Source organism: Curtobacterium pusillum, from assembly GCF_007680845.1.
GTDB lineage: Bacteria > Actinomycetota > Actinomycetes > Actinomycetales > Microbacteriaceae > Curtobacterium > Curtobacterium pusillum_B.
The window spans coordinates 415,372-471,286 of the sequence record NZ_VEIY01000002.1 but is presented as its reverse complement, the minus strand read 5'-3'; the positions used below and the strand labels follow the sequence as shown (position 1 = coordinate 471,286).

Sequence of the window (55,915 nt, the reverse complement as noted above, 5' to 3'; positions counted from 1 at the left end):
GACGGGTCCGGCGAGCTCGCAACAAGCACGTGTCGAACTACCGCCGGAAGGCCGCACAAGACGTCGGCGAGGCAGGCGCTCGAGGTGCTGCGTACCCGAAGGGTGCGAAGAGCAGGCTCCGGGCGGAGATCTTCGAGGACGCTCTAGCTGTCGTGTCCGAGCGTTTGGCGGTGCTCGCTCATCGACACGCTGAGGAGCTCAAAGCTGCGCGGCTCGAGCAGGCTCGGGTCGGCAAGAACGCCGGCCCGCACGTCGGCGAGCTGGCCGGGAACGGCGGCGTCGGTCCGGGGATTGCCCGGACCCACGCGAAGACCACGGGAGGGGTCAAGCGGGACGCCTCGGAACGTGCACGCGGCTCGCAACAGCAGGCGAAGAAGGACAGTCGGAACGCTGGGAGCTGACCCGTTCGCGCCTGCGCACTACCGTCGCCGGTTCGGTGTCTCGATGACCACTGTCTCGTATCGAGGTGGCATCCACGTCAGTACGCCTTCGAACAGCTGCGCTGCGGAGAACAGCACCAGGAACACCGCGCTGGACGCGGTGGCGGCGCGGACACCGATCGCCGGGTAGAGCAGCAGCGCGAGCGCGATGCACGCGCAGAGGACCGCCGCGATCAACGTCAACGACCGCGCGGCGAGGAAGGCGGATCCGGTGAGGATGACGCCGGCTTCGAGTACCCAGGCGATGGCGATGACGATCACCCAGCCACTGAGTTCCCCGGGCGCATGGACGACAGCTCCGACCCCGGCAACTAGCATCAGCGCGCCGAGGACCCCGTGGATGATGCGCCTCGGCAGGTTCATGCCGTCGCCGACTTGCGCTCGTCCGAGGCGCAGGAGGCCGGAGATGACCATGTAGGACCCGAGGAGATGCACTTCCGCGTCCAGCGCGGCCGGCGGTCGGGCGAGGATGAGGATCGCGACGATGAAGCCCACGATCCCAGTGATGCCCGACACCATCGCTTGACGGGCCCGACGCGCAGCGGGACGTGGTCGGTGCGCTGACCAGTTCGGTGTCGCTGCCTGCTTCGCCATGTGCGCCAGCCCCTTAGCCTCCACGAGACGTCTTCGTCCGTATCGTTTCGGTGTACTCGGCGTCACGTGGGTAACGTGGCCCGTTACGGCGTGAGTGATTCGAATCCGCTTGCACCGTGGCCCCTGCCGACGTAGAGCCACTTCGCGCGGACGCGGCAAGCTCCGGCGGCTCGGCGCTTGACGGCATCAACGTAGAGCGCGAGTTGCTTCCGATCCTTCAAGCGAGGAAGCGCACACGAGGGTACTAGACGCAGTCGAGACTGAAGCTAGACGCGAGAGAGACTTCTATGGGCCTTTCGCACAGCCCCAGTGAGGCTGACTGAGCTCCGGCCGACCATAGCCGAAGCAAGGGGTAGAGGCGACACCTTTCGTGAGCAGAGCAGGCGACACTTTCGTGCGCAGTGGCTCATCTACCGCAGTAGTAGGCGACATCTTGCGTGAACAGTCACAGCTCCCAGGGCGGGAGTAGTATCTGCATGTGCACGTAGATAAGCAGCCGTGCGGGCTCGGCCCGGAGTCCGAATACGTCGAGCTCGCGGTCGAGGTGTTCGCGATGTTGGCGGACGCCACCCGGGTGAAGATCATCCTCGCGCTGCGAGGCAGCAAGGAGCTGTCAGTGAGCCGGCTCGCAGAGATCGTCGACAAGAGCGCTGCTGGGGTGTCGCAACATCTGGCGAAGCTCCGTCTGGCGCGCATGGTGTCGACCCGTCGTGAGGGAACGACGGTGTACTACCGGCTCACTGACGAACACGCTTCCGAACTGGTCATCGACGCCGTCAAGCAGGCGGAGCACGTCGTCGGGGCTGCCCCGCACCACCGCGGGGAGCGGGAGAGCGCATGACCGGCCACCACCACGCGCCGGTCGATGCTGCACGCGATCATTCCCACGATCACGGTCACGGTCACGGTCACGGTCACGGTCACGGTCACGAGCACGTCGCGCACGGGCACTCGCATCCGCACGGCGGCGCGAAGGGGTTCCTGTACGACCTCCTCGTGCCGCACACGCACGACTCCGCGGACTCGATCGACGACGCAATGGAAGCCAGCGCGGCCGGCGTCCGCGCGTTGAAGATCAGCCTGTTCATCCTGCTCGCCACGACGGTCCTGCAGGCGGTGATCGTCGCATTCACCGAATCGATCGCGTTGCTCGCGGACACCATCCACAACTTCGCAGACGCGCTGACCGCGGTGCCGCTGTGGATCGCGTTCGTCCTCGGCCGCCGAGTCGCGAACCGACGCTACACGTACGGGTACGGCCGCGCCGAAGACCTCGCGGGAATGTTCATCGTGTTCGTCGTTGCCTTGTCCGCCGTCGTCGCCGGCTGGCAGGCCATCGACCGGTTCATCAACCCGAGGCCGATCGAGAACCCGTGGCTGCTCGTCGCGGCCGGCTTGATCGGCTTCGCCGGCAACGAGGTGGTCGCGATCTACCGCATCCGCGTCGGACAGAAGATCGGCTCCGCCGCACTCGTCGCGGACGGCGTGCACGCCCGCCTCGACGGGTTCACGTCACTGTCGGTGGTGATCGGAGCAGTCGGCGTCCTGGTCGGCTTCCCGGTCGCGGACCCGATCATCGGCCTGCTCATCTCCGTCTCGATCATGGTCCTGCTCTGGGGGACCGTGAAGTCCATCGGTGCGCGACTCATGGACGCGATCGACCCCGCCCTCATGGGCACGGCCGAGCATGCGCTCGAACACACCACCGGCGTCGAGGCCGTCCGGGACCTCCGGCTCCGATGGGTCGGCCACCGCCTGACCGGCTCCGCCACTGTCGAGGTCACCGCGTCGTCGCTGCACGACGCCGAGCACATCGCCGAGCACGCCACCGAGCACGTGCGCGAGGCGATGGGGAACGTCGACGAGTTCACCGTGACGCCCGCCGCCCATGCGCACCAGCACTGACCACCATCGAAAACGAGCCCGCGACCAAGACATCGCAGCGTCCCGGGCAGGCCGGTGCGCTGACGCTCCTCGATCGTTCCGACGGTGCCGGACCGTGTACCGGGCGGTGCTGGTCAAGCGACGCCGCCCGTTCGCCCGGTAGCAGGCAGTCCTGGGCACGGGGCACGCGCGCGCCGCCCTGGACGACACCCACTCCTCCCGCCTGGTACTGACGTTCCCCCCGACGATCCGTGCCTGGACCGGGCGGAGCGACCGCCACATGCTCGACGGATAACCCTGATCTCCGCGTCCGACCAGACCCTCCCCGTCACCGTCCAGACCCGGACCGCGCTGCCTCCCGACGACGCGTTCCGGATCATCGTGCCCATCGACCTCTCCCTCGTCTTCACCGGTTGGGGCCCGTTCCCCGGCGTGCGCGGTGCCTCGAACCAGACCGGAGCGTGGGACGCCCCCGGGCAGACACGCAACCCGGACCTGACCGACGGGTCGACGGCCGTCGAGCGACTCACTGAGTACACGGCTCCGGGTTCGTTCGCCTACGAGATCACCGGCTTCACCAACGCGCTGCGGCATCTCGTCGTCGGCGTGCGGGGCGAGTGGACGTTCACCCCCGACGCTGCCGGAACGGTCATCCGGTGGACCTACGAGTTCATGCCGCGACGGGGCCGGATGCTCGTCCTGCGGTGGGTGGTCGCTCCGCTCTGGAAGCAGTCCATGCAGCTCGGCGTCGAGGGCGCTGCTGCGGCGTCGGAGCGACTGCATCGCGACGAGGGACGATGACGTGCTCCGGAGTCGCACTCATCGTGTCAGCGCGGGAACGCGTGGCGCTTGGCCGCGGTGGCGACGACGGCGGCGATCGCCACGAGGACGAAGCAGACGTCGACGAGCGATCGGGACCCGAACGCATCGAGCAGCACACCGCCGATCAGTCCGCCCGCCGCGATCGACCCGCTGAAGATCGAGATCATCACCGACTGGGCCACGTCGCCAGCTTCGCCCGCGATGCTGACGACGGCGGTGGTGAACAGCGTCGCGGAGCTCCCGAACGCGAGGCCCCACGCGCCGGCAGCGAGGTACACGACGGGCGCCGGCCCGGTGAACAGCGCGAGCATCAGGGTCGCGGCGGCGAACAGGAAGGTGCTCAGGACGATCAGCGTCCGGAGCCGTCGGTCGATGAAGGCGCCGACGACGAAGATGCTGATCACCGCGAGGGCGCCGAAGGCGAACAGGATCCACCCGGTCTGGGATGCGAGACCGGCGTCGGCCAGGAACTGCGCGACGTACGTGTAGAGGATGTTGTGCGCGACGACGAAGCACGCGACCACGACGAGGACCGTCGGAACGCTGGGGAGCGAGAGCACGTGGCGGATGCTGTGCCGTTCACCGCGGGGGATGCCGCTGAGGTTCGGCACGAACAGCAGCGCCCAGACGATGGTGAGGAGGGTGAGGCCGACCGAGGCCCAGAAGGCGGTCTGCCACGTCGCGACCTCGCCGATGAAGACGCCCGCCGGGATGCCGAGTGCGAGCGAGACCGGGATGCCGCCGAGTGCGATGGCGATGGCGCGCCCCTGCTTGCCGTCCGGAGCCAGTCGCGCGGCGTACGCGCCGAGGAGCGACCAGATCACGCCGGACGACAGGCCGGCCACGAACCGGACGACCAGGGTCAGCGGCAGGTCCGTGGACAGCGCCGTCAGGCCGTTCGTCATGACCTGCCCGAGCAGGGCGACGACGAGGAGGTCGCGGCGGCGCCAGCTCGTCGTCGCGACCGCGAGCGGGATGACCGCGACCGCGGTCCCGATGGCGTAGACGGTGACGGTCTGCCCCGTGACGGCCACCGTCTCGTGCAGCGTCCGGGCCATCTGGGGCAGGAGACCAGCGGGGAGCGCCTCCGTGAGGATCCCGATGAACCCGGAGACGAACAGTCCGATCAGCGCGAGCATCGGGAGGCGGGTGGTCGACGGCGCGGTTGCGGTGGTGGCGGTCATGGAGCAGTAATCTACACGCCGTAGAAACAAAGTCAACGCGGCGTTGAATCTTGTCGACACGGTATGGTCCCGGTATGGCCCCGTACGCGTACGACGAGAACGGACGTCGCGTGATGGCTCCGTCGAAGGGCGAGCTCCGCGAGAAGGCGATCCTCGACCAGGCGGAGCAGCAGCTGATGGAGGTCGGCGCCGACGCGATGACGGTGGAGTCGATCGCGAACGCAGCGGGCATCACCCGTGGGGCGCTGTACTTCTACTTCCGATCGAAGAACGACGTCCTGGCCGCGCTCGTGCAACGGATCACCGTGGAGCTCACCGGCGCCGTCGCCACCCGGGAACGAGCGGTACCGGACGCACCGCGGTCGGCACTCGAGAGCGCGATCGACCTGACGGCGGACCTGTGGTCGCGGCACGGCGCCGTGATGCGGGCCGCGGTCGAGCTCGCACCGACGGTGCCCGTGATCGCGAACCTCTGGAACACGACCCGCGAGGACTCCATCGCCAGCGTCACCCGGATCGCGGTCAACGGGGGTGTGGCGGACGGCGACGGCCCCGAGGACGCCCCTGCGGTCGTGCGCGCACTGGTCGGCATGACCGAGCGGGTGTTCTACGACGCCGCCGTGGCCGGTACCGACACCGGCACCGCGGCAGCGACCGTCCGGGCGATCTGGGCGCGGACCCTCCCGCTCCGACCGTGAACGAGCGTTCCGTCACCGACGTGCCGGACCACCCGTGCTGACCGTCCTGTTCCTCCTCGCCGCCGGCACGATCGCCGGCGTCATCGGGACCGCGGGCGGCATCACCTCCCTCATCGCCTACCCGGCGCTGCTCGCCGTCGGCATCCCACCCCTCGCCGCGAACGTCACGAACTCGGTCGCACTGCTCGGCAGTGGAGCGAGCTCCGCCCTCCGCGCGCGCACCGACCTGGTGGGCCACCGTCCGACGCTCCGTCGGCTGGTGCTCCCGACGGTCGTGCTGTCCGCCGTCGGCGCCGGGGTGCTCCTCGTCACACCGGACCACGTCTTCGACCGGATCGTGCCGTTCCTCGTGGCCGCGGGCTCGGTGCTGCTGCTCGCGCAACCGTGGATCGACCGACGGAGGAACGGCGCACCGATGCGTCGGGGCGCCGAACTCGCCGGCGTCTCGGGGGTCTCGCTCTACAACGGCTACTTCGGGGCGGGTTCCGGGGTGCTCATGATCGCGGTCCTGCTGTTGGCGGGTGAACCCGTGCTGCACCGCGCCAACGCGCTGAAGAACGTGCTGCTCGTGGCGGCGGACGTCGCTCCCGCTGTGTTGTTCGCGCTCTCCGGCACGGTCGTGTGGTCCGCGGTGTGGCCGCTCGGGGCGGGTGCGGTCATCGGTGGGCTCATCGGCCCGACGGTCGCACGTCGGGTCCCCCGCACGGTGCTGCGCATCGCGAGCGCGGCCTGCGGCTTCGCGCTCGCCGCGTCCCTGGTCATCGCCGAGCACTGACACGGAGCGCCGACGCCGCCGACCCGTCCCTCAGGCGTACTGCGGACGCCCCGCCACCCGGTACGTGAGCCCGATCACACCGGTGTCGAAGACCGTCGACTCGAGCAGTTCGAGCCCGAAGTCGAGCCCGTCGGTCGGGAAGAGCCGTTCGCCCTCGCCGACGATCACCGGGAACTGCACGAGGTTGATCTCGTCGACGAGCTCGTGCTCGAGCAGCCAGCGCGCGAGTCGGGCACTGCCGACGAGGAGCAGCTCCCCGCCGGGCTGCTCCTTCAGTGCTCGGATGCCGGCGGCGACGTCGCCCGAGAGCACGGTGGTGTGCTCCCACTCCGGGTCGGTGAGCGTGTTCGAGACGACGTACTTCGGCTTGCTGCTGATCGCTTCGCCGAACCCGCCGTCGTCGCTGCGCGATCCCCAGTACGGCGCGAACGACGCGTACGTCTTCCGACCGAGGAGGAACGCGTCGGGCCGCCGCCAGGTGTCGAGGATGTACTGCACGCCCTCCGCGTCGCCGAGCGGGAGTGCCCAGCCGCCGCGGGTGAACCCGGGGTCCGTGTCCTCGTTGTTGCCGCCGTTCGCCTGGGCGACGCCGTCCAGAGTGACCTGCAGGCTGATGGTGAGCTTCATGGTGCGCCTCCGTCCTCCTTCACCCTGCCACTGACGGACGGGAGGCGCGGTGCCAGCTGGCACCGCGCCTCCCGTCCGCCGTGGGGTGGGTCGACTGCCGGACGTGCGCCCGGCTCCCGTGGTCACCGGCCGAGGCCGACGCGGTCGACCTTCCGGTGGTAGCGCATCCCGGCGAGGCCGCCGAGGATGGCGCCGACCAGGCTGATCACCGCGACGATCGCGACGGTGACGATCCCGGTCGCGGTGAGCGTGCCCTCGTCGATGGGGATGCGCGGGAAGCTGTTGAGCTGGCCGAGGATGTTGAACTGCGAGCCGGCGATCGCGGCGACGATGGCCACGACGATCGCGATGACGACCGCCCAGATCCACACCGCGAGGCCTTGCTTCAGGCCGGCGAACCGGGCCATGCGGCCGGCGACGTAGCCGCCGCAGAAGTAGGCGACGAAGAGGATCACGGCGAGGGCGATCGCGCCGACGATCCCGACGACGTCGCCGTTCTTCGTCACGTTCTCCGCGGCGTCGTTCACGTCGCCGTTGTTCGTGCCGAGTCCGACGCCCGCGCCGATCGCGCTGAGGATCGCGGTGAGGAGCACGGCGGTGCCGGTGGCGGTGAGCCAGCCGAAGAAGGCCGAGCCCCACTTGAAGCCGCTGAACTCCTCCTTCTCGCGGTCAACGACCGCCTGGCGGTCGACGCCGCTCAAGCGACCGGTGGCGGGGCGGTGGTCCCCAGCGTCGTCGTCGCGGTCGGCCACGGTCGTGTTGCGGTCCGTCGTCGCGTCGTGGTCGTCGCGGGCGTCGTCGGGACGCCGGACGGGGACGGCGTGCTCCGCGGGGACCGTGTCGTCGACCCGGTCGCCCTCGCCGCTCGGGTTCGGCCCTCCTGGGCCGGTGGTGTTGCTCATCGGTCGCTCCCTGTGTCTGTCACGCCGGTGCCCAGTGGCGCCGACGACCGCAACCCAACCCCCGCGACGACTGGACGCCGTACAGACTGCGGGTCACGGACGAGCCGGAGCGGGGGACGGCGCCCCGCGCACGTCCGGCAGCAGGCCGATCGGCGGGCGGTGACCGTCCCTGACGGCGGCGCTCGCGTAGCGTGGACACATGGCACGGAACTGGACGGGCACGCCGCACCGGATCGCCCTCGTCGCCGCCGCTGTCGCGGTGCTCGTCGGGATCGGCCTGCTCATCAGCCCGTGGGACGGACCGGTGGTGCCGATCGCGTGGGTGCTCATCGTCGCCGCGGTGGCCACGGCGGCGGTCACGCTCTTCCTGGTGCGGACGCCGCGGAGCTGACGACCGCGGCTGGCGTGGGGTCGGTGCGACCCGTGGTCAGCGTGCGGGGCGCTGCGTGCTCGAGCTCCTGGCCACCAACCGCACCGGGAGCACGTGGTGCCGCGGCGGCCCGGCGTCGCCGCCGATCCGCGCGAGGAGTTCCTCGGCTCCGACCGCACCCATCGCGTCCGGCTCGTGCGCGATGACGGTCACGCCCAGGACGTCGGCGAGCTCGAAGTCGTCGAACCCGACCAGCGCTGGCGGCTCGACCAGGTGGGCGAGCACCCGGAGCGCACCCGTCGTGATGCGGTTGTTCGTCGTGACGATCGCCGTCGGTGGGGACTCGGTCGCGAGCAGCTCCCGTACAGCGCGCGATGCCTCGTCGAGGTCGTGGGACTCGCTCCGCACGAGTTCCCGCCAGGTGCCCACGCCCGCCGCCGTCATGGCCGCGCCGAACGCTTCGACGCGTTCGTGGTGCGTCGACAGGCGACTGAGGTCCCCCACCAACCCGATCCGTCGGTGCCCGCGGCCGAGCAGGTGGTCGACCGCCTGGCGCATCCCGTCGGCGTTGTCGAGCACGACGGTGTCGGTGTCGACGTCCACGGGCGCGCGGTCGAGGAACACGACGGGCGTGCCGAGCCGCCGCTCGTCGGCGATGAACCCGTGGTCGTCGTCGGCGGAGACGATGAGCAGGCCGCTGACCCGCCGTTCGACGAGCTGCGCCACGAGGGTGCGTTCGCGGGCCGGGTCCTCGTCGCTCGAGGCCGAGAGCAGGCTGTAGCCGGGCTCGCGCAGCGCGTGCTCGGCACCGCGGGCGATGCGTGAGTAGAACGGGTTCGCGACGTCGCCGGTGACCAGCCCGATGGTGGCCGAGCGGGCGCCGGCACGGAACTCGCGGGCGAGGGCGTTCGGGCGGAAGCCGAGCTCGGCGGCCGCGGCGAGGACACGGGCTGCGGTGTCCGCCGCGACGTACCGCTCGCCGTTCACGACCCGCGACACGGTCTTCATGCTCACGCCCGAGCGTTCGGCCACTGCTTGCAGGGTCGGACGCTGGGTGCTCACGCCCGTCATCGTACGGTGTCGGCCCAGCTGAGCAGTCCTTGACAGAGTTCACACGGAACCGATAGAAATCTCCGGTGTGACAGCGCTGTCATGGTCGACGCGGCGTCACCTCTCCACAACCCTCGAAAGGTGACGATGTCGTCATACGGTTCCCGGCGCGGCCGGACCATGCAGCAGATCAGGGGCACGTCGAGCGGGTTCGGGATCCGCATCGTGGCCGTGGTCGTCGGAGCGGCGATCGCCTCGTCCGGCGCCCTCATCGGGGTGGCCCCGGCGCACGCCGCCGCCGCACCCTTCACGACCTCGTTCGAGAGCGCCGACGCACAGCCGCTCGCGAACACCCCGCTCACCCCGTCGACGACGGTGACCGGGTCGACCCTGCCCGCCGGCAGCCTGCTCGGACACGTCACCGCCGTGACCGCCGACGCGGAGAACCCGCCGAACGAGGTCGCCACGAACCTGGCCGACGCCAACGCCGGCTCGAAGTGGCTCGCGTTCCAGTCGACGGGCATCATCACGTACCGCCTCGACCAGGCGGAGACGCTCGCGCAGTACTCGCTGACGAGCGCCAACGACTCCCCCGGCCGCGACCCGAAGGCGTGGACGCTCGCCGGGTCGAACGACGGGAGCACCTGGACCACGGTCGACTCGCGGACGGCGCAGTCCTTCACCGGGCGCGGCACGACGAACGACTACACCGCCGCGTCGCCCGGTGCGTACTCGCGGTACCGCCTCAGCATCACGCAGAACAGCGGTGACGGCCTGACGCAGCTCGCCGACTGGAGCATCTCCGACGGCTCCACGACCCCGCCGCCGCCCAGCCCGATGGTGACGCAGGTCGGCAACGGCCCCGTCTCCGGTCTGAACATCCGGTCGACGGTCGGCTTCAGCGGGACGAAGGCGCTCCGATACTCCGGCGCCCACACCGGCACGGGCGAGGCCAGCGCGACGAACGTCCTCTACGACGACCTCTCGCTGCCCGTCACGGCGGACACCGAACTCAGCTACAAGATCTTCCCCGAGCTCGGAGGGGACACGAAGTACCCGTCGACCTACGCGGCCGTCGACCTGCAGCTGTCCGACGGTTCCCTGGTGTCCGCGAGCCCGCAGGTCACCGACGAGAACGGCAACCGCGTCTCGGCGAAGGCGCTGGGCGCGGCGAAGGCGTTCTTCGTCGACCAGTGGAACTCCGTCCGGATCCCGCTCGGCGCGCTCGCCGGCAAGACCGTCACGAAGGTGCTCTTCACCTACGACGACGACGCCGCGGGCACGAGCGCCGCGACCAAGTTCCAGGGCTGGGTGGACGACATCCGCATCGACCCGGCAGCCGAGCGCATCGACGGAGCGAGCCTGACGAACTACGTCGACACCCGTCGGGGCACCAACTCCTCCGGCGGGTTCTCGCGCGGGAACAACATCCCCGCGGCGGCCGTCCCGAACGGGTTCAACTTCTGGACCCCCATGACGAACGCGTCGAGCGAGTCGTGGGAGTACTCCTGGCAGTCGGACAACAACAGCGCGAACCTCCCGGAGCTCCAGGGCATCGGGGTCTCGCACGAACCGAGCCCGTGGATGGGTGACCGGAACCAGCTGGCCGTCATGCCCTCGACCTCCGGCACGACTCCGGACGCCGGGCTCGACGCCCGGTCGCTCGCGTTCGACCACAACGACGAGGTCGCCCGGCCGGACCTGTACTCGGTGAAGACGCAGTCCGGGCTCGTCGCCGAGGTCACGCCGTCCGACCACGGCGCGGTCCTCCGGTTCGCCTTCCCGAAGGACAGCGGCAGCGTCGTCCTCGACAACGTCGGCTCGGACGAGAAGACGTCCATCACACTGAACGCCGACGGCACGGTCACCGGCTGGACGCAGGGCGGCTCCGGGCTCTCCGTCGGTGCCACCCGGATGTTCTTCGCCGGCACCTTCGACCACACGCCGACGGCCACCGGCACCGCCGCCGGCGACCGGTCGAGCGCCCGCTTCGCCTCGTTCGACGGGCTCACCGGCGACCACGTCGTCGAGCTGCGTCTGGCGACGTCGTTCATCTCCCTCGCCCAGGCCCGCCACAACGCCGACCTGGAGCTCACCGGCAAGCCGTTCGAACAGGTCCAGCAGGCGGCCGCCTCCCAGTGGAACGACCGCCTCGGCGTCGTCACCGTGCCGCAGTCGGACGCGAGCGACACCCAGCTCCAGACGCTGTACGGCTCGCTCTACCGGATGAACCTCTACCCGAACTCGCAGTACGAGAACACCGGGTCGGCGAGCTCCCCCGTGTACCAGCACGCGAGCCCGAACATCGCTCCCACGGGGACGGCGACCGACACCACCACCAACGCCGTCGTGAAGTCCGGCAAGGTCTTCGTGAACAACGGCTTCTGGGACACGTACCGCACGGTCTGGCCGCTGTACTCGATGCTCTACCCGAAGGTCGCGCAGGAGCTCGTCGACGGGTTCGTGCAGCAGTACCGCGACGGCGGGTGGACGCCGCGCTGGTCGTCGCCGGGCTACGCCGACCTGATGACCGGGACGAGCTCGGACGTGGCGTTCGCGAACGCCTACGTCGACGGCGCCGTGGACACGGCGACCGCGCTCGAGGCCTTCGACGCCGGCTTCAAGAACGCCACGACGGTGTCGACCGACGTCTCCGGCGCCGGACGCAAGGCGCTCGACCAGTCCGCGTTCCTCGGGTACGTCCCCGACTCCCTCGGTGAGAGCGTCTCGTGGGGACTCGAGGGCACGATCAACGACGCCGGCCTCGCGGCGATGGCCGCGAAGCTCGCGACCGACCCGGCCACCCCGGCCGACCGCGTCGCCGAGCTGCAGACGGACGCCGCGTACCTGGCCGACCGGTCCAAGGACTACGTCAACCTGTTCGACCAGGACGCCGGGTTCTTCCAGGGGCGCGACGCCGACGGCGACTTCCAAGTCGCGGCGGAGGACTTCGACCCCGCCGAGTGGGGTGGGGCGTTCACCGAGACCGACGGCTGGAACTTCGCCTTCCACGCACCGTTCGACGTCCAGGGGCTCGCGGGTCTCTACGGCGGCGACGACCAGCTCATCGCGAAGCTCAAGGAGTTCTACGCGACCCCGGAGACGGCCGAGAACGTCGGCTCCTACGGCGGTCAGATCCACGAGATGCTCGAGGCGCGCTCGGTCCGCATGGGCCAGCTCGGCATGAGCAACCAGGTCTCGCACCACATCCCGTACGTGGCCGCAGCAGCGGGCGACCCGTCGCTCACGCAGCAGGTCGTGCGGGAGAGCATGCGTCGCCTGTTCGTCGGCAGCGACATCGGGCAGGGCTACACCGGTGACGAGGACAACGGCGAGATGTCGTCGTGGTTCGTGTTCTCCGCGCTCGGCCTCTACCCGCTCGCCCAGGGCTCCGGTCAGTACACGATCGGTTCGCCGCTCTTCAGCCACGCGACGGTGCACCTCGACGGCGGCGACCTGCACGTCGACGCGGCGGGCAACAGCGCCAGCAACGTGTACGTGCAGTCCGCGTCGCTGAACGGCAAGCCGCTCGACCGGGCCGTCGTGTCCCAGGCGGACATCGCGAAGGGTGGGGCGCTCGACTTCACCATGGGTGCGAAGGCGTCCACGTGGGGCAACGGCAAGACGCAGGGTGCCGAGGGTCTGGACACCCCGGCCGTGGCACCGAAGCCGCTCGTCGACGCCACCACCTCCGGGTACGGCGCGACGACGAGCGACGACGACACCGCGCTCGGCGCCCTGACCGACGACGAGTCCCTCACCGCGACGACCTTCGGGTCCGCCACCCCGGCGATCACCTGGAAGTCGGCGCAGGGCCCGGTCACGGTCGACCAGTACACGCTCACCACGGCGGCGAGCGGGACCCGGCCGACGTCGTGGAAGCTCGAGGGCTCGAGCGACGGCACCACGTGGGTGCCGCTGTCGACGGTCGCGAAGGCCGGCTTCACCGCCGCCCTGCAGACCCGTCCGTTCACGGTCGCGCACCCGGCGGCGCTGTCCTGGTACCGCCTGTCGGTGACCGGGACGGACACCGGGAAGGCCCCGAGCCTCGGCGAGTTCGAACTGCTCGCGGACAGCACGGCGTCGACCGGCGCGTTCTCGGTCACCCCGACGCCGGGGCTCACCGCCCAGGTGGACGAGCCCTTCACGGGGAACGTCGCCGCGATCACCGGCCCCGGGACGCGTGCGTCCGACTACACGGTCACGGTCGACTGGCAGGACGGCAAGGGTCCCCAGGCGGTGACGCCGACGAAGTCGGCGCTCGGCGCGTGGGAGGTCCCCGGCGAGCACGTGTTCGACACCGCCGGTGCGCACACGGTGCACGTCGTCGTCCGGTCGGGCACGCAGATGGCGAGCACGGACGTCCCGGTGGCGGTCTCGCGGACCGCACCGAGCCTCCAGGGTGCCTACGACAACGTCTGCCTGGGTGACCCGGGCCAGGCGGGGAACTGCGACTTCGAGGGCCGCGGCTTCTCGCGGTCCGCACTCGCCGCCGACGGGTTCGTGCAGGGCGCGACGAACGCGGTGGCCGGTACCGACCTGACCTTCGACCTGCCGGCCGTCGCACCCGGGGACCCGGACAACGCGACCGGCAACGGTCAGACCATCCCGGTCCCGAGCGGCACCGGCGTCACGGAGCTGTCCATCATCGGCACGGCGAACGAACGCGGTCAGCAGACCGTCGGCACGATCACGTACTCGGACGGCACGACCGCCGACTTCCCGATCGCGTTCGGCGACTGGACCGCCTCGATCGCCGCACCGCAGTTCGGTGACACGCTCGTCGCGACGAGCGACCACCGGACCGTGGGCGTCAACGGGTCCGACACCACCAAGGCCGGCATCTTCGCGACGCCCGTCTTCACGGTGCCGGACGGCAAGCGGGCCGTCTCGATCACCCTGCCCGTGCAGACCGGCGCACCGACCTCGACGGGACGCATCCACGTCTTCGCGATCGCGACGAACGGCACCCGTGTGCCCGTGGTCCCGCTCGCGGCGACGGCCGGTCCGACCCTGACGGGGACCGCCGGGACGCCGGTCACCGGCACGCTCGCCACCGCCATCGGTGGTGCGATCGCCTCCGGGACGACGACCGCCACCGTCAACTGGGGCGACGGCACGCCGCTCGAGGCCGCGACCGTCACGGTCGCGGACGGCACGGCGACCGTCACCGGGAAGCACACGTACACCGCTGCGGTGTCGGGCACGGCGACGGTGACGGTGGACGACGGGACCGGGAGCGCCAGCGTGCGCACCCGGGTCGAGATCGCGGCAGCGCCGGTCTGGCACACGACCCTCACCACCTCCGCGGGGTCGGGTGTCCGGCCTGGAGGCGCGGTGCACGTCACCGGGACCGGGTTCGCGCCCGGTGAGTCGGTCGCGGTGCGTCTGGACGGCTCGGCCGTCCGGGTCGCGGTGACGGCGGACCGCGCGGGCGCGCTGTCGTTCGACCTGCAGGCGCCGGGGAAGCCGGGCAACCACGCGGTGTCCGCCCTCGGGGCGACGTCGCGGACCGTGGCGAGCGCGACGTTCCAGGTCGTGACGCCGGGCAACGGGAACGGCAACGGCGGCGGCAACGGCAACGGAGGCGGCGGCGACGGCGGCGGGCACGGGCACTGGTCGCCCGAGTTCCACCTCCTGGCGTCGTCGGGCACCGAGGGCACCGTGGTCGGCTTCACCGGCAGCGGGTTCGCCGCCGGTGAGCGGGTCGCGCTGACCCTGCACAGCACGCCGATCGCACTCGGTACCGTGACCGCGAACGCCGACGGCGTCGTGACCGGGACGTTCACCGTCCCGACCGCGGCGACCGCGGGGACGCACCAGGTCGTCGCCCTCGGCGCGGAGTCCGACGTCGCCGTGACGGCCGCGTTCCGGGTCCTCGCCAGGCCCGCGGCGGACGCCGGCGCAGCGCCTGCCGACCCCGGGAACTGGCACGGCCTCGCCTACACCGGTACCGACGTCGACCCCGTGCGCTGGGGCGTCGTGGCGGGCGTGCTGGTCGCGCTCGGTGCGGCGATCGCGGGTGCGGTGGCGATCGTGCGGCGTCGACGGGTCCGGATCGGGTAGTCCGGACGGGGCCGCAGGGAGCGGACGGGGGTACGGGAATCGGGTCCCGTGCCCCCGTTCGTGCGTCCAGCGGCAGGCGCGGCGCCGCTCGTCACCCCTCGAGGAGCATCCGGCGCGCCAGCCGCGCGAGCTCCCGGGTGGCCGGGGAGAGCGGCACGCCGGTCCGCTGCACGAGGGCGATCGTGTCGTACAGCGGCTCGGCGAACGCCACGGTGTGCAGCCCGCTCGGGAAGTTCCGTCCGGCGGCCACCGCCCCCGAGACGATCGTGTCACCGGCACCACGGGCCACGAGGTCGAGCGCCGAGTCGATGTGCTCGACCTCGATCCGCGGGACGAGGGAGACGCCGGCGAACTGTGCCCGCTCGGCCAGTTGCCGCCGGGTCGGGTCCCGCCACCCGTAGTGGGCGTCGTACAGCACGAGGTCCGTGGCCGCGAGGTCCTGGATCGTGACCGGGTGCTCGGTACGGGTGGGGTCGGCCGAAGCGAACAGCACGTCGTCGCGTCGGAGCGGTGTGACCTCGAGGCCCTCCGCGTCGATCGGCAGGACGACGAGCCCCGCTTCGAGCTCGCCCGCGGCGACGGCCTCGGCGACCTCGACGGAGTTGAGCCCGATCACGCGCAGTCGGACGTCCGGGTAGCGCGAGTGGAAGCGCTCGAGCAGCCGGGAGAGGAAGTAGTAGTTCGCGTTCCGGAGGAGGCCGAACGTGGCGACCCCGCCCTGCAGGCTGGTGAGGTCGCGGAGCGCTCGATCGGCAGCGTCCGCCGCCTCGACGGCCCGCCGTGCGTGGGGCACGAGGGCCTCGCCCGCCGGCGTGAGCACCAGTCCCCGGCTCCCGCGGTTGAACAGCCGCAGGCCGTACGTCTCCTCCATCCGCTTCACCAGCTCGGAGACCGACGGCTGGGCCATGCCGAGCTGGACCGCCGCAGCGGAGAAGGACCCGGCGGCGGCGATGACGAGCAATGCGCGGAGCTGTGTCAGCGTCATAGGGCAACCCTATGGGTCGTCGTGGAACATTCGCCCTTGTCCTTGCTCTCCGTCACCGGCATCGTCGTCTCCATGAAGCTCAGCCCGCGGTTCAGCACGGAGAACGCCGACCGGTTCTCGTTCATCAAGACCCCGGAGGTCGACGCTCCCGAGGCGCAGCGGGACCCCGCGGTGGCGGAGCGCGTCGCCGCGATGCTCGCGGAGATCGCTCGGGACGGCCTCGACGCCGTCCGGCGGTACGCGCGCGAGCTCGACGGCGCGGACGTCGTCGAGCTCTCCGCGGAGGAGCTCGCCGCCACCGGTGACCGGCTCGACCCGGAGCTCCGCCGTGCCATCGAGCTCGGTGCCGAGCGCACGCAGCAGTTCGCCCGGCTCCAGCGCGAGCACCTCACCGACTTCTCCGCCGAGCTCCTCCCCGGCCTGACCGTCGGCCAGCGCTACGTCCCCGTCGGCAGCGTCGGCGCGTACCTGCCCGCGGGCCGGTTCCCCCTCACCGCGAGCGCGTTCATGAGCGTCGGCGTCGCGAAGGCCGCTGGGGTGCCGACGGTCGTCGCCTGCACGCCGCCCCAGCCCGACGGTGGGGTGAACGCCGCCGTCGCCTACGCCGCGTTCGTGTCCGGCGTCGACCGGCTGTTCGTGGTCGGCGGGGTCCAGGCACTCGCGGCCATGGCCTACGGGCTGCTCGGTGAAGCGCCGGTCGACATGATCGTCGGCGCGGGCAACGCGTTCGTCGCCGAGGCGAAGCGCCAGCTGTTCGGCACCGTCGCGATCGACCTGCTCGCGGGCCCGTCCGAGGTCGCGGTCATCGCCGACGAGACCGCCGACCCGGAACTCGTCGCCGCGGACCTGCTCGGACAGGCCGAGCACGGGCCGAACTCCCCCGCGGCCCTCGTCACGACCTCCCGCGCCCTCGGCGAAGCCGTCGTGGCCGAGGTCGAACGGCAGCTCCCGACCCTGTCCACGAACGCGATCTGCGGGCCGGCCTGGCGCGACTTCGGCTCGGTGGTCCTGGTCGACGACCGGGAGTCCGCAGTGGCCGTGATGGACGAACTGGCTCCGGAGCACCTCGAGGTCCAGACCGCGGAGGACGACTGGTACCACGACCACCTCACCAACTACGGATCGCTCTTCATCGGCCCCTGGAGCACCGTCGCGTACTCCGACAAGGGGATGGCGGGCACGAACCACACCCTGCCGACCGCCGGCGGCGCGAAGCACAGCGCCGGCCTGTCCGTCTCCCGCTTCCTCAAGCCCCTGACGTTCCAGCACGTCGCCCGCGAGGCCACCCCGGCACTCGCGGACGCCGTCGACGTCATCTCCACGAGCGAGGGCATGTCCGCCCACCGCGCGACCGCCACGCTCCGCACCGAACGGCTCCACCGCGACAGCACGACCACCACCGAACCCTCCCTCGACCTCACGACCCGGAAGTGACCATGACCGCACCAGCACGTCGGCGAGGACTCCTCGCCGCGCTCCCCGCCATCGGACTCGTCGTCGCCCTCGCGGGGTGCTCCGCGCCGGGCGCAGGAGGCTCCGGACAGAGCGCCGACCAATCGGACATCACGAGCAAGGTCACCGCGGCCGACGTGAAGAAGGACGGCGACACCACCCTCACGATGTGGGCCGACGTCGCCGAGAAGCCGCTCATGCAGAAGCTCGTGCCGGCGTACGAGAAGGCCTACCCGAACGTCGACGTGAAGATCACCTACAAGAGCTTCGACGACCTCACCGCGACGGTCGTCAACGCGGCGAACTCCGCGAACGCGCCCGACGTGTTCCAGGGCAACATCGGGTACGCCGTCGACGGTGCGCTCGTGAAGGGCGGGCTCGTCCGGTCGCTCGACGACGTCGCGAAGGTCTACGGGTGGACGACCGGCACCGGCGCCTCGACGCTCGCCCCGGCGGAGTGGAACGGGAAGGGCACCGCGTTCGGGTCCGGCACGCTCTACGGCATGTCGCCGATCAGCGAGGTCCAAGGGATCTACTACGACAAGCAGAAGCTCGACGCCCTCGGGCTGCAGCCGCCGACGTCGATCGCCGACCTCGAGCAGGACCTCCCGAAGGCGAAGGCCGCCGGCGAGCAGCCGATCGTGCTGGGCAACTCCGACCAGTACGCGGCGACGCACATCTTCTCCGACATCGCGGTCACGAAGCAGGCGCCGAAGGACATCGCCGAGTGGATCGGCGGGAAGTCGGGCAGCACGTTCGAGACCTCCGGCAACCAGGCGGCCGCGCAGACCATGCGCGACTGGGCGGAGAAGGGGTACTTCGGCACCGGGTACGACGGCCTCAGCAACGAGGACGCCATCGCCCGCTTCGCCAAGGGCACCGGGGTGTTCTTCGTCGGCGGTTCGTGGAACGGGGCGTCGCTGAACTCGAAGGAGTTCGGGCTCGGTTCCCTGACGTCCGGCGGGGTCGGCGCCACCGCCTCCCCGTGGCACATCAGCACCAAGTCGAAGCACCAGGACGCCGCGATCGCGTTCCTCGCGATGCTCCACACCCCGCAGACCGGGCAGTGGATCCTCGACACCGGGCGGCTCCCCGTCGTCACCGACGGGGTCTCCAGCACCGATCCGCTCCAGGAGCAGACGCTGACGGCGCTCAAGGAGACGATCGCCGCCGGGACCCAGGTGGGCTACTACGACTGGAGCACCACCGACATGCTCACGAAGATGGGTGGCGCGCTGCAGGAGGTGATGGCCGGACGGACGACGCCGAAGGCCTTCACCGAGACGGTCCAACAGACCTGGGCGAAGGCGCACGGCTGACCATGGCAGCCCGTCGCAGCTGGTCCTCGCTCCTCTACGTCGCCCCGGCCCTGGCCTTCTTCGTCGTGTTCGTGGTCGTCCCGATCGTGCAGTCGGTCCGCATCTCGTTCTACGACTGGGACGGCATCAGCGTCGCGACCCCGGCCGGTTTCGCGAACTACACGGCCGTGTTCACCGACCCGGACCTGCGCCAGGCGCTCGGGCACTCCCTCGTCCTGCTCGTCTTCTACGCGGCGCTCCCGGTGCTCATCGGTCTGCTCCTCGCCGGGGCGATGTCACGGATCCGGATCCACGGCCTGACCGTGCTCCGCGCCGTGCTGTTCCTCCCCCAGATCCTGTCGAGCGTCGTCGTCGCCGTGGCCTGGCGGGGGATCCTCGCCGACGACGGTCCGGTGAACGCCGCGCTCCGCGCCGTCGGGCTCGGTGGCCTCGCGCACACGTGGCTCGGTGACTTCGGGACGGCGCTGCCGTCGATCGGGCTCATCGGGACGTGGGTCGAGTACGGGCTCTGCATGGTGCTGTTCCTCGCGGGCATCGCGACCATCGACCGGTCCCTCTACGAGGCCGCACGGCTCGACGGTGCCGGGGCGTTCCGGGAGTTCACCGCCATCACGCTCCCGGCGCTCCGTCCGCAGATCTCGATCGCGCTCATCCTCACCATCACGTTCGCGCTCCGGAACTTCGACCTCATCTGGAACACCACCCGCGGTGGCCCCGGCACGTCGACGACCGTCCCGAGCGTGTTCGTCTACCAGGACGCCTTCCAGGACCGTGCGCTCGGTCAGGCGTCGGCGCTCGCCGTCGTCCTCACGGTGCTCATCCTGGTCGTCGTCGGACTCGTCCAGCTCGCGCTGCGCGAGCGGCCGGAACGCCGAGCCACCAGGGGGGTCCGCGCGTGAGGGTCGCACGGAGCGAGAGCGCGCTGACGCACGCCGTCCTCATCGTCGCGGCACTCATCGCCGCGTTCCCGCTGGCCTCGGTCATCGTCACCTCCCTGCAGGGCAACGGGCCTGGAGGCGCGACCGCCGCGGGCAGCGTCGGCTTCGGCAACTACGTGGAGGCCTGGACCCAGGGCGGCTTCGGCTCGGCCCTCGCCTCCAGTGCGCTCGTCGCGATCACCGTCGTGGTCGTCACCGCCGCGGTGGCGTGCCTCGCCGGCTACGCGCTGGCCCACATGCGCGTGCCCGGCGGGCGGGTCATCCTCGGGCTGCTGCTCGTCGGCCTCGTGCTGCCGTACGAGGTCACCGTCCTCCCGCTCTACCAGATGCTCGCCGGGTGGGGCCTCGTCGACACCTACTGGGCCCTGATCCTCCCGCAGGTCGGCCTGTCGGTCCCGCTCGGGGTGTTCTGGATGCGGTCGTTCTTCGCGTCCGTCCCGACCGAGCTGCTCGAGGCGGCCCGCATCGACGGCGCCGGTCGCTTCCGGATCCTCCGGAGCGTCCTCATGCCGGTGGCGATGCCCGCCGTGGCGACCCTGGCGACGATCCTGTTCCTGTTCACCTGGAACGAGTTCCTCCTCGCACTGGTCCTCGTGCCGCAGAACCAGGCCGTGCAGACCGCACCGCTGTCGCTGTCCTTCTTCTCCGGCGCGCAGCACGGCGCGCAGCCCGACGTGACCGCGGCCGCGGCGGTGCTCGTCGCGCTCCCGATCGTGGTCGCCTACGTCCTGCTGCAGCGCCGGCTCATCACCGGCCTGACCGAGGGAGCGGTCAAGTGACCGGCGTCGCGAGGATCCGCTGCGACCAGGTGGCACCCGTCGTCGGCGACCTGACGGGGAACCTCTCGTTGCTGACCACCGCGGTGCAGCGAGCACTCGACGACCGGGTCGACGTGCTCGTGCTCCCCGAGCTCGTGACGAGCGGGTACGTCTTCCGGGACCGCGCCGAGGCCGAGCGCGTCGCGGTCACGGTCGAGGACCCGCTGTTCGCCCGACTCGCCGAGGCGCTCGCCGGGACCACCACCGTCGTCGTGTTCGGGTTCGCCGAACGCGACGGAGCCCGACTGCACAACAGCGTCGCGGTCGTGCAGTCGGACGGTGTCCGGGCGGTCTACCGGAAGACCCACCTGTGGGACCGGGAGACGCTCGTGTTCGACCCGGGCGAGGACGCGCCCCCGCTCGTCGACACCCCGCACGGACGCATCGGCGTCCTGGTCTGCTACGACATGGAGTTCCCCGAGATGCCGCGGATGCTGGCCCTCGCCGGCGCGGACCTCGTCGTCGTCCCGACGAACTGGCCGGTCGGCGCCCACCCCGAGCGTGACCGGGTCGCCGAGGTCATCGCCGCGCAGGCCGCGGCCCGGACCAACGGGGTCTTCATCGCCTGCTGCGACCGTTCCGGGACCGAGCGCGGCCAGGACTGGAACGAAGCGAGCGTCGTCGTCGACCAGTTCGGCTGGGTCGTCGCCGAGGCCGCTCCCGGGGCGGGCACGACCGCGGTCACGGTGGACGTGTTCCCCGCGCTCGCGCGGGACAAGTCGACCAGCCCGCACAACGACTGGCTCCGGGACCGCCGTCCCGCGCTGTACGAACGAGAGGTGCCGAGGGCATGACCGACGACCGAGACTGGTGGCGGACCGCCGTCATCTACCAGGTGTACCCGCGGTCCTTCGCGGACGGCAACGGCGACGGGACGGGCGACCTCGCCGGGATCACGGCGCGACTCGACCACGTCGCCGATCTCGGTGCGGATGCGATCTGGCTCTCGCCCTTCTACCCGTCGCCGCAGGCGGACGGCGGCTACGACGTGGCGGACTACCGCGACGTCGACCCGGTGTACGGCACCCTGGCCGACGCGGACGCGTTGCTCGACCGCGCGCACGGTCTGGGGCTGCGCGTCATCGTGGACCTGGTGCCCAACCACTGTTCCGACCAGCACGCGCTGTTCCGCCGGGCGCTCGCCGCGCCTCCCGGCAGCCCGGAACGGGCAGTGTTCCACTTCCGCGACGGACGCGGACCCGGCGGGGACGAGCCGCCGAACGACTGGGAGTCGATGTTCCAGGGGCCGGCGTGGACCCGGGTGACGGAGGCCGACGGCCGACCCGGGCAGTGGTACCTGCACCTGTTCGCCCCGGAGCAGCCCGACTGGAACTGGGACGACCCGCGCGTCCACGAGGAGTTCCGGACCACGCTCCGGTTCTGGCTCGACCGGGGTGTCGACGGCTTCCGCGTCGACGTGTGCGACGCGATCGTCAAGGCACCGGGCCTGCCCGACTGGCCGCACGCGGCGCACGGCGTCGTCGAGCCGGTCGACGGCGTGATGCCGCCGATGTGGGACCAGGAGGGCATCCACGACGTCTTCCGCGAGTGGCGCCGCATCCTCGACGAGTACGACGGGCAGCGGATCCTCTGCGCGGAGGCGTGGCTCCCGCCGGAGCGCGTCGCCCGGATCGTCCGGCCCGACGAGATGCACCAGGCGTTCAACTTCGCGTACCTGTCGCTGCCGTGGGACGCGGACGCCATCCGGGCGACCATCGACGTGAGCCTCGCGGCGAACGGTGCCGTCGGTGCGCCGACGACCTGGGTGCTCTCGAACCACGACGTGATGCGCCACGCGAGCCGGTTCGGCTACGACGGACCGGTCGAGCTCGAGGCGGGGGTCGGCGTCGACGACCCGCAGCCGGACCGCGCCCTGGGCCTGCGACGTGCTCGGGCCGCGACGCTCGTGATGCTCGGGTTGCCCGGGTCGGCGTACCTGTACCAGGGCGAGGAGCTCGGGCTCCCCGAGGCCACCACGCTGCCGGACGCGGTCCGGCAGGACCCGGTGTGGGAGCGGTCCGGACACCGCATCCGCGGGCGGGACGGGTGCCGGGTGCCGCTCCCGTGGGCGGCGGACGAGCCGTCGTTCGGCTTCGGGACGCCGGACGGGACGGCGACGTGGCTGCCGCAGCCCGACGACTCCGGCGCGTTCGCGGTCGACCGTGAGGTCGCCGACCCGGGTTCGACGCTGTCGACGTACCGGGCGGTCCTGAGGACGCGGCGGGACCTCGACGTGGCCGCCGGGCCGCTCCGCTGGGACGGGGACCGCACGGGTGCCGACGTGCTCGCCTTCTCGAGCGGCGCGGTGACCGTCGTCGCGAACCTCGGGCCCGCGCCCGTGGCGGTCCCGGACGGGACGGTGCTCGTCGCCTCGGTGCCGGACGCCGTGGTCGACGGGATGCTGCAGGTGGACGCCGCGGTCTGGATCGGCCGGGGCTGACGCGGGTCAGGCGTCGTCGCGCAGCGCCCGCACCATGCTCCGGAGGGCTCGGAGCGCCGCCGCCTGCTCCGCCGTGGACATCCCGCCGAGCATCCGGACCTCGACACCGCGCACCGCGGCCGACGCCTCGGCGAGGCGCTCCCGTCCGAGCTCGGTGAGCCGTGCCGGGAGCGCCTTCCCCACCGGGGCCTCGGCCGGCCGGGTCACCGATCCGTCCCGTTCGAGCGCCTGCAGGAGCACGTTCATCGACTGCCGGGTCACGAACGCCCCGCGCGCGAGCTCGGAGTTCGACAGACCCGGGCGCTGCGCGAGGAGCTCGAGGCACGAGTAGTGCGTCACGGTCATGCCGAGCGGCCGGAGCACGGCCTCCATCGCGGTCCGCAGGGCGCTCGCGGCCTCCTTCAGCAGGTACCCGAGCGAGGTGTCGAGGTCGATGACGGCGTCGTCTTGACTCATGTCAGTAGTCTGACATAGGTTCGTCCGTGTCAGGTAACTGACACAAACCGAAGGAGCACCCCATGCCCGCCACCGGCCCCGACTTCATCTCCCTGCAGACCCGTGACCTCGACGCGTCGCAGGCCTTCTACGAGCAGTACCTCGGTCTGGTCCGCTCGCCCGCCGGCCCACCGCACGCGGTGGTCTTCGCGACCACCCCGATCGCCTTCGCGCTGCGGGACCTCGTGCCCGGCACCGACCTCGACGCGACGCCGCAGCCCGGGATCGGTGCCGCGATCTGGCTGCACGCCACCGAGGTCCAGGCGATCCACGACGCCCTCGTCGCCGACGGGCACACGATCGTCTCGGCCCCGATCGACGGCCCGTTCGGCCGGACCTTCACGTTCGCGGACCCGGACGGCTACCACGTGACGCTCCACGACCGCGCCTGAGGCCCGGCGTCCGTTACGGTGCTGGGAGGACGGCGCCGGAGCCGCTCGGAAGGCGGACCCGATGACGGAACAGGCCACCACCGTGTCGCAGGCGTTCCTGCTGGCGAACGCCGACCGACTCCGCGCACTGGTCGACCGGGTCGTCCCCGCTGACGAGTACCCGTCCGCATCAGGTGCGGGTGCGCTCGACTTCCTGGCGACCGTCCTCGCGGAACGACCGGAGTGGCTCGACCGCGTCCGAGCGGTCGTGGGCGGCGCCGACACCGAGGACGACCCGGACTGGGTGTGGTTCGTCGAGCTCGTCGCGACCGGGTACTACGCCGACGCGGCGAACGGCGGCAACGCGGGCGAACGCTCGTGGGACATGGTCGGGTGGTCGCCCGAGCCGCCGTCCGGGTGGAGCGTGCCCGTGCCGGTCGCGACGGCGCCGCCCGTGGTGGTCCACCCCGCCGACCTCGCGGCGCGCTACGACGCCGTGGTGGTCGGGTCAGGAGCGGGTGGGGGTGTCGCCGCGTGCGGGCTCGCCGAGTCCGGACGGCGGGTGCTCGTGGTCGAAGCCGGACGGTGGCCGGGGACGGCGGAGCTCAGTCGCGACCACCTCCGGAACCCGCGGTCGACCTTCGGGTTCGCTCCCCGGACGGGGCCGTCGGACGCCGGCAACCCACGGACCGTGTCGGAGGGTCGGACGCAGCTGGTCATCGGGCCGTCGTCGTCCGCCTGGCACGCCAACGCGATGACGGCAGGTGGGGGCACCCGGGTGTACGGCGCGCAGGCCTGGCGCTTCGGACCACTGGACTTCGCGATGGCGTCGACGTACGGGGTGCCCGAGGGCAGCAGTCTGGCGGACTGGCCGTTCGGGTACGACGAACTCGAGCCCTGGTACGAGCGGGCGGAGTGGGAGGTCGGGGTCAGCTGCGGCGAGTCCGACGGGCCGTGGGCGGGGCCGCGCGGACGGGGCTTCCCGATGCCGCCGATCCCCTCCGGCGCGGCGCGGGAACGGCTCGCACGGGCCGCGGACGTCCTCGGCGTCTCGACGGTGCACGTCCCGCTGCTGGTGAATTCGGTCCCGTACCTCGGTCGGCGGGCGTGCGAGCAGTGCGGCACGTGCGTCGGGTTCGCCTGCCCGGTCGACGCGAAGAACGGCAGCCAGAACACCGTGCTGACCCGGGCGTTCGCGACCGGGAACGCGTCGGTCCTGCTCGGCAGTCGGGTCTCGCGACTCCGGACCGACAGCGCCGGTCGTGTCGTCGGGGTGACGATCGTCGGCACCGAGGACGGACGCGACTGGACGGCGGACGTCGACGCCGCCGAGGTCGTCGTCGCCGCGGGCGCGGTCGAGTCGGCGCGGCTGCTGCTCAACAGCAGGAGCGACCGCGAGCCGGACGGGATCGGCAACAGCACCGACCAGGTCGGCCGGCACCTGCAGGGTCACGTGTACGGCGGGGCGATGGGGGTCTTCGACGACGTCGTGGACGACGGGCTCGGCCCGGGGCCCTCGATCGCGACGACCGACTTCCGGCACGGCGTCGCCGGACAGGTCGGGGGCGGGATCCTGGCGAACGAGTTCATCGCGACGCCCGCGAACACGCGCCAGTACCTCGTCGGGACGGGCCTCGTCCCCCGCTCCGGGCTCGAGGGCAAGCACGCGATGCGCGACCTCGCCCGTCGGAGCATGCGGATCATGGGCCCGGTCCAGGAGGTCACGACGGCCGACGCCCGGGTCCGGGTCGATCCGACGGTGACGGACCGGTACGGCGTGCCCGTCCCGTGGTTCAGCGGCGGGGTGCACGCCGAGGACGTCCGCGCCCGCGACCACACCAGCGCCCGGAGCGCCGACTGGCTCCGTGCCGCCGGGGCGGTCCGGGTGGCCGAGCTGCGCGGACCGGTCCGCGGGACGAGCGGTGGACAGCACCAGGCCGGCACGCTCCGGATGGGGACCGACCCGGCGCACTCCGTGGTGGATCCCGTCGGGCGGGTGTGGGGGCACGACAACCTCCGCGTGGCCGACGGCTCCGTGCACGTGACGAACGGGGGCGTGAACCCGGTGCTGACGATCTTCGCGACGGCGATGCGGGCGATCGACGCGATGGTGCGTTCGACGCCCTGACGGGCCCGCCACCGCGACGGCTCGAGCCGCTCAGCCGGTGGGGTCGGCGTGTCCGTCGTGGTCGGTGCGTCGTCGGACCAGCAGCAGCACGGCGACGAGTCCGGCGGTGACCAGGACCGCGACACCGCCGAGGACCCACGGCGTGGCACCGGGACCGCGGCCGACGGCTGCAGCCGTAGCGGTCGGGGCCGCAGCTGCAGTGGTCGGCGCCGCGGAGTCGGCGGCGGTCGGGCCGGGCGACGGTGTCGTGGTCGCCGGCGACGCGGGGGCGCCCGTCGAGGTGAACCGGTAGCTCCCGGAGACCGGGTGTCCGTCGACGGACACGCTCCGCCACGTGACGGTGTACGGACCGGCCGCGGTGAGGTCCGCCGCGCGGCGGACGGTGCTGCCGTCGACCCGGACGTCCCCGTGCCCGACCTCTGTCCCGCCGGTAGTGGTCACCGACACGACGATGCCGGTCTCGAGCCCGGACAGCGGCGGCTCGGAGAACGTCAGGGAGACGCGGTCGAGCGCACCGTCGACGGTGCTGTCCGCCACCGGCACGGTCGACGCCAGCACGTCGTGCGCGGACGCCGGAGCCGCCGGGGCGAGTCCGAGGACGAGGGCGAGGACGGCCGTCGGGACGGCGAGGGTGAGTAGGGCGCGGAAGGGCACGATCCATCGTCGCAGATCCTGTCCGGGTGTTCAGGTACCCGGTCACGGCCAGGTGCGCTACGGTCCGAGCATGATCGTGTGGCTGAACGGGACGCACGGCGTCGGCAAGACGACGACCAGCCGACTCCTCCAGCCGCTGCTGCCCGGTGCCCGGGTGCTCGATCCCGAGAAGGTGGGCGAGACGCTGATGGACATCCGACCGCGGCTCCGCACGACCGACGACTTCCAGCACTGGGACCCCTGGCGGCCGCTCGTCGTGGAGACCGCGCGTCGTGTCCTGGAGTACGCCGGCGGCGTGCTCGTGATGCCGCAGACGGTCCTCGTCGAGCGGTACTGGCGGGAGATCTCGGCCGGGTTGGCCGGGCACGGGATCCCGGTCCGGCACTTCGTCCTGCACACCGACCAGGAGACGCTCCGCGAGCGCATCCGCAACGACACCGTCATGGGCCCGTCGGCCTTCCGGTCCAGCCGTGTCGAGCCGTACGCCGAGGCTGCGCGGACCTGGCTCCACGCCGCCGCCGAGGTGATCGACACCACCCACGCGTCGGCACAGCACGCGGCGGAGCAGATCGCACGGTCCGTCCTCGGTGACGGCGTCCCGACCGGAACACGGTCCGGGTCGTGAACGAGATGGTTCAGCGGTCGCAGTGGTCGGCCCTGACCTCGGACCCGGACACCGCGGCCGAGATCGTCACGCGGCTGCCGGACATCCGGCGTGCCCGGGTCGAGGGCGACCGGGCGGCGCTGACCTTCGAGGAGCGCCGTCGCGGCTCCGACCTGCTGTCCCTCGTCTCGATGGCGTGCACGGACACCGTCGACGGCGACGTCGAGGCGAGCTCGGCGATGGTGATCTTCTGGCTGAAGTCCGGCGTGGGGCAGGTCGACGACGAGCCGGTGCGGACCGGTCGCCCGGTGCTGTTCCGGCACGACCCGCAGCACGTGCGGTGGGACGGGTTCCAGCTCGACCTCATGCGGATCGACCGGACGGTCGTGGAGCAGGTCGCCGCCGAGCGCGGCGCCTGGCACCCCGGACCGCTGGAGTTCCAGCCCCGGCACATCCCGGAGGGCCCGGCGCTCGCCGCCTGGTGGCTGATGGTCCGTTCGGTCGCGGCGGAGGTGCTCCGCGGTCCGGAGGAGGTCACGGCCGAGCGCGAGCGGGAACTGACGCGCTTCGCGGCCGGCGGGCTCCTCACCGCGATCCCGCACTGGCCGGTCGGTCAGCACGAGCCACGCACCGCGGCGGCCGCACGGTTCGCGCGGGCCGAGGGGTTCCTCCTCGACCACGCCACCGAGCAGATCACGGTCGAGGACGTCGCGACGGCGGCCGGCCTCAGCGTCCGTGGGCTGCAGGACGCGTTCCGCCGGCACCACGGCATCACGCCGACGACGTACCTCCGGCGGATCCGGCTGCTCCTGGCGCGGGAAGCGCTCGAGTCCGGCGACGACCGCAGTGTCGGGGACGTCGCCCGGGACGCGGGCTTCGTGCACCTCGGCCGCTTCGCGGGCAGCTACCGCGACGAGTTCGGTGAGCTGCCCCGCGAGACCTGGCAGGCGGCGCGGCGGCTCTGACGGGCGCCCGGGTCAGGCGGCCTGCGCCGGCTGGTCCCGCAGCGCCGGGCAGTGTTCCGCGGTGGGGTGCTCCGAGATCGCGATGACCTCGTCCAGCCGTGCGCGAGCCGCCTCGAGCTCCGCCAGCTGCGCGGTGATGCGGTCCCGTTCGGCGACGAGCAGGGCGAAGGACTCCGGGGTCGCGCGGCCGGAGTCCACGCACGGCAGGAGCTGCACGATGGTGCGGCTCGACAGCCCGGCGCCGAACAGCTGCTGGACCAGCTGGACCCGTTCGACCGCGGACGGCCCGTAGGTCCGTTGCCCGCTCGGGGTCCGGGTCGCGGCGAGCAGTCCCTGCTCCTCGTAGTACCGGAGCGAGCGGACGCTCACCCCGGTCCCGGCCGCCAGGTCCCCGATGCGCATGCGCTCTCCGTGTCCGTCGTGCAGGGCTTGCCCCTGACATCGATGTGAGGTCTTAGCGTAACCGAGCCGCTGCGGGAAGCGCTCGCTCGGCAGGAGGAACCACATGGAGATCGCAGGATCCGTCGCACTCGTCACCGGCTCGAACCGCGGCATCGGACGCCGGTTCGTGCAGCAGCTGCTCGAGCGCGGCGCCACGAAGGTCTACGCGACCGCGCGCCGTCCGGAGCTCGTCGACATCGACGGCGTCGAGGTGCTGCCGCTCGACATCACCGACCAGGAGTCGGTCACCGCCGCGGCCGCAGCGGCGCCCGACGTCACCCTGCTCGTCAACAACGCGGGCATCACCACCCAGGGGTCGCTGCTCACCGACGACCTGACGAACGTCCGACGTGAGCTGGACACGCACTTCTGGGGCAACCTCGCGATGGTCCGGGCGTTCGCTCCGGTCATCGAGGGCAACGGCGGCGGTGCGGTCGTCAACGTGCTCTCCGCCCTGTCGTGGTTCGTGTACCCGGGCTCGGGCGGCTACGCGGTCGCCAAGGCCGCCGAGTGGAACATGACGAACGCCGTCCGGCTCGAGCTCGCCGGTCGGGGCGTCAGCGTGCAGGGGCTGCACCTCGGTGCGGCGGACACCGACATGATGGCCGGCTACGACGGTCCGAAGGTCGACCCGGCGGACGTCGCACGAGCCTCCCTCGACGGGGTCGAGCGGGACGCGGCGGAGGTCGTGGTGGACGAGTGGAGCGCGATGGTGAAGGCATCGCTCGCCGACGCACCAGAGGCGTTCTACGCACAGTTCGCGTGACCGCATGAGGACCGCACGGGTTCCGCCGCGGTCCGTGAGGGATCCGTCAGCGGCCTGTCCGGCGCAGCGCGCCGGACGGACGCTGGGGTGGTGACCTTGACCGCGATCCTTCCGACGTTCCGAGCGTCCCTCCCGGAACCCATGGACCCCACGATGTGGCCCGCGCACACCGAGCTCACCACCGACGACGTCGTGGTCGCCGCGGTGTCGATGGTGCGACTCGCCGGGCTGACCGGCACCCCGTGCGTGCACACCGCCGAACAGGCTCCGCCGCGCTACCGCCCCCGGACGTGGAGCCCCCGCGAGGTGAGCGTCGCGGTGGCCTCGGTCGTCCGGGTCCGGCGTCCTCGGACCGGCGTGGTGCTCCTCGAGCTCGACGCCGTCCTGCCGCGGGACGCCGTGCTCGACCAGGTGCGACTGATCGGCCGGGCGAGCACGGCGGCACCGACCTGGACGTACGTCGTCAGTCCGTGCGCCGAGGCGGACGACGGCCCCTTCCACCGACTCCCGGCACCGCTGCCCGCGGACGTCCACGAGGGCGACCTGATCTGCTTCCCGTGCGTCACCGCGATCCGGCACCGCGACGTCGTGGAACCGGTGCGCGCCGAGGTCCTGCGGTGAGCGTCGCGTCCGACGTCCGGGCCCGGGTCGTCGACGGGCCGCACGTCTGGGGTCGGTACGTGGTGCGGCCGGTCGACCGGACGATGTGGAGCACCAGGACGCTCGTCGTGTACGCGCCGGGGACGGACCACGGGCGAGCGGGCACTGCTCCGTGCGTGGGGCGCGTGGCCGGGCATCGGGGCGCTGGTCGCGATCGCCGCGATGGCCGTCCTCGCGGTCTCGCCCGTGCTCGGGACCGTGGCAGCGGTCGTCGTCTACGCCGCGGGGTTCGTCCTGCTCGGGCGGGCCAGCCGACGGCTGCGGCCGACGGTCCGATCGCTCACCGTGACGACGTTCCACGGCAACGGCCGCCCGGAGGTGCACGGGAACGTCGCTCGGCTGCGGTGTGCGCTCGAGGCCCTCACGGTGTCGGAGCGGGTGCTGCGCACCGGGGGCATCCGGCCGGTCGACTTCGAGGCGGTGTGGGCGGAGGTCTGGGAAGAGCTGCCCGAGCGCCGTGTCAGACGCGGAGGAACGCTTCGATCTCACCCACGATGAGGTCCGGGCGGCTGATGAACGGGTGGTGTCCGGTCGGGACGTCGACGGACCGCGTGGCCCGCTCGGCGAACGAGCGTTGCAGGGCGACGGTGGTGGAGCGGTCGTCGATGCACACCACGGCGGTCGAGTCGACCCCCTCCCACGCCGCGGTGGTGGTCGGCGTGCCGAAGGCGCGGACGTCCTGCGACGTGACACGGCTCCACGCTGCCCGCTGGGTCGCCGCGTCGGCGTCCTGCAGGAACCGGGCACCGAACGAGTCCTCGTCGTAGCCGTCGACGACGATGCGGCCGTCGTCGTCCTGCCGAACGCGGACCGGGTCCGGTTCGCCCGACATGATCGAGCCCTGTGACTTCCCCACCTCGGGCAGGTAGCTCGACACGAGCAGCAGGTGCCGCACGGACGGGTGCGCACCGGCCTCGGCGATCACGGTGCCGCCGTACGAGTGGCCGACGACGATCGCGTCCGACACGTCGTCGAGGGCGCGGCGCAGGGCGGCCGCGTCCTCCCGCAGGCCGCCGCCCCGGACCGTGCCGTCGGGGTCCGGCTCACCGCACGACGGCAGGGCGACCGCCCGGCTCGAGACCCCGGTCCGCTCGTGGAGGAGGTCCGCCGTGGGCCCCCACCACCACGCTCCGTCGCGGACCAGGGCGCCGTGCACGAACAGGACGGTCGGCTGTGCCACGGGATCAGCCCGCCGAACGGAGGAAGTCGGCGATCGGGGTCGAGCCGGTGTTGAACCGGAGGGTCTTCCCGACGGTGTGGTCGCTCTCCACGGCGTCCGCGACCACGTGGGCGACGTCGCCGCGCGGGACCTGGGTCGACGAGCCGTCCCAGCCGATCGACCCGGTGGGCTCGTCGTCGGTCAGGGTGCTCGGTGCGACGATCGTCCACCGGAGCCCGGAGTCGCGGAGGACCGCGTCGGCGATCACCTTCGACTGCGCGTAGGCGAAGAAGTCGTCGTCCTGCGGCACCCCGTGGTCGAGGACCGAGCCGGACCACGAGACCATCACGTACCGGTCGACCCCCGCCCGGGCCGCGCCCTGCATCGACAGGATGGCGGCGTCGCGGTCGACGGCCCACGTGCGGTCGGCCGACCCGCCACCGGCACCGGCCGACCAGACGACGGCGTCGTGACCGTGGACGAGCTCGGCGAAGTCGGTGATCGTCTGCTGCTGGATGTCGGCGACGTGCGGCTGCCCGCCGTGGGCGCGGACCTCGTCGGCCTGGTCGGCGTTCCGGATGACCGAGGTGACCGTGTGACCGCGGTCGGCGAGGATGCGGGTGGCGAGGAGGGCGACCTTGCCGTGGCCGCCGAGGACGATGACGTTGCTCATGCGGCGGACGCTACTCGCGACCCCTCGCCGTCAGCCGACCCGGCGGCGCTGCACCAGGGTCGCGGCGCCGAAGGCCAGGAGCAGGATCCCGACGCACCACGCGAGCGCCACCCACAGGTCGGCGTCGAGCGGCTCCCCCGCGAACAACGCCCGGATCGAGTCGACGATCGACGTCACCGGCTGGTGCTCGGCGAACCAGCGGACCGGTGACGGCATGGTGTCCGTCGGCACGAAGGCCGAGCTGATGAACGGCAGGAAGACCAACGGGTACGAGAACGCGCTCGCGCCGTCCACCGACTTCGCCGACAGCCCCGCCACGACCGCGACCCAGGTGAGCGCCAGCGTGAAGAGCACGAGGATGCCGAGGACGCCGAGCCACGCGCCGACGCCGGCACCGCTCCGGAAGCCCATGAGCAGCGCGACCCCGACGACGACCGCCAGGGACACCAGGTTGGCGACGAGCGAGGTGAGCACGTGGGCCCACAGCGACGCCGCCCGGACGATCGGCATCGAGCGGAAGCGCTCGTCGATCCCGGCCTGCAGGTCGAGGAACAGCCGGTACGAGGTGTACGCGACACCGGAGGCGACCGTGATGAGGAGGATCCCGGGCAGCAGGTAGTCGACGTAGGCGGTGCTCCCGGTGTCGATCGCGCCGCCGAAGACGTACACGAAGAGCAGCAAGAACGCGATGGGCATCACGGCGGTCGTGATGATGGTGTCGGGGCTCCGGAGCACGTGCGTCAGGGAGCGCCCGGTCAGCACGGTCGTGTCGTGGATCGGGTGGGTGGACATCAGGCGACCTCCTCGTCGGTCGTGGTGGAGCCGTCGCCGATGACGGCGAGGAAGACGTCCTCGAGCGTGGGCTGCTTCTCGACGTACTCGACCTTCGCGGGCGGGAGCAGGCGCTGGAGTTCGGCGAGGGTGCCGTCGGCGATGATGCGGCCTTCGTGCAGGATGGCGACGCGGTCGGCGAGCTGTTCGGCCTCGTCGAGGTACTGCGTGGTGAGCAGCACGGTCGTGCCGCTCGCGGCGAGGGCACGGACGGCGTCCCAGACCTCGATGCGCGCCTCGGGGTCGAGGCCCGTCGTCGGTTCGTCGAGGAACACCACCTCCGGGTCGCCGACGAGGCTCATCGCGATGTCGAGCCGGCGGCGCATGCCGCCCGAGTAGGCCCCCGCACGCCGCGAGCCCGCCTCTGTCAGCGAGAAGCGCGCCAGGAGCTCGTCCGCGAGCCGGCCCGCGTGCCGGAGGTGTCGGAGGCGCGCGACCAGCACGAGGTTCTCGCGGCCGGTCAGTACCTCGTCGACGGCGGCGAACTGGCCGGTGAGACTGATCGCCTCGCGCACCGCGCCGGGGTCCGCGACGACGTCGTGCCCGGCGACCGCGGCGCTGCCGGCATCGGCACGGGCGAGGGTCGCGAGGATCCGGATCGCCGTCGTCTTGCCCGCGCCGTTCGACCCGAGGAGCGCGACCACGGTCCCGGCCTCGACGTCGAGGTCGACGCCGCGGAGGACGTGCAGGTCACCGAAGGCCTTCTCGAGCCCCCGGACCCGGATCGCCGCGGTCACGACGCACCGGCTTCCGTCTCGGCCTCGTCGATGGCGGCGACCAGGCGCTGCTGCTCCTTGCTGAGCCACGAGCCGAGCCCGTAGTTCGCCTTGAACTCCTCGGCGAAGGCGATCGGGTCGTCCCCGACGACCGTGCGGACGCTCGTGCCGTCGGCGGCGGTCTGCTCGAACAGGTCCGCCAGGTCGTCGAGCATGCGCATGAGCTGGTCGCCGTCGCTCGGGCCGGTGTACATGATGTACCGCTCGATGCCGGCGACGGCGGTGCGCTGGCTCGTCGGCAGCGCCGCTGTGCGGGCCTTGTACTGCCGCCAGCGCTTCTTGTCGCCGATGAGCTTGGTCGTGATGTCCGTGATCGAGATCCCCATGATCAGTCCTGTCCGTTCGTGCTGCTGGTGGTGCGCTTGAGGTGGTCGAGTCGACCGGCGAGGAAGGTCCAGGCCTCCCAGAAGCCGGCCAGCTGTTCCCGGCCGCGGGCGTTCAGGGTGAACACCTTGCGCGGCGGGCCCTTCTCCGACGGGACCTTCTCGACGTCCACGAGGCCGCGCTGCTCGATGCGGACAAGCAGGGCGTAGACGGTGCCCTCGGCGATGTCGGTGAAGCCCTGCTCCCGGAGCGAGGCGGTGATCTCGTACCCGTGGGCCGGTCGGCCGACGAGCACGGCGAGGACGATCCCCTCGAGGATGCCCTTGAGCATCTCGGTCTCCTGCTTGGCCATCGTGTCCTCTCGGTACGGCTACTCAGTGTTGCTGACTACCGGTACATAGTAACGCTGAGTACCAGGAGCGCAAGAGTAGTTTCCGAACCGACACGACAGGAGATCCCATGAGCAAGAAGAACGAGCAGCACACCCTCGTCCGCACCCTGGTGCTGGGCATCCTCAGCGGCGGCCGGAGCGCCACCCCGCTCGCCGTCCTGGCCCTCAACCACGACCGGTCCTCGCTGAAGGGGTCGTGGCAGCAGTGGAAGGTGTTCAGCACCCCGCTCGGCCGTGGCCTGCTCGTGGCGTCCGCCGTCGGCGAGCTCATCGGGGACAAGCTGCCGAAGACCCCGAACCGCATCTCGCCGTCCGGCCTGGTCGGTCGCGTCGCCTCCGGCGCGCTCGCCGGCGCCGCCCTCGGCACGACCGGCAAGCGCGACCTCCGCATCGAGGGCGCGATCCTCGGTGGCGTCGGTGCGCTCGTCGGCAGCTTCGTCGGCTGGGCCGCGCGCAAGGCCGTCGGCGCCACCGGTCTCCCCGACCCGGTCGTCGCGCTCGCCGAGGACGCCGCGACCATCGCTGGTTCCGTGAAGGTCGTCACCGCCTCGTGACGTCGTCGGGTCGCGCGCTCGTCTCCGGCGGGAGCATCGCGGGGCTGTCCGCTGCGTACTGGCTCGCCCGCACCGGCTGGGACGTCACCGTCCTGGAACGGTCGCCGGCGTTCCGGACCGGCGGGCAGAACGTCGACGTCCGCGGGGCCGCCCGCGAGGTCCTCGACCGCATGGGGCTGACCGACGACGTCCGCGCGGCGAACACGACGGAGACGGGCACCGTGATCGTCGACGAGCACGGGGCGACCGTCGTCCGGCTGCCCGACGACGACTCGGGCGAGGGGGCGACCGCGGAACTCGAGGTCCTGCGCGGCGACCTCGCCGAGGTCATCCGGAACGCCCTGCCCGACTCCGTCCGGTTCCGCTTCGGTGACGCGATCGTCGCCGTGGACGAGGACGGCTCCGACGGTCGACCGGTCACCGTCCGCACCCGCTCGGGCGCGACCGTGCAGGCCGAGCTGCTCGTCGTCGCCGAGGGCGTCCGATCCGACACCCGCGACCTGCTCTTCACCGTCGAACGCCGCCGGCTCGGCATCACGATGGAGTTCGGCACGATCCCGCGGATCCCGTCCGACGACGACACCTGGCGGTGGTACAACGCCGTCGGTGGGCGCCAGGTGCACCTCCGCCCGGACGCGCACGGCACCACCCGGGCGATGCTCGCGTACACGAACGACGACGGTGTGGTCCCGGACCGTCGCGACCGCTACGCCGGTGCCGGGTGGCAGACCGAGCGGGTCCTCGACGGGTTCGAGCACTCGGAGGACGTGTACGTCGACGACCTCACGCAGATCGTCGCGCCGACCTGGCACCGCGGTTCCGTCGTGCTCCTCGGTGACGCGGCGTGGTGCGTCACCCCCATGGGTGGTGGCGGCAGCTCGCTCGCGCTCACCGGCGGGTACGTGCTCGCGGCGTCCCTCGCTGCGCAGGACGCCGATCGGGCGTTCGCGGCGTACGAGGAGTGGATGCGACCCCTCGTCGACCGCATCCAGACCATGCCGCCGGGCATCAAGCGCTTCGCGTACCCGCAGACCAGGGCGGGACTGGCGGCGCAGCGCGTGGCGCACCACGTCCTCACGTCACGCCCGGTCGCACCGCTGATGGCACGGCTCACGCACACGGCCGACGCGGACCAGCCGCTCCCGGCTCTGGACGTCACCCGCTGACGGACGGGAGGCGCGGTGCCAGCCCGGCACGCGCCTCCCGTCCGACGTCGTGCGCGACTCAGGCCGGGGCGGCCTCCGCGGCGCCCGTCGCGGCCTGCGTGCGCCGGTGCGCCGGCATGAACGTCACCGCGACCAGCAGGGCCAACGCGACCACCGCGATCGACAGGAACACCAGGTGCATGGCCGTCATCAGCCCGGCACCCTCGGGGACACCGGCCGCGTTGAGCCGCACGTGGCCGTTCACGACCGCGCCGAACACCGCGACGCCGACGGCCGACCCCATCGACCGGGCGAACATGTTCGTCCCCGTGACCGCACCCCGCTCGTTGTGGGCGGCCGACGACTGCGCCGCGATGAGCGTCGGCACGGCCGTGAGGCCCATCCCCGCCCCGATCACGAAGCAGAACACCGCGACCAGCCACACCGAGGACTGCGCTCCGAGCGTGATCGTCAACAGTGCCCCGGCCAGGACGAGTGACGAGCCGATGACCGCGGTCGTCCGGAAGCCCCACCGCAGGTAGAAGCGACCCGCCTGCGACGCCGAGATCGGCCAGCCCAGGGTCAGGGCGGCGAGGGCGAAGCCTGCCACCAGTGCCGACGTCCCCAGGACGTCCTGCGCGTAGATCGGGACGTAGGTCGACAGGCCCATCACGACGACACCGATCACGAGGGACGCGATCGTCGACGCGGCGACCACCCGTCGCCGGAGCAGGGCGAGGGAGAAGATCGGCTGCTCCACCCGGAGCTCGACGACGATGAACGCGACCAGCAGTGCCGCGGCGGCCACGAAGATGCCGAAGGAGGCCGCGGAGTCCCACGCCCAGGTCGTCCCGCCCTCGAGGAGCCCGAGCAGCAGGGCGGTCGTGCCCCCGGCGAGCAGTGCGGCGCCGGCGAAGTCGATGCGTTCCCGTCGCGCTCCCGGGTCGCGCTGCTCGTGGTACGCGCGGACGAGCATGAACCCGGCGACGAGCGCGAGCGGGATGTTGATCCAGAAGATCCACCGCCAGGCGCCGATCTCGCTGAACAGTCCGCCGAGCGTCGGGCCGACGACCGAGGCGATGCCCCACACCGACGCGAGGTAGCCCTGGGTCTTCGCTCGCTCCTCGAGCGTGTAGATGTCGCTCGTGATCGTCATCGAGATCGGCAGCACCGCACCGGCGCCGAGCCCCTGCACGACCCGGGCGCCGATGAGCACCGGCATCGACCAGGCGAGACCGCACAGGACCGACCCGACGAGGAACAGCCCGATCCCGACGACGAGCAGACGCTTCCGGCCGAGGACATCCGCGAGCCGCCCGTAGATCGGCACCGAGACGGCCTGCGCGAGGAGGTACACCGAGAACAGCCACGGCAGCTGCTGGAAGTGGCCGAGGTCCGACGCGATCGACGACGACGCCGTCGCGATGATCGTCGAGTCCAGGGCGACCAGCGCGGTCGCGAGCATGAGGGACAACAGGACCGGCCCGCGCTCCGAGCGCAGGCCCACACCACCGGATCGCGCAGCCATGCACTCGGCAAGTCCGTTCCGTCGCGGAACATTCCGCGCGGTCCAGGACGCGCGGCCTAGCGTGACCGGCATGCGCATCGTCGTCATCGGAGCCACCGGCCACATCGGCACGTTCCTCGTCCCCCGTCTCGTCCGCGCCGGTCACGACGTCGTGACCATCAGCCGCGGCACCAGCACCCCCTACGCCGACGCCCCGGAGTGGCAGCGGGTCGAGCAGGTCGTCGCCGACCGCGAGCAGGAGGACCGCGACGGCACCTTCGGCGAGCGGATCGTCGGACTGGGCGCCGACGCCGTCGTCGACCTCGTCTGCTTCACGCGCTCCTCCGCCGAGGCGCTCGTCCGGGCCCTCCGCGGCACCGGCACGCACCTGGTGCACTGCGGGTCGATCTGGCGTGCCGGGGTCTCCCACGTGCTCCCGATCACCGAGGACAACGCGACCGCTCCGTTCGGCGAGTACGGCACGCAGAAGGACGCCATCGCCCGGATGCTCACGGCGGAAACCGCCGATGGCGGTCTGGCGACGACGTCGATCCACCCCGGTCACATCAGTGGTCCGGGCTGGACGCCGATCGGTCCGCTCGGCAACCTCGACACCGCCGTGATCACCCGGCTGTCCGGCGGCGAGACGGTCCATGTGCCCGGACTCGGCGCCGAGACGATGGCGCACGTGCACGCCGACGACGTCGCGCAGGCGTTCCAGCTGGCGGTCGAGCACCGCGACCGCGCCGTCGGCGAGGACTTCTTCATCACGGCCCCGACGGCGCTCACGGCCCGCGGGTACGCCCACCTGGTCGCGTCGTGGTTCGGCCAGGAGGCGCGGCTCGAGTCCGTCCCGTGGGACCGGTTCCGGGAGACCACGGCCCCGGAGCACGCGGGCGCGAGTTGGGAGCACCTGTCGCGCAGTCAGGTGTTCAGCATCGAGAAGCCGCGCCGGGTCCTCGGGTACGAGCCGGCGTGGACGGCCGAGGCGACGGTGCTCGACGCGGTGCGGTGGTTGGTGGAGCACGGCGAGGTGGAGGTGGCGGGGCCGCTCGTCGTCTGACCTGGCGCCAGGTCAGCGCGGGGCGGTCACGACCAGGCCGCGGCGACGGTGGACGGCCCAGACCGTCAGCGCGAAGCCGATCAGGACCGCACCACCGACGGTCACCGCGGTCCAGCCGCCGGCGTTCCAGAGGACCGACGTGACCGCCGACCCGATCGCGCCGCCGACGAAGTTGCCGGTGACGAACGCGGTGTTGAGGCGGCTGCGCGCGGCCGGGTCGATCGCGAACAACCTCGTCTGGTTGAGGACGTTCGTCGCCTGGACGCCGACGTCGAGCAACACCACGGCGACGAGCACCACCACGATCGAGTGCGCACCGGTCCCCGCGATGACGAGGGACACCAGCACGAGGACGAGTGCCGCGCCCGTGACGGGGACCGAGAGGCCCCGGTCGTGCAGCCGCCCGACCCGCTGCGCGGCGACGGCGCCCGCCAGCCCCGCCAGCCCGACCAGTCCGATCGCCGTCGTCGAGTACCCGAACGGCGCCGCGCTGAGGAGGAACGTCAGCGCGGTCCAGAACATCGTGAAGACGGCGAACACCGTCGCGCTGATCACCAGGGTGACCCGCACGGAGCGGTGTGCGGCGACGGCCCGGAACACCGAGGCGATGAGCGTCGGGTACGGCACCCGCTCGCGGCGGTCGAGCTCCGGGATCACCCGTCGGAGCAGCACGGCGAACACCAGGGCGGCCACCGCGGCGACCACGTAGATCGACCGCCACCCCCACACGTCCGCGACGAACCCGCTCACCGTGCGCGAGACGAGGATGCCGGTGAGGACACCGGACGCGATGGTGCCGACGACACGGCCGCGTGCGGCGGGGTCGGCGAGGTCGCCGGCGAGCGGGATGAGGAGCTGCCCGGCGACGGTGGTGAGCCCGACCAACGCCAGGGCGACGAGGAGCACGCCGAACGACGGGGCCACGGCGGCGAACACGAGGGCGGCGGCGGAGGCGACCAGCACCCCGGGCACCAACCGGCGCCGGTCGAGCACGTCGCCGAGGGGCACCACGAGCAGGATCCCGAGCGCGTAGCCGACCTGGGTGAGCGTGACGAGCAGACCGGCGACCGCGGTGGAGGTACCGAGCGACGAGGCGATGTCGTCGAGGAGCGGCTGCGCCCAGTACAGGTTGCCGACGGCCGCACCGCCGGCGACCGCGAACAGCAGGGTCCGCCCGGGGGTCATCCCGGCACGGGCGGTCACGCGTCCTCCGGCTCCGGGACGACAGTGGCGTCGGTGCGGGCGTCGGCGTCGGTGTTCGCCGTCGCGGCGAGGTTCGCGAGCAGCTGCAGCCGCTCCTCGGTCGGCGACCCGGGCTCGGAGCTGTAGACGACGAGGGTCAGCCCTTCGTCGGTGACCAGCTCCATCGTCTCGTACGTCAGGTCGAGGTCGCCGACCTCCGGGTGGTGCACCCGCTTCTCGCCGTTGCGGTGCCGCATCACGCCGTGCGCGGCCCACCGCTGCCGGAACTCCTCGCTCCGGGTCGAGAGCTCCCCGATCAGGTCGGTCAGGCCACGGTCGTACGGCGAGCGGGCGGCCTCGGCACGGAGCACGGCGACCATGTCGCTCGCGACGACGTCCCAGTCGCGCCAGAACTCCCGACCGCGCGGGTCGAGGAACGCGGACCGCGCGGTGTTCGGCGTCCGGGTGGGGTCGACGAACAGCGGCGCGTACAGCGCCCGGGCGAGGGCGTTGCCGGCGAGGAAGTCCGACCGGCCGTTGCGCACCCACGCGGGAGCGGTCACGGAGTCGAGCACGCGCTGCACGTTCGGCCGGACCGTCGCCGTCGGGGGCCGGCGCCGGGTCACGCCCGACGCGTTCTGCGCACGGGCGAGGTCGAACAGGTGCGCGTGCTCGGTGTCGTCGAGCCGGAGCGCGCGCGACAGCGCCTCGAGGACGCTCTCGGACACCCCGCTGAGGTTCCCGCGCTCCAGCCGGACGTAGTAGTCCACGCTCATGCCGGCGATGAGGGCGAGCTCCTCACGCCGCAGCCCCTCGACCCGTCGGGCGCCCCCGAAGTCGGGCAGGCCGACCTGCTGCGGCGTGATGCGCGCGCGCCGGGTGCGCAGGAAGTCGCGGACTTCGTCTCTCGTGTCCATGCCCCCACGGTAGGTCGCCCGGGCTGATCGGAGCAGGGGTTGCTGGTACCCGTCAGGACGTGCGACCCGGTCGTAGCGTCGACGTCATGGACACACGCACCCTCAACAACGGCCTCGAGATCCCCGCGATCGGGTTCGGGGTCTTCCAGAGCGCACCGTCGGACACCGTGGACGCGGTCCGGACGGCGCTCGAGACCGGCTACCGCCACATCGACACCGCCGCCGCGTACGGCAACGAGCGCGAGGTCGGCGAGGGCATCCGCGCCTCGGGCGTCGACCGGGACGAGATCGTCGTCGAGACGAAGGTCTGGGTCTCGGACTACGGCTTCGACCGGACCCTGCACGCCTTCGACAAGGCCGTCGGGAAGCTCGGCTTCGACCGCATCGACGTGCTCATCCTCCACCAGCCCGCGCCCGACCGGTTCGAGCAGACCGTCGACGCCTACCGAGCCCTGGAACGGCTGTACGCCGAGGGCAGGGTCGGCGCGATCGGCGTGAGCAACTTCATGCCGCACCACCTCCGCTCGCTCCTCGACCGGACCCACGTCGTCCCGGCACTCAACCAGGTCGAGCTGCACCCGTACTTCACCCAGCCCGACGTGCAGCGTGCGGACGCGGAGCACGGCATCCTCGACCAGGCATGGTCCCCGATCGGCGGCATCACGTTCTACCCGGGGTGGGGCGACGAGCGGGTCAGCGTGCTCGACGACCCGACGATCCGTGCGATCGCCGAGGCGCACGGCAAGACCCCGGCGCAGGTGATGCTCCGCTGGCACGTGCAGCAGGGGCGGAACGCGATCCCGAAGTCCACGGACCCCGGGCGCATCGCCGAGAACTTCGACGTGTTCGACTTCGTCCTCGCCGACGAGGAGCTCGCCCGCCTGGACGCCCTCGACACCGGCCGTCGCGGTGGACCGGACCCCGACGGAGCGGACACGAGCCGCTTCGAACGGGTCATCCCGGAGGCCTGAGGCGTCGCGAGGCGCTCGCGCTCAGCTGTCGGCGAGCGGGACCGAGACGATGCGGTCGTCGCCCTCGATCGGGTCGCCCCGGCCGTCGGTGTTGTTCGTGACGAACCAGAGCGCACCCTCCGGTCCCTCGAGCACGGTGCGGATGCGACCGAAGTCCCCCGCGAAGTACTCCGTCGACGTCGACGGGGCGTCCGCGGGGATCGCCCGGACGACCTCGCCGCGCAGGTTCGCGACGAACACGGTGTCGTCGATGACCGCGAGCCCGCTCGGCGAGGCGTCGTCCGTGGCCCACTGCTGCACCGGGTCGACGAACCCCTTCCCGGTGCCGCCCCGTCCCTCGGCCTCGGGCCAGCCGTAGTCCTTCCCCTTCTCGATGACGTTGAGCTCGTCCCAGGTGTCCTGCCCGAACTCGGACGCGAACATCGTCCCGTCGGCCGTCCACCCCATGCCCTGGACGTTGCGGTGCCCGAGGCTCCACACCGGTGACCCGGGGAAGGGGTTGCCCCCGGGGACGCCGCCCTCGGGGGTGAGCCGCAGGATCTTGCCGGCGAGCGAGTCCCGGTCCTGTGCGTCCGTCCCCTCGCCGGCGTCCCCGACGCTCGCGTAGAGCATGCCGTCCGGTCCGAACGCGATCCGTCCGCCGTTGTGGAAGCTGTTCGCCGGGAGCCCGTCGATGATCGTCGTCGCACCGCCCAGCCGGTAGGACCCGGCGCTCCCGGTGAGGTCGTACCTCTGGATCCGGTTGCCCCCGTCGGCCGTCGAGTACACGTACAGGTCGCCGTCGTGCAGGGCGAGCCCGAGCAGACCGCCCTCGCCACCGTGGCTGACACCCGCGACCGTGCCGACGTCCCGGGTGGTGCCCGCTGCGGTGAGCTCGAGCACCTTCGCGGAGTCCCGTTCGCTGATCAGGGCGTCGCTGCCGTCACCCGTCCGGACCACCGACCACGGCGCGTCGAGCCCCGTGGCGATGTCCGTCGTCTCGCCGCCCGGTCGGAGCTGGCCGGCGGCGTCCGCGGTCGCGCTCGCCGAGGGGGTGGTCGTGGCGGGCGCCGTACCGGGCAGGGTCCGCACGGTGTCGTCGGTGCAGGCGGTGAGGACGAGGGCGGTGACGGCGGCGGCGCCCAGGGCGGACCAGGTGCATCGGGGACGGGCGGTGGTGTGCACGGTGTTCCTCCCGGGTCGTGCGTCGATCACACTCGCGCCGGTCGGGAAATCCCTGGGACGTGTTCAGTGGACGGTGGAAGGGACCACACCATGACCACCATCGCCATCGTCGGAGCCGGCGGGGGGCTCGGCCTCGCCGTCGCCGAGCGCTTCGCCCGGGAGGGCTTCTCGATCGCCCTGATCTCCCGCAACCAGGACCGCCTGGACGGACTCGCCGCCTCGCTCCGGGAGCGCGGCCACACCGCAGCCGGGTTCGCCGCGAACGTCCGGGACGGGGACTCGCTGCGGTCCGCGCTCGAACGGGCCACCGAGCAGCTCGGGCCCATCGAGGTGCTGCAGTACAGCCCGCTCCCCGCGAAGGAGTACATGCGGCCGGTGCTCGAGACCACCGCCGAGGACCTCGTCGGCCCGATCGAGTTCTCGGTCTACGGCTCGGTCACCGCGGTCCGGCAGGTGCTCCCCGGGATGCGGGCGATCGGCCACGGCACGATCCTGTTCGTGAACGGCGGCAGCGCGGTCCGTCCGGGTGCCCGGGTGACGGGGACGTCGGTGGCCTTCGCGGGCGAGAGCGCCTACGCGCAGCTGCTCCACGACGCGGTGCGGGACGAGCACGTGCACGTCGGCCAGCTCATCATCCCGTTCGGGATCGACGACGGGCAGCCGGATCACTCCGGTGCGTCCATCGCGGACCGCCTGTGGGCGATCCACACAGAGCGTGATGGGTTCCGGACCTACGCCGAACCCCTGCCCGAGTGACGCGGGCCGGTCGTCATCGCAGCCGGGGCGTGGCGGCGGCGAGCGCCTCCCAGTGACGCTGCCGCGCCTCCTGGGCCGTGCGCTGCTCGAAGGCGAGCCGGGCCGCGTCGCGCGCCGCGCCGGTCTGCGCGCCGGTCGTGGTGAACGTCGTCCGGGCCGCCCGCTGCTCGCTCCACCGGAGCAACGCGGTCCCGACCCGGTGGGCGGCCCGTTCCAGCGGGCCGACCTCGGTGAGGTGGAGTGCTGCACTCATGATCCTTCGTCCTGTCGCTCGTCTCGTTCGTCGTCGAAGATCGGCACCGCTGCGGTGCGGATGAACACCCGACTGGTCCCCTGATCGGTCGCGTCGTCGAGCACATGCCGATCGCGGAATGCGTCGATGACGCCGTGGACGCCGTCCATCAGTTCGCGCAGGTCCGCCGGGGTGAGCCGCAGGATCGACACGGACAGGTCGGCTGCGTCACGCCAGCCCGGCGACATCGACTCCTGGTCGCGTGCGATGAACTCGCGGATGAGCTGCTCCGAGAACTCGTTCGAGCCGGACGCGAGCAGCCTCGCCGCGGCGATGCCGGCCGGTGACTGCGGGCCGTCGGTGCCGCCGGAGTGGACGGCGACCGGGACGCGTCGCCACCAGCGTTCCCGGCCGTTGCCACGGCCCTCGACCTCTTCGATGAAGCCGTGACGCTCGAGCTGGCGGAGGTGGTAACTGGTCGAGCCGGTTGACTCGCCCACCTTGTCGGCGAGCGATGTCGCCGTTGCCGGCCCGTGCGCCGCCAGCTCGTTGAAGAGCTGTGAGCGCAGCGGGTGACTGAGCGCCTTCATCGACGGGAGGTCGAGGACGCGAGCTTCGGGTGCCATGCGAGAAGACTACGACTGCAAAGAAGCCTTTGCAAGCATCTCTTTGCAGCGACATCTTTGCGGATTGCGGACCCTCAGCGGGCGGCCTCCGTGATCGCCGCCGCCATCGCCCGAGCGACCACGACGTTCGTCGCCGCGGTGCCGTGGATGCCGTCCGGCGACGACCCGCGCACCCACGCGCCGTCGGCCCGCCGGAACGCCACGAACGGGTCCACGTACGACCAGCCGTGCTCGGTGGCGTCCCGCTCGAGCGCGCGGCTCAGGACGAGCTGGCCGGCGCGGCGGTCGGCGCCCCACCGGCTGCTCGTCCGGTCGGACGGCGGACCGGCGACGACGAGCGTGTGCTCGGCACCGACCTCGCGGACGAGGGCGTCCACGTCCCGGATCGTCCGCGCGGTCGGGACCGCCTGGTTCACGTCGTTCGTCCCGAGCTCGACGACGAGGACGTCGGCCCCGGGGACCGGCCGGATCTCGTGGAGCACCTGGTCGGCGCGGTACCCGCTGTGCGCGTACCCGCCGACGGCGTGGAAGCGCCGGTCGGGTTCGAGGACGTGCAGCCACGAGTCCGGTCGTGCCGTGATCGAGTCGCCCGCGTACGCGAACGTGATCGCCCCGGACCGGTCGCCGGAGCCGAGCGCGCCCGAGAGGACCTGGCGTGCCACCGGGACGCCGCCGAGCACCGCTCGGCCCTCCGGCGCACGGACGTCGGTCCGTTCGACCGGAGCGCCGGGTGCGGCGTCGGACACCGTGCTGCTCTCGGCTGACGCGGTGCGCGCCGAGACGAGCACGACGGATCCTCCCGCGACGAGACAGGCTGCGGTGAGGACGCTCGCGATCAGCGCAAGTCGACGGGTTCGTGGCACGACACCAGGTATCCTCTGGATCGCGAGTCCGTACCAGTCCCCAGACCTGGGGAAGTGGACGGCCGGCTGTGCGTCCTCGCTGCTGTTCCCAGCTGCGCTGCGGTGACCGCGGGGCGGACGGGAGGCGCGGTGCGGGCCCGACCCGCGCCTCCAGTCCCGGGTCAGAGCGTCCGCCGCACGGCGACTCGTCGACTGCGGCCGGCGGTCAGCCACGTCCCCGCCGTGACGAGCAGCGGCAGACCGATCGCGAGCACGGCCAGGACCGGCCAGTCCGCCACGAAGGGCATGTGCGTCGTCCCCACCGGGCCGGCCGTGAACCGGAGCGTCAGCGCGCGGATCGGCAGGAGGCCGAGGAGTGTGCCGATCACGGCGCCGACGGTCGTGAGGATCGCCGCCTGCCACGCCGAGACCCGACGGCGGAGCACGGGCGCGGCACCGACGGCGTCGAGGACCTCGTCGTCACGCCGCCCGTCCGAGCGGGCGAGCCCGATCGCGACCGCGGTCGCACCGATCGTCACCGCAGCGGCGAGGGCGAGGACGAGCGCCTTGACGATGCCCTGCGCGTCGACCGGGCCGGCCTCGTACGTGAACGACGGACCGCCCCACCGGTCACGATCAGCCCGACCGGACGTCTGCCACGCCGACGTCAGCTCGTCCCACTGCTGCGGCGTCAGGTCCTCCGGCTGCGTCGTCACGAGCATCCCGTCCACCGCGGGCACCCCGTACCGTTCGGCGGTCTCGCGGGTCATGAACACGCCGACCTGGATCCGCGGGGTCTGCACGTCGAGCACCGCCGGGATCGAGGTCGTCGCGTCCGGGCGGGACGCACTCGTGAGCGTGGGACTGTCCCAGGTCCGGTCGTGGAATGTGTCGAGCCGGACCCGACCGTCGTGCGCGTACTCCGGCCAGAGGGACACCGCCTCGCCCGAGCGCAGGGCGTCCCGGACCGCGGCGGACGGACGGTGACCGGTCAGCACCGCGTAGTCGTCCACCGTGCCGGTCCAGATGTGCGGCGCGGAGCTGTCCTGCGAGTCGAGGTACTGGGAGCACCCGGTGGAGTCGTTCCCGGCGCACTCCCGGTCGGACCAGTCGTGCGGGACGGTCACCGTCGTCGGACGTTCGCCGGACTGCTCCGGGACGACCCCGAGGACCCGGATCCGGTCGTGGTCGAGCACCTTCGACGCGATCGCCGCGGCACGGGCGGTGAGGGCTGCGTCGTACCCCTCCGGCGTCCCGTCCTCGCTGGTGAGCGACACGTCCGCCGTGGCGACCCCGACCGCCGTGCGGTACTCGTAGTCGCGGACGAACCCCGCGTGCTCCGAGGCGCTCCACGTGATCGCCACCGACGCGACGAACACGACGCTCATCACGCTGGCCAGCACCGGCACGGTCCGTACCGGGTTCCGGCGGGCGTCGCGAGCGGCCAGCCGAGCCGAGAGCCCGAGCCGGGTGGACGCCCGGGCGACGAGCGCGAGCAGCCACGGCGAGGACATCGCGACGCCGACCTGCATGAGGCACGGGCCGATCGCGACCCCGGCGCCGACGATCCAGGCGAGGTCGTCGTCCTGCACCGCACGGTCGTTGAGCAGGAGGACACCGACGCCGCACGCGAGCGTCATGAGGGCGCCGACGACCACGAGGAGCGGTGCCCAGATCCGGCGTCGGCGTTCGGCGCGCGGGTTCACGGCCGCCGGTCGGAGCGACCCGCGGAGCGCTGCGAGGACGTTGACCCGCGTCGCGGCCCGGGCGGCGACCAACGCGGACACGAGTCCGGCGATGATCCCGGCGCCGGCGATCGCGAGCAACAGCAGCCACGGCAGGTGCAGGCCGGGCCAGGTGCCGACGTTGCCGTTGTCGATGAGCCGGAAGGCCACCACGCCGATGCCGGTCCCGGCGGCCACGCCGAGCACCGCCCCGGCGAGACCGAGCACCAGCCCGGACCCCGCCACGATGGTCCGGACGAACCGCCGGTCGCCGCCGACGCTCGTCACGATCGCGTACGAGCGGGTGTCGGCCCGGGTACCGACCAGGAAGGCGGCACCGGCGAGCAGGGCGACCTCGAACATCGCGAACACGCCCAGGAGCGCCATCGCGCCGAGGTACCAGCCCAGCTGGTTCCCCCGCTCGGCCGCGGGGAAGCGCTGGTCGGGCGGGTCGAGCACGACCGGGCGGGACTGCACCACGATGCCGTGGGCGTTGAGCGCCCGGATCTCCGACCACGTGGGGGCGTCGGACGCCAGGTAGACCGTGACGTCGGACCCGTTCGCGGGATCGGTGCTCCCACCGTCGGTGAGCGTGGTCCCCCAGGGCAGGAAGACGCCCTGCGCGTCCGGGTCCGACGCGGCGTCGCGCATCGTCCCCGTGATCGTGAAGCGCTTCGTCACCGGGTCGACCAGGTCCACCGTGTCCCCGATGGAGGCACCCAGGCGCTCGAGCGTCGCCGGGGTCACCATGAGGCCGTCGCGGCTGGTCGGTGCGGCGCCGTCGAGCACGTGCCAGTGCCCGTCGAGGACCCTCGACCAGACGGCCCCCTCCACCGCCTGGACGCCGATCGGCCCCTTCGGACCCGTCAGCACGACGGACGCGGACCCGACCGGGATCGCCACCGCGCCCGCGGGGACGTGGTCGAGGACGTCGGCGAAGCGCAGGTCGCCGTCGGCCTTCGACGCCGGGCTGTTCCGGGCTGCTTCGGTGTACTGCCACTCCACCGGGTCCTGCCGCAAGCCCGGCAGGTCGGGGCCGGACACCCGCATCTGCGCGGCCGCGTGTCCGAGGTCGTACCGCAGCCGCTCGGCCTGCGTCGACTGTGTGGACTGCACGACGACCGACATCGCGGCGAACCCCGCGGTCGGGATCCCGATGAGGGCGATGACGAGTGCTGCGCGCCCGGCCTTCGCGAACGCCAGACGACGACCGAGCCGGAGTGCCGGCCGGATCGCGAACGGGGTGCGGAGGCGCTGGGCGTCGGCTCGTCGCCGACGCTCGGTCACGAGGCGGCCCGGTCCGTGAGCGCCATCTCGACGCCGGAGTACACCGTCTCGTCCACCACGCGGCCGTCGCGGAGGAACACGATCCGGTCGGCCCACGCCGCGTGCCGGGCGTCGTGCGTCACGAGCAGCGCCCCGGCGCCGGCGTCGACGTGCCGACGGAGCATCCGCAGCACGACCTCGCCGGTCTGCGAGTCGAGGGCCCCGGTCGGTTCGTCGGCGAGCACGAGTCGGCGCTCCCCGACGACCCCGCGGGCGATCGCCACCCGCTGCTGCTGGCCACCGGACAAGTCGTCCGGGAAGGCGTCGGCGCGGTGCCCGAGCTCGACGTTCTCGAGCGCGAGTTCCGCGGCGCGGCGGGCCCGGCTCGCCTTCCACCCGTCGAGTTCGAGCGGCAGCGCCACGTTCTCGACCGCGGTGAGCGACGGGATGAGGTTGAAGTCCTGGAAGACGAACCCGACGAGGCGTCGGCGGAGGGCGGCGAGTTCCTTCGCGGGCCGGTCGGACACCCAGTCGCCGTCGATGACGACCTCACCGCTCGTCGGCGGGAGCAGGGTGCCGGCGCACGCGAGCAGGGTCGACTTGCCAGATCCGGACGTGCCCATCACGGCGACCATCTCGCCGCGCCGGATCCGGAGGTCGATGCCCGCGAGGGCGGTGACGGCCTTGGCGCCGGTGCCGTACTGCACGCTCACGGCGTCGAGCTCGAGGAGCGGGGTGGCACCCGTCGCGGCGTTCACCGAGCGCTCCGCGCGGTCTGCGTGGTCGTCGGCGCTCCGGCGCCGGGTGCGGGGTGCTCGTCCGGACGGTACCGGGCGACGCTCGACTCCACGTGGTCGAGCCACCGGACGTCTGCTTCCGCCTGGAACAGCATCGACTCGAGCACGAGCGACCAGGCGAGGTCCTCCGCCGGGTCCGTCGTGCGCTTGAGGCGCGTCAGGTCCTGCAGGTTCCGCACGGCCGCGGTGCGCTGGACCTGGACGAGGTGCCCGACGTCGACGCCCGGCACCGTCACGGCCAGGGCGAACTTGATCGCGAGCTCGTCGCGTCCGCGCTTGGTCGGGACGGGTTCGCTGAACCAGCGCGCGACCTCGGCCCGGCCGGCGTCCGTCGCCGTGTAGACCACGTGGCCGTCGTCGTCGGCGTCGCCGCGGGCGACGAGGCCGTCGCGCTCGAGGCGGTCGAGGGTCGTGTAGACCTGCCCGATGTTGAGTGGCCAGCTGCCGCCGGTCCGGTGCTCGAACTCGCCACGCAGTTGGTACCCGTAGCCAGGTCCCCCCACCAGCAGAGCGAGCACGCCCATCCGTACGCTCATGTCGTTCCCCCAAGTTCCGTCCACCGTGGACATACCGAGTATGCACATACTCGGTATGTCCACACAAGTGGTCAGCTCCCGAGCTTCGACAGCTCCGCGAACTCCTCGGCGCTCAGCTGGACGGTGGCGCCCTGCAGGTTGTCCTCGAGGTGGGCGACGCTCGAGGTCCCCGGGATCGGCAGCATCACGGGCGACCGCTCGAGCAGCCACGCGAGCGCGAGCTGGGCGGGGGTCGCACCCTTGCGTTCGGCGATCTCGGTCAGCGGGGAGTCGTCGCCGGTCAGGCCGCCGGTCGCGAGCGGGAACCACGGGATGAAGGCGATGCCCTGCTCCGTGGACCAGTCGAGCAGTTCCTCGGCGTCGCGCTTGGCGAGGTTGTAGAGGTTCTGCACGGAGACGATCGTGGCGATCTCCTGCGCGGCCTGGACCTCGGCGACGGACACCTCGGACAGGCCGATGTGCCGGATCTTGCCCTCGTCCTGCAGCTGCTTCAGCTCGCCGACCTGGTCCTCGAGCGGGACCTTCGGGTCGATGCGGTGCAGCTGGAACAGGTCGATCCGCTCGAGTCCGAGGCGGCGGAGGCTCATCTCGGCCTCCTGGCGGAGGTACTCGGGACGCCCGACCGGCGGCCAGACGTTCGGACCGGTGCGGGTCAGGCCGGCCTTCGTGGCGATGACGATCTCGTCATCGTAGGGGTGCAGGGCTTCCTTGAGGAGCTCCTCGGCGACGTACGGGCCGTAGGAGTCGGCGGTGTCGAAGAAGTCCACGCCGAGCTCGACCGCGCGCCGGAGCACCCGGACGGCCTCGTCGTGGTCCTTCGGCGGTCCCCAGACGCCGGGGCCGGTGAGCTGCATCGTGCCGTAGCCGAGACGGTGGACCTCGAGGTCCCCACCGATGCGGAAGGTGCCGGACGCGTGGGCCGGGCGGTTCGTGGTGTCGGTGTCAGTGGTCATGTCCCCGGTGTACGCCTCGTGCGTCGACCGCTGCTGGACGGGTGTCCCCCGCCCCGCGGAGTGGCGCACGCGGTGTCTCGTCCGCGGCCGTCGAACCACGGTTCCGACGTCGAACCGACCCGCGCGCCTGGTTCCACGTCGGATTCGTGGTTCGACCCCGCGCCGCGCCCGGCCCGGCCCCGGCGCCGCGCCCGCGCCCAACGCCCGCGCTCAGCGCGTCGGCCGCGGGTACGGGGTCTCGCCGCGCTCGAGCCCGCCCACGAGCTTCGCGAGCCGGTTCGCCCGGGCGGTCGCACTCGGCGCCGTCGTGATCCGGTGCAGCACGGCGTACCGGTTCGTGGCGTCGAGCTCCGCGAAGAGCGCAGCGGCCGTCGGCGACGCGTCGAGCGCCGCCTGCAGGTCCTCGGGCACCGATGCGGTCGCCGCCCCGGCGTAGGCACGGTCCCACCGGCCGTCGCCCTTCGCCCGGTCGATCTCCGCCTGCCCCCGGTCGCGCATCCGTGCCTCCGCGGTGAGGGTCGCGACGAGGCCGATGTTGCGCTGCGACCAGAGCGAGGCCTTCCGCCGCGGGGTGAACCGTTGGCGGAAGGTCGCGGCGTCCCGGCCGCGCTTCTGTCCGTCGATCCACCCGGAGCAGAGCGCTTCGTCGAGGGCCTGGTCGTAGGTGATGGTCGTCGGCTCCGTGGTGCCCTTCTTCGCGAGGACGAGCCACACGCCGTCGGGGTCGTCCTCGTGCTCGTCGAGCCAGGCGCGCCACGCCGCGGCGTCCGGGAGCACCAGGTCGACGACGTCCATGCCGACATCGTAGGACCGCACGTGCCCGAGTCTCGGGCGGGATCACACCCAGTGCGGCTGCGCGAGCACCCCCGTCGGGTCGGCCTGCTCGGCGATGCGGTGCAGCCGCGAGGTGTTCACGTCGAAGTAGTCCGTCGGGTCGGTGATCGCGGCGTCGCAGTAGTTCGCGTACGCCCCGTCGCCCCACGCCGGCCGCATCGCCTTCCGGAACGCCCGCACGTACGCGTCGAACGGCGCGGGGTCGGCTCCGTCCGCGAACACCGCGGTGTACTGCACGGTCATCAGCGCCGAGCGCCACGGGAACGCGGTGTCGGTCCGTCCGACGTCGGACACGACACCGCCGAGGGCGTCGAGTGCGACCCCGCCCTCGCGGTTGCCCGCGACGTCGCTGGCCGCGGCCGCGTGCTGCACGAGGGTGTCGATCTGCGCGTCGGTGAGCTTCGCGGTGCCGATCGACGAGGTGGCCGCCTGCGAGACACGCTGTGCCTTCCCGGCCAGCTGCGACATCGCCGCGCCGTAGGTCAGCTCCTCGGCGGAATGGGCGAGCGGCTTCGCACCGGTGGCGCTGATGAAGCCGTCGACCGAGGCGTCCGCGCCGGTCTTCGCCCCGGTCCACACGCCCGTCACGGTGACGGTCGGGGTGGCGTGGCGTGAGCCGCCGAGCAGCTTGAGCGTCGACCAGAGCTGCCGGTCGGCGCTGGGCGCCCAGTCCTGCCACGCTCGCACCACGGCGGCGGCGGCCGACCAGGGGAAGCTGATCTGGAAGAGCAGGACGGGAGGCGCGGCTTGCGTCCGGTACGTCAGCGACGTCACGACGCCGACCGTCCCACCCCCGCCGCCCCGGCATGCCCAGAACAGGTCCGGTTCGGCGGACGCCGAGACCTCGTGCACGGCACCGTCCGGCGTGACGAGGGTCGCCCCGGTGAGCTGGTCGCACGTCAGGCCGAAGGACCGGACGAGCACGCCGACCCCGCCGCCGAGCGTCAGGCCGCCGATGCCGACCGTCGGGCAGGAGCCGGCGCCGATCGCACGACCGGCCTTCGCCAGCGCGGCGTAGACGTCCCCGAGCTGCGCGCCGGGGCCGATCGTCACGGTGCCGTCGCCGTGCACGTCGATGCCGTCGAGGTCCTGCGTGCTGATCACGAGCGACCGTGGGACGTCCGTCCCGGCGGCACCGCCCGCCGACCACCCCGTGTACGAGTGGCCACCGGCGCGGAGCGCCACGGGCGTGTTGGTGTTGCGGGCGAAGGCGAGCCCGGCCTGGATGTCCGCGGCGCTCGCGGCGCGGAGGATCCCCTGCGGGTCGGCGTCGTCGTACCGCGGGTTCTCGACGAGCCGGGCGCTGTCCCACCCGTTCGACCCGGAACGGAGCAGTCGGCCGGAGACCGCGGCGGCGAGGGCCGACCACGTCGCGGGGCCGCCGGGCGTCGGGGTGGCGGTCGGGGTCCGGGTCGCGTCGGGCGTCGTCGTGCTGGTCGGCGACGGGGACGGCGTCGGACGGCTGCACGCGGCGAGGACTCCCGCGATCCCGAGCCCGACTCCCCCGGCGAGCAGCACCCGCCGCGTGGTCACGGGGGTGCGCCGGTCCGGTTCTCGTTCGCTCACCGGACCTGTCTACCCCGCGGTGCTGCTGATCCGGGTGGCACCCGCCCAGTCGTGGACCCACTCCGGCAGCGTGAGGTCCCGCTCCGTGCCGCCCGCCGCCTCGAGGAGCTCGCTCGGCGGGACCGTCCCGCCGGCCTTCCGGAGGAACCGTCCCTGCACGACGGCCCGGGCGACCACGGCCCCGCCGCGCACGAACGTCTGCTCGAGGTAGACCGCGCGCTCGTCAATCCCGAGCACCCGCGTGACGAGCTCGAACCGCTGCCCGAGCGTCAGCGACCGCTTGTAGGTGATCGTCTGCGCGGACACGACCGGGTACCACCCGCGATCGGCGAGGGCGCCCCAGAACCCGGAGCGCAGCATGAGGTCGAGCCGGCCGAGGTCGAGCATCGACAGGTACTTGCCGTTGTTGACGTGCCGCAGGGGATCGAGGTCGGTCAGCGCCACGCGGAACGGCGTGCGCACCTCGTCCCAGAGCGAGGGTCGACGTCCGATCGTCGGGCGGAGCCGGACGCGCAACTGGAGCAGGAACAGCCGGAAGTACAGGTTCACGGACCCGATCCCACCAGGGTGTGCAGCCGTCCGCGCGGAACCTTGGAGGAACCGCACGAAGTCGCATTCCCGTCTGACGGGTCCGGTCAGTGCCTCCCTCCAACGAAGGGAGGCGGAGTAGACCTGCACGCATGCAGACACGCAAGCTCGCAGACCTCGAGGTCGGTTCCGTCGGCCTTGGCACCATGGGCATGAGCGCCTTCTACACGGGCGCCGGCACCGACGACGACGAGTCGATCCGCACCATCCACCGTGCGATCGACCTCGGTGTCACCCTGTTCGACACCGCCGAGGCGTACGGCCCCTACACGAACGAGGACCTGCTCCGCCGGGCCCTCGCCGACCGGCGCGACGACGTCGTGATCGCGACGAAGTTCGGCCTCATCACGCACACCGCCGGCGAGGAGACCTCCTCGACCGAGCGCGGGATCAGCTCGGCACCGGAGTCCGTCCGGGAGGCGCTCGAGGGCTCGCTCCGCCGACTCGGCACCGACCACATCGACCTCTACTACCAGCACCGCGTCGACCCGGCGGTCCCGATCGAGGACGTCATCGGCCAGCTCGCCGGCTTCGTCGACGAGGGCAAGATCCGTCACATCGGGCTCTCCGAGGCGAGCGCCGCGACGATCCGGAAGGCCCACGCCGTCCACCCGATCACCGCACTCCAGAGCGAGTACTCCCTCTGGACGCGCGACCCCGAGGGTGACGTGCTCGACACCCTCCGCGAACTCGGCATCGGCCTCGTGCCGTACTCGCCGCTCGGCCGAGGGTTCCTGACGGGCGCGATCACGAAGCCGTCGGACCTCGACTCGGACGACTTCCGCCTCGCGAACCCGCGCTTCCAAGAGGAAGCCTTCGCCGAGAACATGCGCATCGTCGACGCCGTCAAGGACATCGCGACCGAGGCCGGCGGCACCCCGGCGCAGGTGGCCCTCGCGTGGCTGCTGGCGCAGGGCGACGACGTCGTCCCGATCCCCGGCACGAAGCGGGTCTCGCGGCTCGAGGAGAACGTCGGCGCAGCCGACCTCACCCTCAGCGCCGAGCAGCTGTCGCGCCTGTCGGCGCTCCCGGTCCCGACCGGGGACCGCTACCCCGACATGTCGAGCATCGGTCGGTAGACGGGACCACCCACCCACTGGAGGCGCGGTGCCGGCTGGCACCGCGCCTCCAGTCCGTCTGCGGGTGCGCTGGGACTAGACCTCCATCGCGAACGACGCCGCGCGGAGCTGCAGGTCCTCGATCCGCCGGAGGCGGGCGGCCTCGACGTCGTACCCCTCGTACGCGAGCGGGGGCAGCTTCCGGACGTTCCGTGAGCACTGGAAGTCCTGGCAGACGAGCGTGCCGACCGTGTCCCCGTTCCGCCCCGCCTTGCCCGACCGCTTCGCGCTGTAGAACACGACGTCGTTCGGCAGCTTCACGTCCTGGCACCAGGAGCACTGCGCCCGGGAGCGCGACGACGCCTCGGCCTGCCGGAACAGGATGCCGACGAGGTCGCCCTCGAGCGTCGGGACGACGGCGTACGCGCGCCGACCGATCTTCGGGTCGCGCCAGCCGAGGTAGTCGAGCGCGTCCCAGTCGAGCGTCTCGAAGTCGGCGGGGAGCGTGAGGTCGCCGGTCTCCTTGCGGGAGGCGTTGACGAAGGACGTGCGGATGGTCTTCTCGCTGATGGGCAGCATGGTGGTGTCGCTTTCGGCAGGACCCGGGGCACGCGGACGCGCGCCGCACCGGGCGGAGGTCAGGGTTCGATGACGGCGGCCGCGCCGAACGGCACGACCGGGGGCATCACGCCCTGATGTCGGCGATACGGGCGCCGACCACCTCCTGGAAGCTCACCCCTCCACCCTACGTGGGCGTGTCAAGCCGCGGCGTCGCGACGACGAGGACGACCGAGCCGTCGTACGTCGGGCGGACCCGGAGTGCGCCGTGGGCACGGTCCCAGTCGCCCGACTCGAGGGCGGTCCGGAGTGCGGCGACGGACCGCCTTGCCGTGATCTCGTCGACGGAGTCCCACACGCCGGTCGCACGTCGGGCCGCCGCGTCCAGCAACCGTTCCGGGCGGGCGTAGTACGCCTCGGCGAAGCCGTCGACGCAGGTGAAGGGGATCGGCAGGGTCGTGCTCGTCACGGTGT

The 55,915-nt window shown here is 72.1% G+C and carries 57 protein-coding genes and 2 pseudogenes (2 of these 59 running past the window's edge); 28 read left to right on the top strand and 31 right to left on the bottom strand.

Annotation, left to right across the window (positions count from 1 at the left end):
* A protein-coding gene (locus FS825_RS06670) for a hypothetical protein (RefSeq protein WP_144711675.1) crosses the window boundary here: on the top strand, window positions 1–401 show its 3' portion. It extends 109 nt beyond the left edge of the window; only the last 401 of its 510 coding nucleotides appear in the window; the start codon falls outside the window, past its left edge; its stop codon occupies window positions 399–401.
* An 18-nt stretch (window positions 402–419) separates the two neighbouring features.
* Here FS825_RS06670 and FS825_RS06665 read toward each other — a convergent pair whose 3' ends face one another.
* Complete coding sequence (locus FS825_RS06665; protein WP_144711674.1) at window positions 420–935, bottom strand: hypothetical protein; 516 nt, start codon at window positions 933–935, stop codon at window positions 420–422.
* Between the two features lie 577 nt (window positions 936–1,512).
* Here FS825_RS06665 and FS825_RS06660 point away from each other — a divergent pair.
* The 3 genes from FS825_RS06660 to FS825_RS06650 all read left to right on the top strand — a co-directional run bounded on the left by FS825_RS06660 (window position 1,513) and on the right by FS825_RS06650 (window position 3,719).
* Complete coding sequence (locus tag FS825_RS06660) at window positions 1,513–1,875, top strand: ArsR/SmtB family transcription factor (protein WP_260981050.1); 363 nt, start codon at window positions 1,513–1,515, stop codon at window positions 1,873–1,875.
* A 155-nt stretch (window positions 1,876–2,030) separates the two neighbouring features.
* Complete coding sequence (locus FS825_RS06655) at window positions 2,031–2,939, top strand: cation diffusion facilitator family transporter (RefSeq protein WP_395885685.1); 909 nt, start codon at window positions 2,031–2,033, stop codon at window positions 2,937–2,939.
* An 84-nt stretch (window positions 2,940–3,023) separates the two neighbouring features.
* A complete protein-coding gene (locus FS825_RS06650; RefSeq protein WP_222126900.1) occupies window positions 3,024–3,719 on the top strand; it encodes an SRPBCC family protein in 696 nt (231 codons plus the stop codon).
* Between the two features lie 26 nt (window positions 3,720–3,745).
* Here FS825_RS06650 and FS825_RS06645 read toward each other — a convergent pair whose 3' ends face one another.
* Window positions 3,746–4,924, bottom strand: coding sequence for an MFS transporter (locus tag FS825_RS06645; RefSeq protein ID WP_144711672.1), 1,179 nt, complete (start codon window positions 4,922–4,924; stop codon window positions 3,746–3,748).
* A 74-nt stretch (window positions 4,925–4,998) separates the two neighbouring features.
* On the opposite strand from FS825_RS06645, the gene FS825_RS06640 reads away from it, so the two are divergent.
* Window positions 4,999–5,622 (top strand): TetR/AcrR family transcriptional regulator, encoded by a 624-nt coding sequence (locus FS825_RS06640; RefSeq protein ID WP_144711671.1) that lies wholly within the window; start codon window positions 4,999–5,001, stop codon window positions 5,620–5,622.
* Between the two features lie 34 nt (window positions 5,623–5,656).
* Entirely contained in the window at window positions 5,657–6,397 is a 741-nt protein-coding gene (locus FS825_RS06635) for a sulfite exporter TauE/SafE family protein (RefSeq protein WP_144711670.1), read from the top strand.
* Between the two features lie 30 nt (window positions 6,398–6,427).
* Here the strand turns inward: FS825_RS06635 and FS825_RS06630 are convergent, their stop codons facing one another.
* Together FS825_RS06630 and FS825_RS06625 are read right to left on the bottom strand one after the other, a co-directional pair.
* Complete coding sequence (locus FS825_RS06630; protein ID WP_144711669.1) at window positions 6,428–7,024, bottom strand: dihydrofolate reductase family protein; 597 nt, start codon at window positions 7,022–7,024, stop codon at window positions 6,428–6,430.
* A gap of 122 nt (window positions 7,025–7,146) precedes the next feature.
* Window positions 7,147–7,926: a hypothetical protein gene (locus tag FS825_RS06625; protein WP_144711668.1), complete on the bottom strand. Its 780-nt coding sequence runs from the start codon at window positions 7,924–7,926 to the stop codon at window positions 7,147–7,149.
* A gap of 199 nt (window positions 7,927–8,125) precedes the next feature.
* Here FS825_RS06625 and FS825_RS06620 point away from each other — a divergent pair, with 199 nt between their 5' ends.
* On the top strand, window positions 8,126–8,317 hold the full coding sequence (locus FS825_RS06620; RefSeq protein ID WP_144711667.1) for a hypothetical protein: 192 nt from the start codon (window positions 8,126–8,128) through the stop codon (window positions 8,315–8,317).
* A 36-nt stretch (window positions 8,318–8,353) separates the two neighbouring features.
* On the opposite strand, the gene FS825_RS06615 is transcribed toward FS825_RS06620, so the two are convergent.
* Complete coding sequence (locus FS825_RS06615; protein ID WP_222126899.1) at window positions 8,354–9,358, bottom strand: LacI family DNA-binding transcriptional regulator; 1,005 nt, start codon at window positions 9,356–9,358, stop codon at window positions 8,354–8,356.
* A 135-nt stretch (window positions 9,359–9,493) separates the two neighbouring features.
* On the opposite strand from FS825_RS06615, the gene FS825_RS06610 reads away from it, so the two are divergent.
* Window positions 9,494–15,412 carry a GH92 family glycosyl hydrolase gene (locus tag FS825_RS06610; protein WP_260981082.1) on the top strand — a complete coding sequence of 1,973 codons (5,919 nt, stop codon included), beginning with the start codon at window positions 9,494–9,496 and terminating at the stop codon, window positions 15,410–15,412.
* A 91-nt stretch (window positions 15,413–15,503) separates the two neighbouring features.
* On the opposite strand, the gene FS825_RS06605 is transcribed toward FS825_RS06610, so the two are convergent.
* Window positions 15,504–16,397, bottom strand: coding sequence for a LysR substrate-binding domain-containing protein (locus FS825_RS06605; protein WP_144711665.1), 894 nt, complete (start codon window positions 16,395–16,397; stop codon window positions 15,504–15,506).
* A gap of 36 nt (window positions 16,398–16,433) precedes the next feature.
* Between FS825_RS06605 and hisD the strand changes: the two genes are divergently transcribed.
* From hisD to FS825_RS06575, 6 genes are read left to right on the top strand one after another with little or no spacing between them, the layout of a single operon-like run.
* On the top strand, window positions 16,434–17,831 hold the full coding sequence (hisD, locus tag FS825_RS06600) for a histidinol dehydrogenase (protein ID WP_222126897.1): 1,398 nt from the start codon (window positions 16,434–16,436) through the stop codon (window positions 17,829–17,831).
* Between the two features lie 2 nt (window positions 17,832–17,833).
* Complete coding sequence (locus FS825_RS06595) at window positions 17,834–19,168, top strand: ABC transporter substrate-binding protein (protein WP_144711664.1); 1,335 nt, start codon at window positions 17,834–17,836, stop codon at window positions 19,166–19,168.
* Between the two features lie 2 nt (window positions 19,169–19,170).
* A complete protein-coding gene (locus tag FS825_RS06590; protein ID WP_144711663.1) occupies window positions 19,171–20,067 on the top strand; it encodes a carbohydrate ABC transporter permease in 897 nt (298 codons plus the stop codon).
* Window positions 20,064–20,885, top strand: coding sequence for a carbohydrate ABC transporter permease (locus FS825_RS06585; protein WP_144711662.1), 822 nt, complete (start codon window positions 20,064–20,066; stop codon window positions 20,883–20,885). Before FS825_RS06590 ends, FS825_RS06585 begins: the two co-directional genes overlap by 4 nt.
* Window positions 20,886–20,914: 29 nt before the next feature.
* Entirely contained in the window at window positions 20,915–21,718 is an 804-nt protein-coding gene (locus FS825_RS06580) for a nitrilase-related carbon-nitrogen hydrolase (protein ID WP_222126896.1), read from the top strand.
* Window positions 21,715–23,364, top strand: coding sequence for a glycoside hydrolase family 13 protein (locus tag FS825_RS06575; protein ID WP_144711660.1), 1,650 nt, complete (start codon window positions 21,715–21,717; stop codon window positions 23,362–23,364). The genes FS825_RS06580 and FS825_RS06575 overlap by 4 nt, the downstream gene beginning before the upstream one ends.
* A gap of 6 nt (window positions 23,365–23,370) precedes the next feature.
* Here the strand turns inward: FS825_RS06575 and FS825_RS06570 are convergent, their stop codons facing one another.
* Complete coding sequence (locus FS825_RS06570; protein ID WP_144711659.1) at window positions 23,371–23,820, bottom strand: MarR family winged helix-turn-helix transcriptional regulator; 450 nt, start codon at window positions 23,818–23,820, stop codon at window positions 23,371–23,373.
* Between the two features lie 62 nt (window positions 23,821–23,882).
* Here FS825_RS06570 and FS825_RS06565 point away from each other — a divergent pair, with 62 nt between their 5' ends.
* Window positions 23,883–24,251 carry a VOC family protein gene (locus FS825_RS06565; protein WP_144711658.1) on the top strand — a complete coding sequence of 123 codons (369 nt, stop codon included), beginning with the start codon at window positions 23,883–23,885 and terminating at the stop codon, window positions 24,249–24,251.
* A 61-nt stretch (window positions 24,252–24,312) separates the two neighbouring features.
* Window positions 24,313–26,358, top strand: coding sequence for a GMC oxidoreductase (locus FS825_RS06560; protein WP_144711657.1), 2,046 nt, complete (start codon window positions 24,313–24,315; stop codon window positions 26,356–26,358).
* A 30-nt stretch (window positions 26,359–26,388) separates the two neighbouring features.
* Here FS825_RS06560 and FS825_RS06555 read toward each other — a convergent pair whose 3' ends face one another.
* Window positions 26,389–27,012 (bottom strand): copper resistance CopC family protein, encoded by a 624-nt coding sequence (locus FS825_RS06555; RefSeq protein ID WP_144711656.1) that lies wholly within the window; start codon window positions 27,010–27,012, stop codon window positions 26,389–26,391.
* Window positions 27,013–27,082: 70 nt separating this feature from the next.
* Here FS825_RS06555 and FS825_RS06550 point away from each other — a divergent pair, with 70 nt between their 5' ends.
* Together FS825_RS06550 and FS825_RS06545 are read left to right on the top strand one after the other, a co-directional pair.
* A complete protein-coding gene (locus tag FS825_RS06550; protein WP_144711655.1) occupies window positions 27,083–27,637 on the top strand; it encodes an AAA family ATPase in 555 nt (184 codons plus the stop codon).
* 5 nt (window positions 27,638–27,642) lie between these two features.
* Window positions 27,643–28,581 carry an AraC family transcriptional regulator gene (locus FS825_RS06545; protein ID WP_260981081.1) on the top strand — a complete coding sequence of 313 codons (939 nt, stop codon included), beginning with the start codon at window positions 27,643–27,645 and terminating at the stop codon, window positions 28,579–28,581.
* A 12-nt stretch (window positions 28,582–28,593) separates the two neighbouring features.
* Here the strand turns inward: FS825_RS06545 and FS825_RS06540 are convergent, their stop codons facing one another.
* On the bottom strand, window positions 28,594–28,983 hold the full coding sequence (locus tag FS825_RS06540) for a MerR family transcriptional regulator (RefSeq protein WP_144711653.1): 390 nt from the start codon (window positions 28,981–28,983) through the stop codon (window positions 28,594–28,596).
* A 103-nt stretch (window positions 28,984–29,086) separates the two neighbouring features.
* Between FS825_RS06540 and FS825_RS06535 the strand changes: the two genes are divergently transcribed.
* The 4 genes and pseudogenes from FS825_RS06535 to FS825_RS06525 all read left to right on the top strand — a co-directional run.
* Window positions 29,087–29,788 (top strand): SDR family oxidoreductase, encoded by a 702-nt coding sequence (locus FS825_RS06535; protein WP_144711652.1) that lies wholly within the window; start codon window positions 29,087–29,089, stop codon window positions 29,786–29,788.
* Window positions 29,789–29,929: 141 nt separating this feature from the next.
* Window positions 29,930–30,409 carry a hypothetical protein gene (locus FS825_RS06530; protein ID WP_144711651.1) on the top strand — a complete coding sequence of 160 codons (480 nt, stop codon included), beginning with the start codon at window positions 29,930–29,932 and terminating at the stop codon, window positions 30,407–30,409.
* Window positions 30,346–30,525, top strand: a pseudogene (locus FS825_RS19115) (hypothetical protein); the annotation flags it as partial. The gene FS825_RS06530 and the pseudogene FS825_RS19115, both read left to right, overlap by 64 nt.
* 25 nt (window positions 30,526–30,550) lie before the next feature.
* Window positions 30,551–30,946: pseudogene (locus tag FS825_RS06525) on the top strand (DUF6611 family protein); the annotation flags it as partial.
* Here FS825_RS06525 and FS825_RS06520 read toward each other — a convergent pair.
* Genes FS825_RS06520 through FS825_RS06495 form a run of 6 tightly spaced genes read right to left on the bottom strand, consistent with a single transcriptional unit; the run spans window position 30,909 to window position 34,563 of the window.
* The gene (locus FS825_RS06520; RefSeq protein WP_222126895.1) at window positions 30,909–31,628 is read right to left on the bottom strand and encodes an alpha/beta fold hydrolase; all 720 of its coding nucleotides are present in this window, start codon (window positions 31,626–31,628) and stop codon (window positions 30,909–30,911) included. The pseudogene FS825_RS06525 and the gene FS825_RS06520 overlap by 38 nt on opposite strands.
* Window positions 31,629–31,632: 4 nt before the next feature.
* Entirely contained in the window at window positions 31,633–32,280 is a 648-nt protein-coding gene (locus FS825_RS06515; protein ID WP_144711649.1) for an SDR family oxidoreductase, read from the bottom strand.
* A gap of 30 nt (window positions 32,281–32,310) precedes the next feature.
* A complete protein-coding gene (locus FS825_RS06510; RefSeq protein ID WP_144711648.1) occupies window positions 32,311–33,072 on the bottom strand; it encodes an ABC transporter permease in 762 nt (253 codons plus the stop codon).
* Window positions 33,072–33,848 (bottom strand): ABC transporter ATP-binding protein, encoded by a 777-nt coding sequence (locus FS825_RS06505; RefSeq protein ID WP_144711647.1) that lies wholly within the window; start codon window positions 33,846–33,848, stop codon window positions 33,072–33,074. The genes FS825_RS06510 and FS825_RS06505 overlap by 1 nt, the downstream gene beginning before the upstream one ends.
* Complete coding sequence (locus FS825_RS06500) at window positions 33,845–34,213, bottom strand: DUF1048 domain-containing protein (protein WP_144711646.1); 369 nt, start codon at window positions 34,211–34,213, stop codon at window positions 33,845–33,847. The genes FS825_RS06505 and FS825_RS06500 overlap by 4 nt, the downstream gene beginning before the upstream one ends.
* 2 nt (window positions 34,214–34,215) lie before the next feature.
* Window positions 34,216–34,563, bottom strand: coding sequence for a PadR family transcriptional regulator (locus tag FS825_RS06495; RefSeq protein WP_144711645.1), 348 nt, complete (start codon window positions 34,561–34,563; stop codon window positions 34,216–34,218).
* Between the two features lie 107 nt (window positions 34,564–34,670).
* Between FS825_RS06495 and FS825_RS06490 the strand changes: the two genes are divergently transcribed.
* A complete protein-coding gene (locus FS825_RS06490; protein WP_144711644.1) occupies window positions 34,671–35,156 on the top strand; it encodes a DUF4126 family protein in 486 nt (161 codons plus the stop codon).
* Window positions 35,153–36,322 carry an FAD-dependent monooxygenase gene (locus FS825_RS06485; RefSeq protein ID WP_144711643.1) on the top strand — a complete coding sequence of 390 codons (1,170 nt, stop codon included), beginning with the start codon at window positions 35,153–35,155 and terminating at the stop codon, window positions 36,320–36,322. The genes FS825_RS06490 and FS825_RS06485 overlap by 4 nt, the downstream gene beginning before the upstream one ends.
* A gap of 58 nt (window positions 36,323–36,380) precedes the next feature.
* Here FS825_RS06485 and FS825_RS06480 read toward each other — a convergent pair whose 3' ends face one another.
* On the bottom strand, window positions 36,381–37,829 hold the full coding sequence (locus tag FS825_RS06480; protein WP_144711642.1) for an MDR family MFS transporter: 1,449 nt from the start codon (window positions 37,827–37,829) through the stop codon (window positions 36,381–36,383).
* Window positions 37,830–37,899: 70 nt separating this feature from the next.
* Between FS825_RS06480 and FS825_RS06475 the strand changes: the two genes are divergently transcribed.
* A complete protein-coding gene (locus FS825_RS06475) occupies window positions 37,900–38,871 on the top strand; it encodes an NAD-dependent epimerase/dehydratase family protein (protein ID WP_144711641.1) in 972 nt (323 codons plus the stop codon).
* Between the two features lie 12 nt (window positions 38,872–38,883).
* On the opposite strand, the gene FS825_RS06470 is transcribed toward FS825_RS06475, so the two are convergent.
* Together FS825_RS06470 and FS825_RS06465 are read right to left on the bottom strand one after the other, a co-directional pair.
* Entirely contained in the window at window positions 38,884–40,074 is a 1,191-nt protein-coding gene (locus tag FS825_RS06470) for an MFS transporter (RefSeq protein WP_260981047.1), read from the bottom strand.
* Window positions 40,071–40,970: a helix-turn-helix domain-containing protein gene (locus tag FS825_RS06465; protein ID WP_144711640.1), complete on the bottom strand. Its 900-nt coding sequence runs from the start codon at window positions 40,968–40,970 to the stop codon at window positions 40,071–40,073. The genes FS825_RS06470 and FS825_RS06465 overlap by 4 nt, the downstream gene beginning before the upstream one ends.
* Before the next feature lie 86 nt (window positions 40,971–41,056).
* On the opposite strand from FS825_RS06465, the gene FS825_RS06460 reads away from it, so the two are divergent.
* Window positions 41,057–41,941, top strand: coding sequence for an aldo/keto reductase (locus FS825_RS06460; RefSeq protein WP_144711639.1), 885 nt, complete (start codon window positions 41,057–41,059; stop codon window positions 41,939–41,941).
* Window positions 41,942–41,962: 21 nt separating this feature from the next.
* Here FS825_RS06460 and FS825_RS06455 read toward each other — a convergent pair whose 3' ends face one another.
* Window positions 41,963–43,105, bottom strand: a complete 1,143-nt coding sequence (locus tag FS825_RS06455; RefSeq protein WP_144711638.1) for a PQQ-dependent sugar dehydrogenase — start codon at window positions 43,103–43,105, stop codon at window positions 41,963–41,965.
* A 90-nt stretch (window positions 43,106–43,195) separates the two neighbouring features.
* Here FS825_RS06455 and FS825_RS06450 point away from each other — a divergent pair, with 90 nt between their 5' ends.
* Window positions 43,196–43,861 (top strand): SDR family NAD(P)-dependent oxidoreductase, encoded by a 666-nt coding sequence (locus FS825_RS06450; protein ID WP_144711637.1) that lies wholly within the window; start codon window positions 43,196–43,198, stop codon window positions 43,859–43,861.
* A gap of 13 nt (window positions 43,862–43,874) precedes the next feature.
* Here the strand turns inward: FS825_RS06450 and FS825_RS06445 are convergent, their stop codons facing one another.
* From FS825_RS06445 to FS825_RS06400, 10 genes are all read right to left on the bottom strand, one after another.
* Window positions 43,875–44,114 (bottom strand): hypothetical protein, encoded by a 240-nt coding sequence (locus FS825_RS06445; RefSeq protein ID WP_144711636.1) that lies wholly within the window; start codon window positions 44,112–44,114, stop codon window positions 43,875–43,877.
* On the bottom strand, window positions 44,111–44,719 hold the full coding sequence (locus FS825_RS06440) for an ArsR/SmtB family transcription factor (RefSeq protein WP_144711635.1): 609 nt from the start codon (window positions 44,717–44,719) through the stop codon (window positions 44,111–44,113). The genes FS825_RS06445 and FS825_RS06440 overlap by 4 nt, the downstream gene beginning before the upstream one ends.
* A gap of 74 nt (window positions 44,720–44,793) precedes the next feature.
* Window positions 44,794–45,582: an SGNH/GDSL hydrolase family protein gene (locus FS825_RS06435; RefSeq protein WP_186377100.1), complete on the bottom strand. Its 789-nt coding sequence runs from the start codon at window positions 45,580–45,582 to the stop codon at window positions 44,794–44,796.
* Window positions 45,583–45,743: 161 nt separating this feature from the next.
* Window positions 45,744–48,572, bottom strand: a complete 2,829-nt coding sequence (locus FS825_RS06430) for an ABC transporter permease (protein ID WP_144711633.1) — start codon at window positions 48,570–48,572, stop codon at window positions 45,744–45,746.
* Complete coding sequence (locus FS825_RS06425; protein WP_144711632.1) at window positions 48,569–49,309, bottom strand: ABC transporter ATP-binding protein; 741 nt, start codon at window positions 49,307–49,309, stop codon at window positions 48,569–48,571. Before FS825_RS06425 ends, FS825_RS06430 begins: the two co-directional genes overlap by 4 nt.
* The gene (locus FS825_RS06420; protein WP_260981046.1) at window positions 49,306–49,884 is read right to left on the bottom strand and encodes a PadR family transcriptional regulator; all 579 of its coding nucleotides are present in this window, start codon (window positions 49,882–49,884) and stop codon (window positions 49,306–49,308) included. The genes FS825_RS06425 and FS825_RS06420 overlap by 4 nt, the downstream gene beginning before the upstream one ends.
* A gap of 71 nt (window positions 49,885–49,955) precedes the next feature.
* Window positions 49,956–50,837, bottom strand: coding sequence for an aldo/keto reductase (locus FS825_RS06415; RefSeq protein ID WP_144711631.1), 882 nt, complete (start codon window positions 50,835–50,837; stop codon window positions 49,956–49,958).
* Between the two features lie 210 nt (window positions 50,838–51,047).
* A complete protein-coding gene (locus FS825_RS06410; RefSeq protein ID WP_144711630.1) occupies window positions 51,048–51,632 on the bottom strand; it encodes a YdeI/OmpD-associated family protein in 585 nt (194 codons plus the stop codon).
* 42 nt (window positions 51,633–51,674) lie between these two features.
* Window positions 51,675–53,237, bottom strand: coding sequence for an FAD-binding oxidoreductase (locus tag FS825_RS06405; RefSeq protein WP_144711629.1), 1,563 nt, complete (start codon window positions 53,235–53,237; stop codon window positions 51,675–51,677).
* A gap of 9 nt (window positions 53,238–53,246) precedes the next feature.
* Window positions 53,247–53,786 (bottom strand): acyl-CoA thioesterase, encoded by a 540-nt coding sequence (locus FS825_RS06400; RefSeq protein ID WP_144711628.1) that lies wholly within the window; start codon window positions 53,784–53,786, stop codon window positions 53,247–53,249.
* 131 nt (window positions 53,787–53,917) lie between these two features.
* Here FS825_RS06400 and FS825_RS06395 point away from each other — a divergent pair, with 131 nt between their 5' ends.
* Window positions 53,918–54,904, top strand: a complete 987-nt coding sequence (locus tag FS825_RS06395; RefSeq protein WP_144711627.1) for an aldo/keto reductase — start codon at window positions 53,918–53,920, stop codon at window positions 54,902–54,904.
* Window positions 54,905–54,979: 75 nt separating this feature from the next.
* Here the strand turns inward: FS825_RS06395 and FS825_RS06390 are convergent, their stop codons facing one another.
* Together FS825_RS06390 and FS825_RS06385 are read right to left on the bottom strand one after the other, a co-directional pair.
* A complete protein-coding gene (locus FS825_RS06390; protein ID WP_144711626.1) occupies window positions 54,980–55,462 on the bottom strand; it encodes an FBP domain-containing protein in 483 nt (160 codons plus the stop codon).
* 166 nt (window positions 55,463–55,628) lie between these two features.
* Window positions 55,629–55,915: the end of a class I SAM-dependent methyltransferase gene (locus FS825_RS06385; protein ID WP_144711625.1), read on the bottom strand. 442 nt of this gene lie beyond the right edge of the window; the window shows 287 of its 729 coding nt (coding positions 443–729); its start codon lies beyond the right edge, outside the window; the stop codon is at window positions 55,629–55,631.

Excerpts from the sequence above, each read along its gene's own strand:
- FS825_RS06645 (WP_144711672.1), bottom strand. The coding sequence starts at position 4,924 with ATGACCGCCACCACCGCAACCGCGCCGTCGACCACCCGCCTCCCGATG.
- FS825_RS06640 (WP_144711671.1), top strand. The coding sequence starts at position 4,999 with ATGGCCCCGTACGCGTACGACGAGAACGGACGTCGCGTGATGGCTCCG.
- FS825_RS06630 (WP_144711669.1), bottom strand. The coding sequence starts at position 7,024 with ATGAAGCTCACCATCAGCCTGCAGGTCACTCTGGACGGCGTCGCCCAG.
- FS825_RS06625 (WP_144711668.1), bottom strand. The coding sequence starts at position 7,926 with ATGAGCAACACCACCGGCCCAGGAGGGCCGAACCCGAGCGGCGAGGGC.
- FS825_RS06620 (WP_144711667.1), top strand. The coding sequence starts at position 8,126 with ATGGCACGGAACTGGACGGGCACGCCGCACCGGATCGCCCTCGTCGCC.
- FS825_RS06610 (WP_260981082.1), top strand. The coding sequence starts at position 9,494 with ATGTCGTCATACGGTTCCCGGCGCGGCCGGACCATGCAGCAGATCAGG.
- FS825_RS06605 (WP_144711665.1), bottom strand. The coding sequence starts at position 16,397 with ATGACGCTGACACAGCTCCGCGCATTGCTCGTCATCGCCGCCGCCGGG.
- FS825_RS06595 (WP_144711664.1), top strand. The coding sequence starts at position 17,834 with ATGACCGCACCAGCACGTCGGCGAGGACTCCTCGCCGCGCTCCCCGCC.
- FS825_RS06590 (WP_144711663.1), top strand. The coding sequence starts at position 19,171 with ATGGCAGCCCGTCGCAGCTGGTCCTCGCTCCTCTACGTCGCCCCGGCC.
- FS825_RS06575 (WP_144711660.1), top strand. The coding sequence starts at position 21,715 with ATGACCGACGACCGAGACTGGTGGCGGACCGCCGTCATCTACCAGGTG.
- FS825_RS06570 (WP_144711659.1), bottom strand. The coding sequence starts at position 23,820 with ATGAGTCAAGACGACGCCGTCATCGACCTCGACACCTCGCTCGGGTAC.
- FS825_RS06565 (WP_144711658.1), top strand. The coding sequence starts at position 23,883 with ATGCCCGCCACCGGCCCCGACTTCATCTCCCTGCAGACCCGTGACCTC.
- FS825_RS06560 (WP_144711657.1), top strand. The coding sequence starts at position 24,313 with ATGACGGAACAGGCCACCACCGTGTCGCAGGCGTTCCTGCTGGCGAAC.
- FS825_RS06550 (WP_144711655.1), top strand. The coding sequence starts at position 27,083 with ATGATCGTGTGGCTGAACGGGACGCACGGCGTCGGCAAGACGACGACC.
- FS825_RS06545 (WP_260981081.1), top strand. The coding sequence starts at position 27,643 with ATGGTTCAGCGGTCGCAGTGGTCGGCCCTGACCTCGGACCCGGACACC.
- FS825_RS06540 (WP_144711653.1), bottom strand. The coding sequence starts at position 28,983 with ATGCGCATCGGGGACCTGGCGGCCGGGACCGGGGTGAGCGTCCGCTCG.
- FS825_RS06535 (WP_144711652.1), top strand. The coding sequence starts at position 29,087 with ATGGAGATCGCAGGATCCGTCGCACTCGTCACCGGCTCGAACCGCGGC.
- FS825_RS06530 (WP_144711651.1), top strand. The coding sequence starts at position 29,930 with ATGGACCCCACGATGTGGCCCGCGCACACCGAGCTCACCACCGACGAC.
- FS825_RS06515 (WP_144711649.1), bottom strand. The coding sequence starts at position 32,280 with ATGAGCAACGTCATCGTCCTCGGCGGCCACGGCAAGGTCGCCCTCCTC.
- FS825_RS06510 (WP_144711648.1), bottom strand. The coding sequence starts at position 33,072 with ATGTCCACCCACCCGATCCACGACACGACCGTGCTGACCGGGCGCTCC.
- FS825_RS06500 (WP_144711646.1), bottom strand. The coding sequence starts at position 34,213 with ATGGGGATCTCGATCACGGACATCACGACCAAGCTCATCGGCGACAAG.
- FS825_RS06495 (WP_144711645.1), bottom strand. The coding sequence starts at position 34,563 with ATGGCCAAGCAGGAGACCGAGATGCTCAAGGGCATCCTCGAGGGGATC.
- FS825_RS06490 (WP_144711644.1), top strand. The coding sequence starts at position 34,671 with ATGAGCAAGAAGAACGAGCAGCACACCCTCGTCCGCACCCTGGTGCTG.
- FS825_RS06480 (WP_144711642.1), bottom strand. The coding sequence starts at position 37,829 with ATGGCTGCGCGATCCGGTGGTGTGGGCCTGCGCTCGGAGCGCGGGCCG.
- FS825_RS06475 (WP_144711641.1), top strand. The coding sequence starts at position 37,900 with ATGCGCATCGTCGTCATCGGAGCCACCGGCCACATCGGCACGTTCCTC.
- FS825_RS06465 (WP_144711640.1), bottom strand. The coding sequence starts at position 40,970 with ATGGACACGAGAGACGAAGTCCGCGACTTCCTGCGCACCCGGCGCGCG.
- FS825_RS06460 (WP_144711639.1), top strand. The coding sequence starts at position 41,057 with ATGGACACACGCACCCTCAACAACGGCCTCGAGATCCCCGCGATCGGG.
- FS825_RS06450 (WP_144711637.1), top strand. The coding sequence starts at position 43,196 with ATGACCACCATCGCCATCGTCGGAGCCGGCGGGGGGCTCGGCCTCGCC.
- FS825_RS06445 (WP_144711636.1), bottom strand. The coding sequence starts at position 44,114 with ATGAGTGCAGCACTCCACCTCACCGAGGTCGGCCCGCTGGAACGGGCC.
- FS825_RS06440 (WP_144711635.1), bottom strand. The coding sequence starts at position 44,719 with ATGGCACCCGAAGCTCGCGTCCTCGACCTCCCGTCGATGAAGGCGCTC.
- FS825_RS06420 (WP_260981046.1), bottom strand. The coding sequence starts at position 49,884 with ATGAGCGTACGGATGGGCGTGCTCGCTCTGCTGGTGGGGGGACCTGGC.
- FS825_RS06415 (WP_144711631.1), bottom strand. The coding sequence starts at position 50,837 with ATGACCACTGACACCGACACCACGAACCGCCCGGCCCACGCGTCCGGC.
- FS825_RS06410 (WP_144711630.1), bottom strand. The coding sequence starts at position 51,632 with ATGGACGTCGTCGACCTGGTGCTCCCGGACGCCGCGGCGTGGCGCGCC.
- FS825_RS06395 (WP_144711627.1), top strand. The coding sequence starts at position 53,918 with ATGCAGACACGCAAGCTCGCAGACCTCGAGGTCGGTTCCGTCGGCCTT.
- FS825_RS06390 (WP_144711626.1), bottom strand. The coding sequence starts at position 55,462 with ATGCTGCCCATCAGCGAGAAGACCATCCGCACGTCCTTCGTCAACGCC.